The sequence below is a fragment of the Nocardioides sp. REDSEA-S30_B4 genome, from assembly GCF_001627265.1.
GTDB lineage: Bacteria > Actinomycetota > Actinomycetes > Propionibacteriales > Nocardioidaceae > Nocardioides.
This window is the reverse complement of sequence record NZ_LUPI01000012.1, coordinates 1-57671: the sequence shown is the minus strand read 5'-3', so window position 1 is coordinate 57671 and position 57671 is coordinate 1. Positions and strand designations below refer to the sequence as shown.

The 57671-nt window shown below is 72.6% G+C and carries 52 protein-coding genes; 44 read left to right on the top strand and 8 right to left on the bottom strand.

What is annotated here, in order from left to right; translation table 11 throughout:
- The first annotated feature begins 188 nt into the window (after positions 1-188).
- From dnaE (A6R01_RS04225) to A6R01_RS04210, 4 genes are all read left to right on the top strand, one after another.
- Positions 189-4214 carry a DNA polymerase III subunit alpha gene (gene dnaE / locus A6R01_RS04225; RefSeq protein ID WP_292603896.1) on the top strand — a complete coding sequence of 1342 codons (4026 nt, stop codon included), beginning with the start codon at positions 189-191 and terminating at the stop codon, positions 4212-4214.
- A gap of 31 nt (positions 4215-4245) precedes the next feature.
- Positions 4246-4989 carry a methyltransferase domain-containing protein gene (locus A6R01_RS04220; protein ID WP_292603894.1) on the top strand — a complete coding sequence of 248 codons (744 nt, stop codon included), beginning with the start codon at positions 4246-4248 and terminating at the stop codon, positions 4987-4989.
- A gap of 90 nt (positions 4990-5079) precedes the next feature.
- On the top strand, positions 5080-6273 hold the full coding sequence (gene dinB / locus A6R01_RS04215) for a DNA polymerase IV (protein WP_292603892.1): 1194 nt from the start codon (positions 5080-5082) through the stop codon (positions 6271-6273).
- 277 nt (positions 6274-6550) lie between these two features.
- A complete protein-coding gene (locus A6R01_RS04210; protein ID WP_292603890.1) occupies positions 6551-7003 on the top strand; it encodes a DUF3040 domain-containing protein in 453 nt (150 codons plus the stop codon).
- Between the two features lie 138 nt (positions 7004-7141).
- On the opposite strand, the gene A6R01_RS04205 is transcribed toward A6R01_RS04210, so the two are convergent.
- Genes A6R01_RS04205 through A6R01_RS04195 form a run of 3 tightly spaced genes read right to left on the bottom strand, consistent with a single transcriptional unit; the run spans position 7142 to position 11705 of the window.
- Positions 7142-9493, bottom strand: a complete 2352-nt coding sequence (locus A6R01_RS04205) for a DUF3488 and transglutaminase-like domain-containing protein (protein WP_292603888.1) — start codon at positions 9491-9493, stop codon at positions 7142-7144.
- Positions 9490-10728, bottom strand: coding sequence for a DUF58 domain-containing protein (locus A6R01_RS04200; protein ID WP_292603886.1), 1239 nt, complete (start codon positions 10726-10728; stop codon positions 9490-9492). Before A6R01_RS04200 ends, A6R01_RS04205 begins: the two co-directional genes overlap by 4 nt.
- Positions 10728-11705, bottom strand: a complete 978-nt coding sequence (locus A6R01_RS04195) for a MoxR family ATPase (RefSeq protein WP_292603884.1) — start codon at positions 11703-11705, stop codon at positions 10728-10730. The genes A6R01_RS04200 and A6R01_RS04195 overlap by 1 nt, the downstream gene beginning before the upstream one ends.
- A gap of 319 nt (positions 11706-12024) precedes the next feature.
- Here A6R01_RS04195 and mraZ point away from each other — a divergent pair, with 319 nt between their 5' ends.
- The 25 genes from mraZ (at position 12025) to A6R01_RS04070 (ending at position 38879) form a co-directional block, all read left to right on the top strand.
- Positions 12025-12441 (top strand): division/cell wall cluster transcriptional repressor MraZ, encoded by a 417-nt coding sequence (gene mraZ / locus A6R01_RS04190; RefSeq protein ID WP_292603882.1) that lies wholly within the window; start codon positions 12025-12027, stop codon positions 12439-12441.
- Between the two features lie 271 nt (positions 12442-12712).
- Positions 12713-12874, top strand: coding sequence for a hypothetical protein (locus A6R01_RS04185; RefSeq protein WP_292603880.1), 162 nt, complete (start codon positions 12713-12715; stop codon positions 12872-12874).
- Position 12875: 1 nt separating this feature from the next.
- Entirely contained in the window at positions 12876-13883 is a 1008-nt protein-coding gene (rsmH, locus tag A6R01_RS04180) for a 16S rRNA (cytosine(1402)-N(4))-methyltransferase RsmH (protein ID WP_292603878.1), read from the top strand.
- The gene (locus A6R01_RS04175; RefSeq protein WP_292603876.1) at positions 13883-14596 is read left to right on the top strand and encodes a hypothetical protein; all 714 of its coding nucleotides are present in this window, start codon (positions 13883-13885) and stop codon (positions 14594-14596) included. Before rsmH ends, A6R01_RS04175 begins: the two co-directional genes overlap by 1 nt.
- 84 nt (positions 14597-14680) lie before the next feature.
- Positions 14681-16474: a penicillin-binding protein 2 gene (locus A6R01_RS04170; RefSeq protein ID WP_292603874.1), complete on the top strand. Its 1794-nt coding sequence runs from the start codon at positions 14681-14683 to the stop codon at positions 16472-16474.
- A 47-nt stretch (positions 16475-16521) separates the two neighbouring features.
- Entirely contained in the window at positions 16522-18078 is a 1557-nt protein-coding gene (locus A6R01_RS04165; RefSeq protein ID WP_292603872.1) for a UDP-N-acetylmuramoyl-L-alanyl-D-glutamate--2,6-diaminopimelate ligase, read from the top strand.
- Between the two features lie 145 nt (positions 18079-18223).
- The gene (gene mraY, locus A6R01_RS04160; RefSeq protein WP_292603871.1) at positions 18224-19312 is read left to right on the top strand and encodes a phospho-N-acetylmuramoyl-pentapeptide-transferase; all 1089 of its coding nucleotides are present in this window, start codon (positions 18224-18226) and stop codon (positions 19310-19312) included.
- The gene (murD, locus tag A6R01_RS04155) at positions 19309-20796 is read left to right on the top strand and encodes a UDP-N-acetylmuramoyl-L-alanine--D-glutamate ligase (RefSeq protein WP_292603869.1); all 1488 of its coding nucleotides are present in this window, start codon (positions 19309-19311) and stop codon (positions 20794-20796) included. The genes mraY and murD overlap by 4 nt, the downstream gene beginning before the upstream one ends.
- Positions 20797-20828: 32 nt before the next feature.
- Positions 20829-22094, top strand: coding sequence for a putative lipid II flippase FtsW (gene ftsW, locus A6R01_RS04150; RefSeq protein ID WP_292603867.1), 1266 nt, complete (start codon positions 20829-20831; stop codon positions 22092-22094).
- Between the two features lie 31 nt (positions 22095-22125).
- Complete coding sequence (gene murG / locus A6R01_RS04145; protein ID WP_292603865.1) at positions 22126-23205, top strand: undecaprenyldiphospho-muramoylpentapeptide beta-N-acetylglucosaminyltransferase; 1080 nt, start codon at positions 22126-22128, stop codon at positions 23203-23205.
- Positions 23202-24629, top strand: a complete 1428-nt coding sequence (gene murC, locus A6R01_RS04140) for a UDP-N-acetylmuramate--L-alanine ligase (protein WP_292603863.1) — start codon at positions 23202-23204, stop codon at positions 24627-24629. Before murG ends, murC begins: the two co-directional genes overlap by 4 nt.
- Positions 24626-25345: an FtsQ-type POTRA domain-containing protein gene (locus tag A6R01_RS04135; RefSeq protein ID WP_292603861.1), complete on the top strand. Its 720-nt coding sequence runs from the start codon at positions 24626-24628 to the stop codon at positions 25343-25345. The genes murC and A6R01_RS04135 overlap by 4 nt, the downstream gene beginning before the upstream one ends.
- Before the next feature lie 294 nt (positions 25346-25639).
- Positions 25640-26866, top strand: a complete 1227-nt coding sequence (ftsZ, locus tag A6R01_RS04130) for a cell division protein FtsZ (protein WP_292603859.1) — start codon at positions 25640-25642, stop codon at positions 26864-26866.
- Between the two features lie 2 nt (positions 26867-26868).
- Complete coding sequence (gene pgeF / locus A6R01_RS04125) at positions 26869-27567, top strand: peptidoglycan editing factor PgeF (RefSeq protein ID WP_292603857.1); 699 nt, start codon at positions 26869-26871, stop codon at positions 27565-27567.
- On the top strand, positions 27564-28262 hold the full coding sequence (locus A6R01_RS04120) for a YggS family pyridoxal phosphate-dependent enzyme (protein WP_292603855.1): 699 nt from the start codon (positions 27564-27566) through the stop codon (positions 28260-28262). Before pgeF ends, A6R01_RS04120 begins: the two co-directional genes overlap by 4 nt.
- A gap of 57 nt (positions 28263-28319) precedes the next feature.
- Positions 28320-28796: a cell division protein SepF gene (gene sepF, locus A6R01_RS04115; RefSeq protein WP_292603853.1), complete on the top strand. Its 477-nt coding sequence runs from the start codon at positions 28320-28322 to the stop codon at positions 28794-28796.
- A 38-nt stretch (positions 28797-28834) separates the two neighbouring features.
- Complete coding sequence (locus A6R01_RS04110; RefSeq protein ID WP_292603851.1) at positions 28835-29128, top strand: YggT family protein; 294 nt, start codon at positions 28835-28837, stop codon at positions 29126-29128.
- A 124-nt stretch (positions 29129-29252) separates the two neighbouring features.
- Positions 29253-30002 carry a DivIVA domain-containing protein gene (locus A6R01_RS04105; protein ID WP_292603849.1) on the top strand — a complete coding sequence of 250 codons (750 nt, stop codon included), beginning with the start codon at positions 29253-29255 and terminating at the stop codon, positions 30000-30002.
- Between the two features lie 267 nt (positions 30003-30269).
- Positions 30270-30698: a TraR/DksA C4-type zinc finger protein gene (locus A6R01_RS04100; RefSeq protein ID WP_292603847.1), complete on the top strand. Its 429-nt coding sequence runs from the start codon at positions 30270-30272 to the stop codon at positions 30696-30698.
- A 23-nt stretch (positions 30699-30721) separates the two neighbouring features.
- Positions 30722-31228 carry a signal peptidase II gene (gene lspA, locus A6R01_RS04095; protein ID WP_292603845.1) on the top strand — a complete coding sequence of 169 codons (507 nt, stop codon included), beginning with the start codon at positions 30722-30724 and terminating at the stop codon, positions 31226-31228.
- Complete coding sequence (locus tag A6R01_RS04090; protein ID WP_292603843.1) at positions 31225-32163, top strand: RluA family pseudouridine synthase; 939 nt, start codon at positions 31225-31227, stop codon at positions 32161-32163. Before lspA ends, A6R01_RS04090 begins: the two co-directional genes overlap by 4 nt.
- On the top strand, positions 32153-32890 hold the full coding sequence (locus A6R01_RS04085) for a GNAT family N-acetyltransferase (RefSeq protein ID WP_292603841.1): 738 nt from the start codon (positions 32153-32155) through the stop codon (positions 32888-32890). The genes A6R01_RS04090 and A6R01_RS04085 overlap by 11 nt, the downstream gene beginning before the upstream one ends.
- Positions 32891-33063: 173 nt before the next feature.
- Positions 33064-36624 (top strand): DNA polymerase III subunit alpha, encoded by a 3561-nt coding sequence (dnaE, locus tag A6R01_RS04080; protein WP_292603839.1) that lies wholly within the window; start codon positions 33064-33066, stop codon positions 36622-36624.
- Complete coding sequence (locus tag A6R01_RS04075) at positions 36609-37181, top strand: hypothetical protein (protein ID WP_292603837.1); 573 nt, start codon at positions 36609-36611, stop codon at positions 37179-37181. The genes dnaE (A6R01_RS04080) and A6R01_RS04075 overlap by 16 nt, the downstream gene beginning before the upstream one ends.
- Positions 37182-37187: 6 nt before the next feature.
- A complete protein-coding gene (locus tag A6R01_RS04070; RefSeq protein WP_292603835.1) occupies positions 37188-38879 on the top strand; it encodes a DUF3352 domain-containing protein in 1692 nt (563 codons plus the stop codon).
- A gap of 72 nt (positions 38880-38951) precedes the next feature.
- Here the strand turns inward: A6R01_RS04070 and ybaK are convergent, their stop codons facing one another.
- Both ybaK and A6R01_RS04060 read right to left on the bottom strand, forming a co-directional pair.
- Positions 38952-39443: a Cys-tRNA(Pro) deacylase gene (gene ybaK / locus A6R01_RS04065; protein WP_292603833.1), complete on the bottom strand. Its 492-nt coding sequence runs from the start codon at positions 39441-39443 to the stop codon at positions 38952-38954.
- 97 nt (positions 39444-39540) lie between these two features.
- A complete protein-coding gene (locus A6R01_RS04060) occupies positions 39541-40215 on the bottom strand; it encodes an LON peptidase substrate-binding domain-containing protein (RefSeq protein ID WP_292603831.1) in 675 nt (224 codons plus the stop codon).
- A gap of 85 nt (positions 40216-40300) precedes the next feature.
- Here A6R01_RS04060 and hisD point away from each other — a divergent pair, with 85 nt between their 5' ends.
- Genes hisD through hisF form a run of 7 tightly spaced genes read left to right on the top strand, consistent with a single transcriptional unit; the run spans position 40301 to position 45869 of the window.
- Positions 40301-41617, top strand: coding sequence for a histidinol dehydrogenase (gene hisD / locus A6R01_RS04055; protein WP_292603829.1), 1317 nt, complete (start codon positions 40301-40303; stop codon positions 41615-41617).
- 9 nt (positions 41618-41626) lie between these two features.
- The gene (locus A6R01_RS04050) at positions 41627-42745 is read left to right on the top strand and encodes a histidinol-phosphate transaminase (protein WP_292603827.1); all 1119 of its coding nucleotides are present in this window, start codon (positions 41627-41629) and stop codon (positions 42743-42745) included.
- The gene (gene hisB, locus A6R01_RS04045) at positions 42745-43353 is read left to right on the top strand and encodes an imidazoleglycerol-phosphate dehydratase HisB (RefSeq protein ID WP_292603825.1); all 609 of its coding nucleotides are present in this window, start codon (positions 42745-42747) and stop codon (positions 43351-43353) included. Before A6R01_RS04050 ends, hisB begins: the two co-directional genes overlap by 1 nt.
- Positions 43350-43985 carry an imidazole glycerol phosphate synthase subunit HisH gene (gene hisH, locus A6R01_RS04040; RefSeq protein WP_292603823.1) on the top strand — a complete coding sequence of 212 codons (636 nt, stop codon included), beginning with the start codon at positions 43350-43352 and terminating at the stop codon, positions 43983-43985. The genes hisB and hisH overlap by 4 nt, the downstream gene beginning before the upstream one ends.
- Complete coding sequence (locus tag A6R01_RS04035; RefSeq protein WP_292603821.1) at positions 43982-44317, top strand: hypothetical protein; 336 nt, start codon at positions 43982-43984, stop codon at positions 44315-44317. Before hisH ends, A6R01_RS04035 begins: the two co-directional genes overlap by 4 nt.
- A 50-nt stretch (positions 44318-44367) precedes the next feature.
- On the top strand, positions 44368-45111 hold the full coding sequence (gene priA / locus A6R01_RS04030) for a bifunctional 1-(5-phosphoribosyl)-5-((5-phosphoribosylamino)methylideneamino)imidazole-4-carboxamide isomerase/phosphoribosylanthranilate isomerase PriA (RefSeq protein ID WP_179531369.1): 744 nt from the start codon (positions 44368-44370) through the stop codon (positions 45109-45111).
- Positions 45108-45869: an imidazole glycerol phosphate synthase subunit HisF gene (hisF, locus tag A6R01_RS04025; protein WP_292603819.1), complete on the top strand. Its 762-nt coding sequence runs from the start codon at positions 45108-45110 to the stop codon at positions 45867-45869. The genes priA and hisF overlap by 4 nt, the downstream gene beginning before the upstream one ends.
- Before the next feature lie 63 nt (positions 45870-45932).
- Here the strand turns inward: hisF and A6R01_RS18240 are convergent, their stop codons facing one another.
- Positions 45933-46073, bottom strand: a complete 141-nt coding sequence (locus A6R01_RS18240) for a hypothetical protein (protein WP_366925087.1) — start codon at positions 46071-46073, stop codon at positions 45933-45935.
- 75 nt (positions 46074-46148) lie between these two features.
- On the bottom strand, positions 46149-47528 hold the full coding sequence (locus A6R01_RS04020; protein WP_366925086.1) for a helicase HerA-like domain-containing protein: 1380 nt from the start codon (positions 47526-47528) through the stop codon (positions 46149-46151).
- A gap of 207 nt (positions 47529-47735) precedes the next feature.
- Between A6R01_RS04020 and A6R01_RS04015 the strand changes: the two genes are divergently transcribed.
- The 5 genes from A6R01_RS04015 to A6R01_RS03995 all read left to right on the top strand — a co-directional run bounded on the left by A6R01_RS04015 (position 47736) and on the right by A6R01_RS03995 (position 54220).
- Positions 47736-52469: a carboxypeptidase regulatory-like domain-containing protein gene (locus A6R01_RS04015; protein ID WP_292603817.1), complete on the top strand. Its 4734-nt coding sequence runs from the start codon at positions 47736-47738 to the stop codon at positions 52467-52469.
- A 103-nt stretch (positions 52470-52572) separates the two neighbouring features.
- Positions 52573-52929: a phosphoribosyl-AMP cyclohydrolase gene (gene hisI, locus A6R01_RS04010; RefSeq protein WP_292603815.1), complete on the top strand. Its 357-nt coding sequence runs from the start codon at positions 52573-52575 to the stop codon at positions 52927-52929.
- Entirely contained in the window at positions 52922-53521 is a 600-nt protein-coding gene (locus A6R01_RS04005; RefSeq protein ID WP_292603813.1) for a Trp biosynthesis-associated membrane protein, read from the top strand. Before hisI ends, A6R01_RS04005 begins: the two co-directional genes overlap by 8 nt.
- Positions 53522-53577: 56 nt before the next feature.
- Positions 53578-53775 carry an HGxxPAAW family protein gene (locus tag A6R01_RS04000; RefSeq protein ID WP_292603811.1) on the top strand — a complete coding sequence of 66 codons (198 nt, stop codon included), beginning with the start codon at positions 53578-53580 and terminating at the stop codon, positions 53773-53775.
- A 13-nt stretch (positions 53776-53788) separates the two neighbouring features.
- A complete protein-coding gene (locus tag A6R01_RS03995; protein ID WP_292603809.1) occupies positions 53789-54220 on the top strand; it encodes a DUF2752 domain-containing protein in 432 nt (143 codons plus the stop codon).
- A 23-nt stretch (positions 54221-54243) separates the two neighbouring features.
- On the opposite strand, the gene A6R01_RS03990 is transcribed toward A6R01_RS03995, so the two are convergent.
- A complete protein-coding gene (locus tag A6R01_RS03990; RefSeq protein WP_292603807.1) occupies positions 54244-54573 on the bottom strand; it encodes a DUF4190 domain-containing protein in 330 nt (109 codons plus the stop codon).
- A gap of 173 nt (positions 54574-54746) precedes the next feature.
- On the opposite strand from A6R01_RS03990, the gene trpC reads away from it, so the two are divergent.
- From trpC to trpA, 3 genes are read left to right on the top strand one after another with little or no spacing between them, the layout of a single operon-like run.
- Complete coding sequence (trpC, locus tag A6R01_RS03985) at positions 54747-55529, top strand: indole-3-glycerol phosphate synthase TrpC (protein WP_292603805.1); 783 nt, start codon at positions 54747-54749, stop codon at positions 55527-55529.
- Positions 55526-56782 (top strand): tryptophan synthase subunit beta, encoded by a 1257-nt coding sequence (gene trpB, locus A6R01_RS03980; protein WP_292603803.1) that lies wholly within the window; start codon positions 55526-55528, stop codon positions 56780-56782. Before trpC ends, trpB begins: the two co-directional genes overlap by 4 nt.
- A complete protein-coding gene (gene trpA / locus A6R01_RS03975; protein WP_292603801.1) occupies positions 56779-57585 on the top strand; it encodes a tryptophan synthase subunit alpha in 807 nt (268 codons plus the stop codon). Before trpB ends, trpA begins: the two co-directional genes overlap by 4 nt.
- Positions 57586-57671 lie beyond the last annotated feature (86 nt).

Here is a 57671-nt window from a genome sequence, read left to right as displayed (position 1 = left end):
CGAACATCGACGACGGTACTCCCAACCTCCGACAGTCCGTCAAGGACTTGACCGGCCGCGCTCGGGCGGGGTTACGCTGACGCCTTCTTCGAACACGTGTTCGACGCTTCCGGGTCTACGGAAGAGCGTGCGAGCGGCGGTCGAGGAGCTGTCCGGGGTCGAGCCGAGACGAGACGAAGGAGCGAGCCGTGCGCGACCCGTTCCCCCACCTGCACGTGGCCTCCGGCTACTCCCTGCGCCACGGCGCCTCGCTGCCCCCGCGCCTGGTGGAGCGGGCCGTCGAGCACGGCATGGACCTGCTGGGTCTCACCGACCGCGACGGCACCTACGGCGCGGTGAAGTTCGCCAAGGCCTGCCAGGTCGCCGGCATCTCCCCGGTCCTCGGCGTCGACCTCGCGTACCGCCCGAGCACACCGGGCGCGCCGGGCGACGGCCCGGCGGGGGAGCCCGGCAGCCGCCGTCGTACGCCGGTGCGCGGAGGTGCCTTCCGCGACCCGCGGCTGCCGCGGGTGACCCTCCTCGCGCACGCGGCCGGTCCCGGGGGCGGCCGCGGCGGCTGGGCCGCGGTGTGCCGGATCCTCTCGGCGACCCACCTCGCCGGCGAGCGCGGCACGCCCGTGCTCGACCCGGAGGCCCCCGAGGTCGCCGCGCTGCTGGGCTCCGGCGACGTGGTCGTGCTGCTCGGCCCCGGATCGCTCCTCGGCCCGGCGCTGGAGGGGCGCCGCGACGACCTGGTCCGTGCCGAGCTGGCCCGCTGGCGCGCGCTGGTGCCGACCGGCTGCCTGCAGGTCGAGCTGGTCCACCACCGGCTGCCCGGCTCCGCGGCCCGCGCCGCCCACCTGGCCCGGGTGGCCGCCGAGGCCGGGCTGCCCACGGTGCTGACCAACCAGGTGCGCTACGCCGAGCGCCGCGACGCCGCCACGGCCGACGTGCTCGACGCCTCCCGTCGGCTGGTCGCGCTGGACCGGCGTCACGTCGACCGCACCAACGCCGAGGGACACCTGAAGTCCGGGCCGCAGATGCGCCAGGTGGCCGACGAGGTCGCGCACGCCGCCGGCGGCGGACCCTCCGACGCCGCCCGGCTGCTGGCCCGCACCCGCGCGCTGGCCGAGCGCTGCGCCCTCGACCCCCGCGGCGACCTCGGCCTGGGGGAGGTGCACTTCCCGGAGTTCGAGCTCGCGCGAGGCCCGAGCGTGCTCGGCACTCGCGATGACGGGCGGAGTGCTGACGCGGACACGTTGCTCCGCCTGCGCTGCGAGCAGGCGATCGGCGGCCGCTACGGCAGCAGCGGCCTGGCGGTGGTGTGGAAGCGCCTCGACGACGAGCTCGGGGTGATCCGCGACCTCGGCTACGCGTCGTACTTCCTCACCGTCGGCGACGTCACCGACCTGATCAAGGACCTCGGTGTCCGGGTCGCGGCCCGCGGCTCGGGCGCGGGCAGCCTGGTGACCTACCTGCTCGGCATCTCCGGGGTCGACCCGATCCGCCACCAGCTGCTGATGGAGCGCTTCCTCTCCCCGCTGCGCCAGGCGTTGCCCGACATCGACGTCGACGTGGAGTCCGCGCGCCGCACCGAGGTCTACGAGGCGATCCTCGACCGCTACGGCGGCGAGCGCTGCGTGTGCGTGTCGATGATGGACACCTACCGGGTGCGGCACGCCGTGCGCGACGTCGGTGCCGCGCTGGGCATGCCGCCGTTGGAGACCGACGCGATCGCCAAGGCCTTCCCGCACATCCGCGCGCGCGATGCCCGCACCGCGCTGCGCGAGCTGCCCGAGCTGCGCGCCAGCGGGCTGGGGGAGCAGCGGCTGGACCTGATGTTCCAGCTCGTCGAGCGCCTCGACGGCCTGCCGCGGCACGTGGCGGTGCACCCGTGCGGGGTGCTGCTCTCCGACGCCACGCTGCTGGACCGCACTCCGGTGGAGGCGTCGTTCGCGGGATTCCCGATGAGCCAGTTCGACAAGGACGACGTCGAGGACCTCGGGTTGCTCAAGCTCGACGTGCTCGGCATCCGGATGCAGTCCTCGATGGCCCACGCGGTGAACGAGATCAGGAGGCTCGAGGGCGTCGAGGTCGACCTCGACGACCAGCAGCAGGTGCCCCACGACGACCCCGCGACCTACGAGATGATCTCGACCGCGCGGACGCTGGGGATCTTCCAGATCGAGTCGCCGGGCCAGCGCGAGCTGGTCGGCAAGTCCGGCATCGAGACCTTCGAGGACGTCATCACCGACATCTCGCTGTTCCGCCCCGGGCCGGTCAAGAGCGACATGATCACCCCCTACCTCGAGGTCAAGCAGGGCTGGAAGGCCGCGCGCTACCTCCACGACGACCTGCGCCCGATCCTCGGCCCCACCCGCGGGGTCGTGGTCTTCCACGAGCAGGTCATCGAGATCATCAGCCGCTTCGCCGGCGTCACGTTCGCCGAGGCCGACGAGAAGCGGCGCGCGCTCGGTGACCGCGAGGGCATGGCCGAGACCAAGGTGTGGTTCTTCCCCCGCGCCCTGGGGCGCGGCTACCCCATGCACGTGGTGGAGGAGGTCTGGTCGGTGCTGGAGGCCTTCGCCTCCTTCGGGTTCTGCAAGGCCCACGCGGCCGCCTTCGCGCTGCCGACCTTCCAGTCGGCCTGGCTCAAGGCGCACTGGCCGGCGCACTTCCTGGCCGGGGTGCTCACCCACGACCCCGGCATGTACCCCAAGCGCCTGATCCTCGAGGACGCCCGTCGCTGCGGCATCGAGGTGCTCGGCCTCGACGTGGGCCGCAGCGGCAGGGAGTACTCCGTGGAGGTGCTCGACGAGGGCCCCGGGCCCGGTCCCGGGGTGCCGTGGTGGACCGACCAGCAGCCCGAGGGCGCCAGACGCTGGGGCATCCGGCTCGCGCTCTCGGAGGTCAAGGGCATCAGCGAGGCCGAGGTCGACCGGGTCGTCGCGGCCCGGCCCTACCACTCGCTCAGCGACTTCTGGCACCGCGCGCGGGTCTCCCGCCCGGTCGTGGAGCGGCTGGTGCTGGCCGGTGGCTTCGACGCGACCTACGGGCTGGGGGACACCTCCGGCGCCGACGTACGCCGGCGAGGCACCGTCACCCGACGTGACCTGCTCCTGCAGGTGGCCGAGCTCGACCGGCACGGCCGCGCGGTCGAGCGCGCCGCCCGGGGCCGCAGCACCGGAGGTGCGGCGGGCCGGCGCTCCCGCACGCCCGCCCGCTCGGTCGCGGTGGCCGACGCGGCCGCGGCCCGCAACTCCAGCGACGCCGAGGTGCGCGAGCGCCAGCGCGGGGCGGAGTCGGTGGGGGAGCGCGACCTGCGCGGCGACCGGCGTCCCGCGGACCTCGGTGCCGGCTACCGCGACGACTCCGGCACCCCCGTCCGCGACGGGATCTGGGGCCGCTCCTCGGCCCAGGCCCGCACCGCCCCGCCCCCGGAGCCGGTGGAGTCGGTCCAGCTGGCCCTCGACCTCGGCGACGCGCCCGGCGACGGCGAGCTCTCGGGGCTCCCCGAGATGACCGCGGAGGAGCGGATGCGCGCGGAGTTGGAGATCCTCGGCCTCGACGCCAGTCGGCACGTCGTCGACACCTACGGCCCCTTCCTCGATGCCCTCGGGGCGACCCGCAGCCGCGACCTGCTCGGGCAGCGCAGCAAGGCCGAGCTGCTGGTCGCCGGGGTCAAGGTCGCCACCCAGACCCCGCCGATCCGCTCCGGTCGACGCGTCATCTTCCTGACCCTCGACGACGGCACCGGTCCGGTCGACGCGACCTTCTTCGAGGACGCCCAGGGCCCCTACGCCGCCACGGTCTTCCACTCCTGGCTGCTGGTGGTGCGCGGCGAGCTGCGCCGTACCGGCCACCGTGGGGTCTCGCTGCGCGCCACCGGCTGCTGGGAGCTGCCCGCCCTGCACCAGACCTGGCGCGGCGGCGGCCTCGAGGCGGTGCGCGCCGAGATGGCCGTGGTCCCCGGCGGGTTCGGGGGCGTCGGGGTGGAGCGCGCGGGCGCCGGCGCGGCCGAGAGCCGGGCCTCGCGCCCGGTGATGGCCCGACCGCCGGACTTCTCCGAGGAGCCGCAGGACGGCCCGACCGCGGGAGGCATGGGTCGGCGCCGGGTGCTGGTGCACTCCAGCGGCTTCAAGCTCTCGCCGTACGCCGACATCAAGCCGGCCGGCGACGACACCCGCGACGTCGCCCGCAAGCTGTGGCACCGCAGCCCGGGGAGCCCGGGATGACCCGGCCCACCGACGCCCTAGGGTGGGGGCCATGCCAGGTACCGACCGGCCCGAGCAGCGTCGCGCCAACGCCCGTACCGCCGTGGTGTGGGAGGCCCTGCGCGGCCTCCTCGACGGCGAGCCGCTCGACGTCCTCGACATCGGCGGCGGCACCGGCGTCTCCGCGGTCCGGATCGCCGGCATGGGCCACCGCGTCACCGTCGTCGACCCCAGTCCCGACGCGCTCGCCTCGCTGGGCCGCCGCGCCCGCGAGGAGGGTGTCGAGGTGGTCGCCCACCAGGGCGACCTGTCCAGCCTGCTCGCGCCTGCGGGCCCCGTCGCGCCCGGCAGTGCCGACCTGGTGCTGTGCCACGGCGTGCTCGAGCACGTCACCGACGCCGCCGGTGCCCTCGCCACGCTGCACGAGGTGCTGCGCCCCGGCGGCGCCCTGTCGCTGCTGGTCGCCCAGCGCCACGCCGCGGTCATCGCGCGGGCCATGGCCGGTCACTTCGGCCAGGCGCTCGCCCTGCTCGCCCCCGCGTCGGCGGCCAGCACCGAGCCCGGTCGTGCCGGCCGGCGCTTCACCCGCGACGAGCTCACCGACCTGCTCGACGCCGCCGGTCTGCGCACCGAGACCGTCCACGGCGTCCGCGTCTTCGCCGACCTGGTCCCCGGCTCGCTGCTCGACCTCGAGCCCGGTGCCACCGCAGCCCTGCTGGAGCTGGAGCAGGCCGTCGCCGAGCGCCCGGAGTACCTCCCCCTGGCCACCCAGCTCCACCTGCTCGCCCGCGCCTGACTCGCCTGACTGCCGAGAGGTCACTCACGCACGGCCGAGAGGTCGCTCGCGCACGCTCGGGACGTCACTGACGCACGGGCGGTGGCGGCCATGACCGACACCCCGGTCCTGCACGTCGACATGGACGCGTTCTACGCCTCCGTCGCCACCCGTGACCGCCCCGACCTGCGCGACGTGCCGGTCATCGTCGGCGGCGGCCACCGCGGTGTGGTCCTCTCGGCCAACTACCTCGCCCGGGAGCACGGCGTGCGCTCGGGCATGCCCTCGGCGCGCGCCCGCCGGCTCTGCCCGCAGGCGGTGATCGTCAGCCCCGAGCACGACGTCTTCGGCACCGTCTCCGCCGCGGTCGTCGAGACCCTCCGGCGGATCACGCCGGTGGTGGAGGTGGTCTCCATCGACGAGGCGTTCCTCGACGTCCGCGGGTCCGTACGCCGCTGGGGGACCCCCGAGGAGATCGCCGACCGAATCCGCGCCACGGTCCACGACGAGCAGGGCATCACCTGCTCGGTGGGGGTGGCGGCGTCGATCTCGGTGGCCAAGCTCGCCAGTCGTCGGGCCAAGCCCGATGGTGTGGTGGTGGTCCCTCCCGAGGAGGTCACGACGTTCCTGCACCCCCTCGACGTGGGGGAGCTCTACGGGGTGGGTGAGAAGACCCGCGCGATGCTGCACCGGCTGGGGCTCATCACGGTCGGCGACGTCGCGCACACCCCGCTGCGCACCCTCCAACGCGCCGTCGGGCAGGCGCTGGGCAGCCACCTGCACGAGCTGGCCTGGGGCCAGGACCGCCGGGAGGTCGTGGCCAAGCAGACGCCGGTCTTCGGGATCGGGGGAGGTGCGGATCCGGAGAAGTCGATGGGCGCGCAGCAGACCTTCTCCCGCGACGTCGACGACCGCGAGGTGGTGCTGCGCGAGATGCTGGCGCTCACCGGCACCGTCGCGCGGCGGATGCGGGTCGCCGGTGTCGCCGGCCGGACCGTGTCGATCACCGTGCGCTTCGCCGACTTCACCACCCTCACCCGCTCCCGGACGATGCCCGAGGCCACCGACGTCACCCAGGACGTCTACCGCACCGCCGTGGCGCTCTTCGACGCTCTCGGCCTCCAGCGCGCCCGGCTGCGCCTGGTGGGGGTCCGGGTGGAGGGGCTGGTGCCGCGCGAGAGCGTGCACCGCCAGGCGCTGCTGGGGGAGCGTGACCACGGCTGGTCCGACGCCGACCGGGCCGTCGACCGCGCCGCCCGACGCTTCGGCAGCGCCGCGGTGCGTCCCGCCAGCCTGCTGGGGTGAGCACGTCGAGCCGGCGTGTTGAGAGGCCGGCTCGACCTGGAGGGGATGCCGGACCGGCGCAACCTCCGGAAGGACTGGCCGTCGCGGCGTGGAAGGGGCGCCGAACCGGCGTATTGATACGCCGGTTCGGCGTGAAGATCGTGTGCCGGCCGGCGCCGGTCGGGACCAGTGGCCCCAAAATGGGTGCATCCCTACCATGCGCGCGACGGCCTGCCTAGACTTGTGCCGTCGGCCACGGGGACGAGGCCGTGCACCAGGCGAGCACCATGGAGGAACCGTGCCACTCTCGGAAGAGGAGCTGCGACTGCTCGAGCAGATGGAGCGCGCCCTCTCCGAGGAGGATCCCAAGTTCGTCTCCACCCTGCGCGGCACCTCGCTGCGCCGCGCCGCCCGGCGGCGCGCGGTGCTGGCCGGCGCTGTGTTCGTCCTCGGAGTCGTCCTGCTCATGACCGGTGCGGTCATCAACGTCTGGCCCATCGGCATCGCCGGCTTCGTCGTGATGCTCGGCTCGGCCACCCTCGGTCTCAACGCCCTGCGCGGTCAGGCCCAGGCGGCCCCCGCTCCCGGCGAGGAGGCACCCGGCCAGCCCACCGGACAGACCGGCTTCACCGTCATCGACGGTGGCCGCCGAGGCAAGATGCGCTCGCGCCAGCGCGGGTCCTCCGGCTCCTTCATGGAGCGCGTCGAGGAGCGGTGGCGTCGTCGCCGCGAGGAGAACGGCGGCTTCTGACCCCGAGACCCCGGGGGACCGGGGTCTCGACGCCCGCTCGCTGGCGCTCGCTGCTCGACCAACAGTGGGGACCGACGACCGCTCGCTGCCCGCCCGGCAGTGGGGCCGTGCCCCTCGCTGCCCGACCGGAAGTGGCCCTCAGCGCACCTGGTCGACCAGCTCGCGGTCCACGACCGGGGAGCCCGAGGCAGCCGGCCGGGTCGGTCGCACCAGGGTCCGGGGCAACCAGTGCGCGCGGCGTCGAGCGCGCGGCTCGGCCGCGCTGACCAGCCCGGACACCACGCGTACGCCGTCGCGCCGGACCTCCTCGGTCACGTCCGCCTCCTCGGAGTCAGCCCGCGCGTAGCGCTGCTGCTCCAGTCGGGCGACCAGCCGGTCCAGGGCCGGCCGGGGCGCGTCCAGCCCGCCCACCTGCGGAAGGTGCTCGCGCAGGGCCGAACCGGTCACGCGCGGCGAGCGGCCCGACTGCCACGGGACCCCGAGGTCCACGGCGGTGTCGCGCAGCTCGGCCCACACCGACTCCAGGTCGCCGGCCAACCGGCGTACCCGACGACGGCGGCGCCACGCCCCCGGCAGCGCGGCCAGGGCCACGAGCAGCAGCAGTGCAGCCACCGAGCCCACCGCGCGCACGACCCAGGCCGAGCTCACGCCACCCTCGTCCTGCGTCGCGGCCAGCGGGTCCTCCGCCTGCTCCGGCGTCCGGTCCGGGGTCTCGTCGTCGGGCCCGCCGGGGTTGGCGGTGTCGTCCTGGGGGCGACCGGTGGGGCTGGTCGGGTCGGTGTCGGGGCCGTCCACCGACTGCCGCGTGTAGCTCGGTACGCCGTCGGCCCGGTCGGCCGGCGTGGGCTCGAAGCGCACCCAGCCGGCCCCGGCGATGAACACCTCGGGCCAGGCGTGCAGGTCGTGGGCGGAGTACTCGAAGACCCCGTCCTCGACCTCGTCCGGCACGAGGAACCCCACCGCGACGCGGGCGGGGATGCCGAGCTGGCGCGCCATCACCGCCATCGCCGCGGCGAACTGCTCGCAGTAGCCGGTGCGCCCGCCCTCCTCGGTGGACAGGAAGTTCACCAGCTCGTCGGTGCCGTTGCCCGGGGGCACCCGGTCCAGGGAGTAGGTGAAGTTCTCGCGGAACCAGTCCTGCAGGGCGACGGCCTTCTCGAAGCGGGTGGGGGCCTGGCGGGTGACGTCGTTGGCCAGCTGGCGGATCAGCGGCGGCATGCCCGGCGGCAGGGCGGTGAAGTCGGCGGACACCTGTCCGGCCGAGGAGGGCGCGTCCGCGAGCTGCTGGGCGGAGAGGTCGAGCTGGACCCCGGTCATGGAGTAGCTCATCCCCGCGGTGTCGAGCTCCTTGTCGGCGGAGAGGAAGTCCATCGTCGAGGCGTCGTAGCGCCAGTCGCCCTCGGCCCGCACGGCGGTGACCGGTGCCATCGTCGGCAGCCACCGCGAGGTCAGCGAGTCCAGCACCTCGACCTCGTAGCGGAACGTCGAGCGCGGCACGGACTCGTCGACACCCACGAGGTCGGGCATCCGGCCGTCGGGGAGGTTCTCGGTGGGGATCTGCCGGTCGCCGGAGCTCCACTCGTTGGCGGTGAACCGGGTGAGCACGGAGGTGCGCAGGTAGGAGGGTGCCGGGTCGTCGGTGGTCAGCCGCAGCAGCGGCACGTCGGCGCCGCGGTTGAGGTCGCGGCGCAGGTCGACCATCGGGTTCTCGATCTCGATGCCGTCGCCGCCGGGGCCACCGCGCCCGATGTCGAGCAGGCGCACCTCGAGGGTCGGAATGGCCAGCGGCACGACGACGGCCAGGGCCGTGGCCGAGAGGCCGATCGAGACGGCGCTCATCCGCACGCCGGCCGACTGCAGGCTGCCGGACGCGCCACGGGGACCCTCCTCGAGGGACCGTCCCCACCGGTCGACGTCGCCGGCCTCCTGGCCGAACAGCAGCACGAGGAAGCCCAGCGCGGTGAGCGCGAAGACCCACCAGATGAGGTCGGTGCCGAGCAGTCCGACCGGCAGGCTGTAGGCGACCAGCAGCGGGATGCCGGCCAGCGGCACGCGGCGCAGCCCCGCGGCGAGCAGGTCGACCAGCAGCAGGCACAGCAGGCCACCGCCGAGCAGCAGCGGCGAGACGTCGGCCTCCTCCGCCGGCACCGGGGGTGCGTAGGCGCGCGCGCCCTCCATCGCCAGGTCGACCTCGGCGCGCAGGTCCGCCCACGCCGCGCCGACGGGGACGGGGGAACCGCTCACGACGTAGCTGAGCACCATGCCGGCCAGCACGACCTGCAGCACGAGCACCCCGAACGGGCCCAGGCGTGCCCAGCGACCCAGGGCCCCGACCCCGGCCACGACACCGGCGAGCACGACGAGCGGGACCAGCACGTCACTGGGGCGGTCGGTCAGGCCGCGCCACGACAGCAGGGCGACCCACGTCGTGGCGGCGGCGACCGAGGCGGTCACCAGCGCGGGCCCCAGGGCGGGGGAGGGACGGCTCATCGCGCCGCCCCGGCGCCCACGCGGCTGCCCAGCTCCTGCCAGGCCACGTCCAGCGGGTCCTGGGGACCCAGCCCCACGGCCCGCCAGCCCCGGGCGGCGAGCACCGGCGCCGCGGACCCGGTCGCACGACCGGCCCACGCGTCGACGTCCAGCGCCAGCGCGAGAGGTACGGCGGTGAGCGACTGCATCCGCCGCAGCACCGGGGCGTCGGCCTCGCCGACGGCTCCGAGCACGGCGACGACGAGACCTCCGTGGCCGGGCTCGGCCAGCCAGCCGGCGTCGAGGGTGGTGACGGGGCTGGGCTGCAGCACCGCCAGCGCCTCGAGCAGCGGCCCGGTGTTGCGGTCGGCGTCGCGGTCGTGCCACACGGCGTGCTCGACGGCGTTGGCGGTGACCAGGCGGACCTGGAAGCCGCGGTGGGCCAGGTGGGTCGCCACCGAGGCCGCCACGCTGACGGCGGCCTCCAGCGAGGAGCCCGCCCCCTGCCCGCGGTGGGCGGAGGCCCGGTTGTCGATGACGATGGTCGCGCGGGCCTGCCAGGGCTGCTCCTCGCGGCGGACCATCAGCTCGCCCATCCGCGCCGAGCTGGGCCAGTGCACCCGTCGCAGGTCGTCGCCCCGGCGGTACTCGCGCACGGTCACGTCCTCGGCGCTGCCCGTGGCGAACGCGCGCGGCCGCTGGTCGCCCGACCCGTGCGAGGACCCGCTGAGCGGCACGGCCGGCAGCGGGACGGTCCGGGGGGTCACGGTGAGGAAGGAGGTGGAGCGGAAGGCGCGGCCGAGCTCGACCAGGCCGAACGGGTCGGTGATGCGGACCTGCATGGGGCCCACCTCGTGTCGGCCACGCACGTCGGAGCGGACCTGGTAGGACACCTGGCGGTGCCAGCCGCTGCGCACCCCCTCCAGCACGAACCGGGGCCGGGTGCCCAGCGCGTAGGGCACCTTGTCCTCCAGGAGCAGGACCCCGCTCGGGGTCCGACCGTCGTTGGTCAGCGAGAGGGTCACGCGCGCGGGCTGGCCCGCGCCCACCAGGCTCGGGGACACGCTGCGCAGCAGCGCCAGCCGGTAGCGGCTGCGGCCGAGCACCAGCGCGGTGACCAGCGGGAGCGCCAGCACCAGCACGCCGGCCCGGGTCAGCGCCGGCTGGCCGAGCAGCACCGCGCAGACGATCGCGGCGATGCCGGCGGCCACGAAGGAGCGACCCCGCAGGGTCAGGCCCGCCAGCGCCTCGCGCATCAGTGCCGGTGTCCCTCGGGCACCGCCACGGACCCGAGCACCCCGGCGAGGATCTCCGGAGTGGTGCGACCGCCCATCGCGGCCTCGGTGCTCGGCAGCAGGCGGTGGGCCAGGACGCGCTCGGCGAGGGCGGCCACGTCGTCGGGCAGCACGTAGTCGCGGCCGGCCATCGCGGCGTACGCCTTGGCGGCCCGCACCAGGTGCAGCGTCGCCCGGGGCGAGGCGCCGAGGGCCAGGTCGCTGGTGCGGCGGGTGGCGGCGCTGATCGCGACGGCGTAGCGCTGGACCGGCTCGGAGACGTAGACCTGCCCGACGATCGCGATGAGCTTGCGCAGCTCGGCGGCGTCGGTGACCGGCTCGAGGTCGTCGAGCGGGCGGTGGCTCGTGTGGGTCTGCAGCATGGCCAGCTCGGCGGCCTCGACCGGGTAGCCGACCGACACCCGCGCCATGAAGCGGTCGCGCTGGGCCTCGGGCAGGGCGTAGGTGCCCTCCATCTCGATCGGGTTCTGCGTCGCGATGACCATGAAGGGGGAGTCGAGCTGGTACGTCGTGTTGTCGACGGTCACCTGCCGCTCCTCCATGCACTCCAGCAGCGCCGACTGGGTCTTGGGGGAGGCCCGGTTGATCTCGTCGCCGACCACCACGTTGGCGAAGACGCCGCCGGGGCGGAACTCGAAGGTCCGGGTGTCCTGGTTGAAGACCGAGACGCCCGTGACGTCGGAGGGCAACAGGTCCGGGGTGAACTGGATGCGGCGGACGCTGCAGTCGATGCTGCGCGCCAGCGACTTCGACAGCATCGTCTTGCCGACGCCGGGCACGTCCTCGATGAGCAGGTGCCCCTCGGCCAGCAGCACCACCAACGTCGCTGAGACCACGTCGGGCTTGCCCTCGATGACCCGCTCGATGTTGCCGCGGACCTGGTCGGCGACCCGGGCCAGTGTGCCCAGGTCCGCCCCGTCGGCGCTCGGTGCTGCCACGGCTGCGTCCTCTCCCTCGTCGGTCTGACCACCGTAGGCGGTCGCAGCAACCTAGCCGTCCGCTGCGCACCGGGGTCAGACGTCTGGGATCACGGGTTGGTTGCGAACACGCGCGATCGGATCCCGGGGCGCCCGGGAGGACGTGTGAGCGCCGGGGAGAGCTGTGAGGGGCGGGGAGGAGCGCCGGGGAGAACGGGGGAGCGGAGGGGGTGCGAAAGGGGAGGAAGGTGGTTGACGGTGGAGGAAAGTGGAGTAGGGTGGGGGAAAGTGGAGGAGCCGGGTGGTTCCTGACGTCCAGCGGAGGTGCCCCGTGTTCTTCATGGGCACCTACACGCCGAAGCTGGACGAGAAGGGCCGCCTGTTCCTCCCCGCCAAGTTCAGGGACGCGCTCGCGGAGGGCCTCGTGATCACTCAGGGACAGGACAACTGCCTGACCGTGTGGCCCGAGCAGACGTTCATGGCCGAGGCGGCCAGGGCCCAGGCGACGCCGATGACGAACAAGGACGCGCGCGACTACCGCCGCGTGCTGTTCGCCGGAGCCGAGCAGGGGACCCCGGACAAGCAGGGGCGCATCGGCATCCCGACCTTCCTGCGGGCCAGTGCCGGTCTCGAGCGCGACGTCGTCGTGGTCGGGGTCGGGGACCGCGTGGAGATCTGGTCGCCGGCCCGCTGGGAGGAGTACTCCAGCGGCGCCCAGGCCAAGTTCGCCGAGCTCGACGAGTCGCCCGGCGACTGATCGCCCCCACCGGCGCTCCACCCACGCTCCACCACAACTGCACAGCGGGACACCGCAGGGCCTGGTCCCTGCCCGCTCCACCCCTTCTGCGACACCTTCCCCGGCCGCAGACGGACGTCTCTGGGACACCTTCCCCGGCCCCAGATCACGAGCTCACGGAGCGGGCGAGGACCAGGCCCGGCGGGATCCCCCCGCAGGTCCAGCGCCCGCAGCACCACCGCGCACCACCCCGCACCACCACCCCCACACCGCCGTCCAGATGGGTCGAACCATGAGCAGCACGCACGCGCCGTCGCCGGCGCCGACCGCCGAGCGGCGGGTCCGGCACCAGGCCCGCGACGCGGCCGCGCTCATGGCGTTCTCGCTGGCCACCTCGGTGGGGGCGGCCACGGGCCTGGCGCTGCTGACCGGCCTCTCGGGCCTGGGTCGCTGAGGTGGCCGGCCCCCTGCACGTCCCGGTGCTGCTCGACCGGGTCGTGGCGCTGCTGGCGCCCGCCCTCGAGCGCGACGCGGACGACCGTCCCCGCGTGATGATCGACTGCACCCTCGGCCTCGGTGGCCACTCCGAGGCCGTGCTGACCCGCCTGCCGTCGGCCCGCGTGATCGGCGTCGACCGCGACACCGAGGCGCTCCGGCTGGCCGGCGAGCGGCTGGCGCCCTTCGGCGACCGGTTCACCGGCGTCCACGCCGTCTACGACGAGATCCCCGACGTCATGGCAGACCTCGGCCTCGACGAGGTCGACGCCGTGCTCTTCGACCTCGGTGTCTCCTCGATGCAGCTCGACGTCCGCGAGCGGGGCTTCGCCTACGCCGAGGACGCGCCGCTGGACATGCGGATGGACGGCACGACCGGGCCGACCGCGGCCGACGTGCTCAACAGCTACTCGGTCGGTGACCTGACGCGCATCCTGCGCGACTACGGCGAGGAGAAGTTCGCCCGCAAGATCGCCCAGGCGGTCGTACGTCGCCGCGAGGCCGAGCCGTTCACCACCTCCGGGCCGCTGGTGGAGCTGTTGTACGCCGAGATCCCGGCACCCGCCCGGCGTACCGGCGGGCACCCGGCCAAGCGCACCTTCCAGGCGCTGCGCATGGAGGTCAACGACGAGCTCGCCGTCCTGCGTCGTGCGCTCCCGGCCGCGATCGAGGCGATCGGGGTCGGCGGGCGCGTGGTCGTGGAGTCCTATCACTCCCTCGAGGACCGCATGGTCAAGCAGGCCTTCACCTCCGGCACCCGTTCCGAGGTGCCTCCCGACCTGCCGTTCGTGCCGGAGGGCAGCGAGCCGCCCCTGCGGCAGGTCACGCGGGGTGCGGAGAAGGCCGACGAGTCCGAGATCGCCGAGAACCCCCGGGCCGCCTCCGTCCGACTGCGCGCCGTCGAGCGCGTCCACCCGAGCAAGCACACCCGCCAGCACCACCAGAGCAGGAACAGGGGAGCCGTCTGATGCCCAGCCCCGTCAGCACCGCCGCGCTGCGTCAGCGTGCGCCGCGCCTGGCCGAGGCCGCCGTCGAGCGTGCCCGGCTCACCGTCGTCCCGCGGGCCCGCACCCGGGCCGCCCGCGTCCCGTTCGTCTCCCTGGTGACCCTCCTGCTGCTCGGCGGTGTCGTGGGCCTGCTGCTGTTCAACACCTCCATGCAGCAGTCCTCGTTCACCGCGACCTCGCTGGAGCAGCGTGCGGCGCTGCTCTCCGCCCGCGAGGAGTCGCTCGGCATGCAGCTGGAGAACCTGCGCGACCCCCAGGTCGTCGCCCGCAAGGCCCAGCAGCTGGGCATGCGGGTGCCGGCCGCTCCGCTCTTCCTCGACCTGTCCGACGGGTCGGTGGAGGGCGACCCGGTCGGGGCACGCGTGGTCGCCCCGGTGCTCCTCGACCCGCGCCCCGCGGCGCGCCCGTCGCTGCTCGACCCGCCGGCGACCGTGGTCCGTCCTGCCGAGGGCGTGCTGAGCGACGGGCGTGGCGACGCCGCTGCGGCCGAGCGCGGGGGTAGGAATGGCGCGGAGGCCCGTGCCGAGCGCCGGGCCGAGAAGAGGGCCGAGAAGAGGGCCGAGAAGAAGGCGGAGAAGCTGGCCGAGAAGAAGGCCGAGAAGAAGGCCCAGCGGAAGGCGGAGAAGCTGGCCGAGAAGAAGGCCGAGCGGGCGAAGAAGAACAGGGACGCCTGACGCCCTGTCGGACGGCGGACCAGACCCCAGCAACAGACCCAGCACCAGACCAAGCACCAGACCAAGAGACGAGCAGAGGACACCGTGGCGACCTCCCGCTACCCCCGTCGTGGCGCACCCCAGGTGCGGCTGCGCATCGGCTTCGTGCTGATCGCGATGGTCCTCTCGGTCTTCGGGGGCCGCCTGGTCCAGCTGCAGGGACTGGACCCGGGCTCGTACGCCGCGATGGCCGCCGCCGAGGGATCACGCGACGTCGTGCTGCCTGCGACGCGGGGCGACATCCTCGACCGCAACGGGGAGCCGCTGGCCGAGTCGGTCGACGGCGTCATGGTCATCGCCGACCCGGCCCTGGTGAACACCGACGAGGCCGGCAACCCCGTCGACCGGGCGCCCCAGCTGGCCAAGCTGCTCTCCACCAAGCTCGACGTCGACTACGTGACGGTCCTGGAACGGCTGCGCCGCACCGACACCCGCTTCCAGTACATGGCCCGAGCCGTGCCGGCCGCCAAGGCCGCCCACGTGCTCGACCGCGCGCGTGCGCGCGGCTTCGACGGACTGACCACCCAGCGCGACCCGATCCGGGTCTACCCGGCCGGCGACGTCGCCGCCAACCTGGTCGGCTTCCTCGGCACCCCGTTGGGTGACGGCACCCCGCAGCCGCTGGCCGGCTTCGAGCGCACCTTCGACGCCCAGCTGTCGGGGACCGACGGGTCGGCCCGCTACTCGGTGGCCGCCGGGCAGAAGATCCCGCTCGGCGAGCAGACCGTGGTCGAGGCGGTCGACGGCGAGGACCTCACCACCACCATCGACCGCGAGCTGCAGTGGTACGTCCAGCGCGTCCTGCGCCAGACCGTCTACGGCGCCCGTGCCGACTCCGGCGTGGCGATCGTGATGGACTCCCGGACCGGTGAGGTCCTCAGCCTCGCCGACTACCCGACGTACGACGCCAACCAGCCGCTGGAGTCCGACGAGGCCGACCTCGGCTCGCGGGCGATGAGCGACGTCTACGAGCCGGGTTCGGTCGAGAAGGTGCTGACCCTCGGTGCCCTGGTCGACGCCGGCCGGGTCACGCCGCGGACCCGCCTGACGGTGCCGGCGTCTCTGGCCCGCCAGGACCGCTCGATCGGCGACTGGTTCGACCACGGCACGATCAAGCTGACGCTGGCCGGGGTGCTGGCCAAGTCCTCCAACATCGGCACCGTCCTGGCGGCCGACAAGTTCGAGGGCGACGAGCTGCGTGACTACCTCACGGCCTTCGGGCTCGGTGAGGCCACCGACGTCGGGGTGCGCGGCGAGTCGGCCGGCATCGTGCCGTCGGGGTCGCTGTGGACCTCCCAGACCCAGGACCGCGTCGCGTTCGGCCAGTCGATCTCGGTCAACGCCCTGCAGATGGCTGCGGCCATCAACGCCGTGGCCAACGGCGGCGTCCGCGTGGACCCCAGCGTGGTGCGCGGCACGGCCACGACCGACAGCGGCCAGCGGGTCGGCACCGACACCACGACCTCGCGGCGCGTCCTGTCGGAGGAGGCCGCGCGCAAGACGATGCTGATGATGGAGCGCGTCGTCGACCCGGACGCGGGCGTGGCCCCCCGGGCCCAGGTCCCCGGCTACCGCGTCGCCGGCAAGACCGGCACCGCTCAGCGGGCGTCCTCGGAGTGCGGCTGCTACGACGGCACCTTCACCGTCTCCTTCGCCGGGTTCGCCCCGGCCGACGACCCCCGGTTCACCGTCTACGTCGTGGTCCAGAACCCCCGCAACGGCGGGGGTGGCGGCTCGGTCGCCGGCCCGGCGTTCTCGAAGATCATGGGCTACGCCCTGCGTCGCTACGCCGTGCCCCCGACGAGCACCAAGCCCTCCGACCTGCCCGTCGAGTGGTGAGCCGTCGAGTGGTGGCCGGCCCCGCCCGTCCCTAGGGTGGTCCGACCGTGAGCAGCGACCCGAATCCCCGCCCCACCCACCCGCCTCGTACGACGCTGGGCGAGCTCGCCGCGCGCGCCTGCCCCGGAGCCACCTGGCGCGGCCGGGAGCCGGAGACGGTCGAGGTCACCGGTGTCACCCTGAGCACCCGACGGGTCCGGCCCGGCGACCTCTACGCGGGGCTGCCGGGGGCGCGGGCGCACGGGGCGGACTTCGCGGTCGAGGCCCTGGCCGCGGGGGCGGTCGCCGTGCTGACCGACCCGGCCGGTGCCGACCGGCTGCCCGAGGGCACGCCCACCCTGGTCGTCGACGACCCGCGGGGCGTCCTGGGGGCGGTGAGCGCGGAGGTCTACGGCCACCCCGCCCGGAGGCTGACGATGATCGGGGTGACGGGCACCCAGGGGAAGACGACCACGACCCGCCTCCTCGAGGGCGGTCTGGCCGCCGCCGGCCACGTCGCCGCGGTGGTCGGCACGGTCGGGACCCGCATCGCCGGCGAGGACGTGAAGACGGCTCTCACCACGCCCGAGGCGCCGGACCTGCACGGCCTGTTCGCGTTGATGGTCGAGCGCGGGGTGCAGGTCTGCGCCATGGAGGTCTCCAGCCACGCGCTGGTGCTGGGACGGGTCGACGGCGTGGTCTTCGACGTGGCGGTGTTCCTCAACCTCGGCCGTGACCACCTCGACTTCCACGACACCGTGGAGGAGTACTTCGAGGCCAAGGCGTCCCTGTTCACGCCCCAGCGTGCCCGCCGCGCCGTGGTCTGCGTCGACGACGAGCACGGACGGCTCCTGGCAGGCCGCACCTCGCTGCCCGTCGCGACGGTGTCGGTCGCGGGCACCGACGCCGACTGGCACGCCGTCGACGTGCACCCCGCCCCGAGTCGCACCGACTTCACGGTGGCCGGCCCCGGTGGGCTGCGGATCGAGGGGGGCGTCCCCCTGGCCGGCGGCTACAACGTCTCCAACGCGCTCGCCGCGGTGGTCGCGGCCGGGGAGGCGGGGCTCGAGCCCGCCCCCGTCGCACGCGGCATCAGCGGGCTGGCCGGGGTCCCGGGGCGGCTGGAGTCGGTGCACGCCGGTCAGGACTTCGAGGTCGTCGTCGACTACGCGCACAAGCCGGACGCCGTCGAGGCGGCCATCGGGGCCCTGCGACCGCTCACCGAGGGGCGCGTCCTCGTGGTGATCGGGGCGGGCGGGGACCGGGACACCGGCAAGCGCCCGCTGATGGGGGAGATCGCCGCCCGGCTGGCTGACCTGGTCGTGGTCACCGACGACAACCCGCGCACCGAGGACCCGGCGAGCATCCGCGCCGCGGTCCTGGCCGGCGCCGAGCAGGTGCCTTCCGACCGGCGGGCCGAGGGGCTGGAGGTGGGGGAGCGGCGAGCCGCGATCGCCCACGCCGTCGCGCAGGCCCGACCCGGCGACATCGTGCTGATCGCGGGCAAGGGCCACGAGACCGGTCAGGAGGTGCACGGCACCGTGCACCCCTTCGACGACCGCGAGGTCGCGCTCGAGGCGCTCCGCGCCCTCCCGGCACGCCCCGACCGCCGCGGGCCGGCGTGAGGATCCCCACCCGCGCGGCGGGGCGTGGTGGCGGACCCGGCGCCATGCGCCAAGATGGTCGACGGCCCGCACCCGGGTCACAGGACAACCGACCGACCAGGTCGCGAGAGACGACGGCGCACGGGCGCGCGGAGGTGGACGAGCGGTGAGGGCGATCCTGCTGGCGGGCGGCATCTCGCTGCTGATCTCGCTGATCGGCACCCGCTACGCCATCCGGCAGTTCACGAAGATGGGCTACGGCCAGGAGGTCCGTGACGACGGGCCGACGACCCACCACGTCAAGCGCGGCACCCCCACGATGGGCGGTGTCGTCCTCATCGGCGCCAGCGTCATCGGCTACTTCGCGGCGAAGATCATCACCGTCAGCACGCCCAGCGCCTCCGCGCTGCTGCTGCTCCTGCTCTTCGTCGGCACCGGCCTGGTGGGCTTCCTCGACGACTTCATCAAGATCTACAAGCAGCGCAGCCTGGGCCTGCGCAGCAAGGCCAAGATCGTGGGCCAGACCGTGGTCGGTCTCGCCTTCGGCATCCTGGCGCTCAGCCCGCTGCTCGAGGACGACCGCGGGCAGCGTCCGGCGTCGTTCTCGCTGTCCTTCATCCGCGACTTCGACAGCTTCGTCCTGCCTGCGGTGGTCGTGGTGGCGCTGATCCTGCTGATGGTCATCGCCACGAGCAACGCCACCAACCTCACCGACGGCGCCGACGGGCTGCTCACCGGGTGCAGCGTGATGGTCTTCGGTGCCTACACCATCGTCAACATCTGGCAGAACAACCAGTGGTGCCGCCTGGAGGACATCACCTACGGCAAGTGCTACGAGGTGCGCGACCCGCTCGACCTGGCGGTGATCGCCGCGGCCATCACCGGCGCCTGCTTCGGCTTCCTGTGGTGGAACGCCGCGCCCGCACAGATCTTCATGGGCGACACCGGCTCGCTGGCCCTCGGCGCGGCGCTCGCCGGCCTGGCGATCCTCACCCGCACCGAGCTGCTGCTCATCGTGCTCGGCGGCGTCTTCGTCATGGAGACGGTCTCGGTGATGCTGCAGGTCACCTGGTTCAAGGCCACCCGGCGCCTCACCGGCACCGGCAGGCGGCTCTTCCGCATCGCGCCCATCCACCACCACTTCGAGATGATCTGGGAGGAGGTCACCGTGGTGATCCGGTTCTGGATCCTCGCCGGCCTGTGCGTCGCCGGTGGCCTCGGGATCTTCTACGCCGAGTGGGTCGCGGGCACGTGAGCGCCGACCGTCCCCGCCACGACCTCCAGGCCCTCGGGCAGACCGACTCCTGGGAGGGTGTGCGGGCCGTCGTCGCCGGCTTCGGCGTCTCCGGGTTCGCCGCCGCGGACAACCTCACCCACCTCGGGGCCTCGGTCACCGCGCTGGACGAGAACGCCGCCGGCAAGGAGGAGCAGGCCGAGCTGCTCGGCGTCCTCGGGGCCGACGTACGCCTCGGGCCCGGCACGACTGCCGCCCTGCCCACCGACCTCGACCACGTCGACGTCGTCATCACCTCGCCCGGCTGGCGGCCCGACAGCCCGCTGCTGGTGGAGGCCCGTGACCGCGGCATCCCGGTGTGGGGCGAGGTGGAGCTGGCCTGGCGGCTGCGCCACCCCGACCACGACACCCCGTGGCTGGCGGTCACCGGCACCAACGGCAAGACCACGACGGTCCAGATGCTCGACGCGATCCTCCGACAGGCCGGCCTGCGCAGCGTCGCCGCCGGCAACGTCGGGCTGCCCCTGGTCGAGGCCGTCATGGACCCCGTGCCTCACGACGTGCTCGCCGTGGAGCTCTCCAGCTTCCAGCTGCACTACACCGACTCGATGAGCGCCGAGTCCGCCGCGGTGCTCAACGTCGCCGAGGACCACCTCGACTGGTACCCCTCGATGACCGAGTACGCCGCCGACAAGGGCCGTGTCTTCGAGCGGGTGCAGCGGGCCTGCGTCTACAACGTCGCCGACCCGACCACCGAGCAGCTCGTCCGCGACGCCGACGTGGTCGAGGGAGCCCGGGCCATCGGCATCACCCTCGGGATGCCCCAGCCCGGGATGCTCGGGGTCGTCGAGGGCCTGCTCGTGGACCGCGCCTTCATCGAGGAGCGTTCCACCAGCGCCGCCGAGCTGTGCACGGTCGACGACCTGCCCAGCCCGGCTCCGCACGTGGTGTTCAACGCGCTGGCCGCCGCGGCCCTCGCACGCGCCCACGGCGTCTCGCAGCAGGCGGTGCGCGACGGGCTGCGCGGCTTCTCCCTCGACGGGCACCGCATCGCGGTCGTCGCCGAGCAGGACGGCATCACCTGGGTCGACGACTCCAAGGCCACCAATCCGCACGCCGCGCTCTCCTCCCTGCGTGCCTACGACCCTGTCGTGTGGGTGGCGGGAGGCCTGGCGAAGGGCGCGCGCTTCGAGGACCTGGTCGCCTCGGTGCGCGACCGGCTTCGCGGGGCGGTGCTACTGGGCCGCGACGCCGACGTCGTCGCCGAGGCACTGGCCCGACACGCGCCCGATGTGCCGGTCATCCGGGTCGGGAGCGATGAGACTGGTGTGACTGATGGTGGAGACGGTCCGATGGGTCGCGTCGTCGAGGCCGCAGCGTCGCTCGCCCAGCCGGGCGACACGGTGCTGCTGGCCCCGGGGTGCGCCTCGATGGACCAGTTCGCCAACTACGGCGCCCGCGGTGACGCGTTCGCCGCGGCCGTCCGGGCCCACCTCGGAGGCTGACGCACGACCCGCACGAGGAGCAGGAGCGCCAGGTGAGCACCACCGCCGACGAGACCCGGCTGATGACTCCCGGCGAGCTGCGCGGCGAGCGGGACGGTGAGGGCGCCGGCGGCCGGTTCGCGTGGCTGGTCTCGCTGCGCGAGGCGCTCGACAAGCCCCTGACGTCGTACTACCTGCTGCTGGGTGCGTCCGCGCTGCTGCTGACCATCGGCCTGATCATGGTGCTGAGCGCCTCCAGCGTCTACTCCTACCGCTTCAACGACGGCGACTCCTACGCGGTCGTGCGCCGCCAGCTGATGTGGCTGCTCATCGGGCTCCCGGCCGCCTTCGTGGCCTCACGCCTGCCGCTGGGCTTCATCTCGGTGTGGGTCTACGTCCTGTCGCTGGTGCTGCTGTTCCTCACGATCTTCCTGGGCCGCGAGATCAACGGCAACCGCAACTGGCTCGGGGTCGGCCCGCTGCAGATGCAGCCCTCCGAGGTGGCCAAGCTGGCGCTGATCCTGTGGGCGGCCACCGTCTACGCCAACAAGGAGCGCCGGCTCGGCAACCTGCACCAGCTTGTGGTGCCCGTGGTCCCCGGGATGTTCCTGGCGACCGGTCTGGTCGTGGCCGGGCGCGACCTCGGCACCGCCCTGGTCTTCGGCGCGATCCTCATGGGCATGCTCTGGGTGGTCGGCGCCCCGATGCGCTTCTTCGTGCTCATCTTCGCCGTCGTCGGAACCATCGCCGCCGGCTTCGCGGTCACCGACGGCGAGCGCTGGGCGCGCCTGACCACCTTCATGGACCCCTTCGCCGACTTCCACGACACCGGCTGGCAGCCCGCCCACGGCCTCTACGCCCTCTCCAGCGGAGGCTGGTTCGGCCAGGGCATCGGCGCCTCGCAGCAGAAGTGGGGCGACCTCCCGGAGGCCCACACCGACTTCATCTTCGCCGTGCTCGGCGAGGAGCTCGGGCTCGTCGGCACCCTGCTGGTGGTGGGGTTGTTCCTGACCATCGCCTTCGCCGCGCTCCGGGTCGCCCGCTGCACCGAGAACCCGTTCGTGCGCTACGCGACCTTCGGCATCGTGGTGTGGCTGCTGGGCCAGATGATGATCAACGTCGGCATGGTGCTCGCGCTCCTGCCCGTCATCGGGGTGCCGCTGCCGCTGGTCTCCTACGGCGGCTCCTCGCTGCTGCCGTCCCTGGCGGCCCTGGGGCTGCTGATCGGCTTCGCCCGGCGCGAGCCCGAGGCGGCGCGCGCCCTGGCCGCGCGTCGTCGGTCACGCTCGACCGGAGTCTCGGCGGGTCGGGTCTCCTGACCCGCCCCCGCGATCCCTAGAGTCGGCCCCGATGCGCATCCTCCTCGCCGGCGGCGGCACCGCCGGCCACACCTCGCCCCTGCTCGCGACCGCCGACGCCCTGCGCCGGCTGGAGCCCGCGGCGGAGATCACCTGCCTCGGCACGCCCCGCGGCCTGGAGAACACCGTGGTCCCGGCCGCCGGCTACCCCCTCGAGCTGGTGCCCCCGGTGCCCCTGCCCCGGCGCCCCGGCGCCGACCTGCTCAAGGTCCCCGGTCGGCTCCGCGCCGCGGTCCGGGCGACGTACGACGTCCTGGACCGCGTCCGTCCGGACGTCGTCGTCGGCTACGGCGGCTACGTCTCGGTGCCCGCCTACCTCGCCGCCCGACGGCGCCGGCTGCCGATCGTGGTGCACGAGCAGAACGCGCTGCCCGGCATCGGCAACAAGGTCGGCGCCCGCGTGGCGACCAGGGTCTGCACCAGCTTCCCCGACACCCCGCTCCGGGGAGGCGAGTACGTCGGCCTGCCCATCCGTCGGATGATCTCCACGCTCGACCGCGCGGCCGTGCGTGCCGAGGCGCGCGCGTTCTTCGGGCTCGACCCCGACCGGCCCACACTCATGGTCACCGGCGGGTCGCAGGGCGCCCAGAGCCTCAACCGCTCGGTCTCGGGTGCGGCGACGGCGTTGGCCGAGGCGGGTGTCCAGGTGCTCCACGTGCAGGGCAAGCACGGGGGAGCCGAGCCGGTGCCCACCGACGTCCCCTACGTCGTGCTCGACTTCTGCGACCGGATGGACCTCGCGCTCGCCGCGGCCGACCTCACCGTCTGCCGCTCGGGTGCCAACTCGGTGGTCGAGGCGGCCGCCACCGGCCTGCCCGCGGTCTTCGTGCCGCTGCCGATCGGCAACGGCGAGCAGCGGCTCAACGCCGTGCCGGTCGTCGAGGCCGGCGGGGCGCTGCTGGTCGAGGACGCCGAGCTCACCACCGCCTGGGTCGTCGAGCACGCCGTCCCGCTGCTCACCGACCCGTCCCGGCTCTCGGCGATGAGCGCGGCGGCCGCCTCGCTCGTGCCGCGCGACGCCGACGAGGCCCTGGCCCGCATCGTCCTCGAGGCTGCGGGGCGCTCGGCATGAGGCTCCCCGTCCCCGACGAGATCCTCCCCGCCGACGACCTCGGCCGGGTCCACTTCGTCGGCATCGGCGGCGCGGGCCTGTCCGCGATCGCGCGGATCATGGCGGCCACCGGCGTGGAGGTCACCGGGTCCGACGACGCGGACACCCCCTTCCTTCCCAGCCTGCGCGAGCTCGGCGTGACGATCCACCGCGGCTACGCCGCCGAGCACCTCGGCGACCTCGGGGCCGGCGACTCGGTCGTGGTCACCACGGCGGCCCGCGAGGACAACCCCGAGGTTGCCGAGGCCCGCCGGCGCGGGCTGCGGCTGCTGCCGCGCTCGGCCGGCCTGGCCGCCACGATGGCCGGCCGCCGGGTGGTCGCCGTCGCCGGCACGCACGGCAAGACCACGACGACCTCCCTGCTCACCTGCGCGCTGCTCGCCTGCGACGCACAGCCGACGTACGCCGTGGGCGGCCTGCTCTCCACCACCGGCCGCAACGCCGACGCCGGTGCGGGGTCGCTCTTCGTGGCCGAGGCCGACGAGAGCGACGGGGCGTTCCTCGTCTACTCCCCGTTCGCGGCGATCGTCACCAACGTGGCCGCCGACCACCTCGACCAGTGGGGCACCGAGGAGGCCTACCGCGCCGCGTTCACCGAGTTCGTCGGCCGCATCGACGGTCACGGCTTCCTCGTCGCCTGCGTCGACGACCCGGGGGCGGCCGCGCTGCGGGCCGTGGCCGAGGCCCGCGACCTGCGCTTCGTCGCGGTGGGGGAGTCCGAGGACGCCGAGGTCCGCGCGGTCGACGTGGTCCTGGAGGGCGGCACCTCCGCCTTCACCGTCGTCGACCGTGGCGTGGAGCTGGGCCGCGTGACTCTGCGCATCCCGGGCCGCCACTACGTCCTCGACGCGCTGGCGGCGCTGGCCGCCGGACTGAGGCTGGACCAGCCCTTCGAGGGCCTGCGCGCCGGCCTGGAGTCCTTCACCGGCACCGGCCGTCGCATGGAGCTCAAGGGCGAGGTCGACGGCGTCTGCGTCTATGACTCCTACGCGCACCAGCCGATCGAGATCGCCGGCGACCTGGAGGCCGCGCGGTCGCTGGCGGGGGAGGGACGCGTGGTCGTGGCCTACCAGCCGCACCTGGTCTCGCGCACCCGGCTCTTCGGCCGCGCGATGGGCGAGGCGCTCGGCGCCGCCGACGAGGTGGTCGTCCTCGACGTCTACCTCGCCCGCGAGGACCCCGACCCCGAGGTGACCGGTGCGCTGGTCGCCGGCGCCGTCCCCCTGCCGCCCGAGCGCGTGGCCTTCGTCCCCGACCAGGCCGACGTGCCCGCCGAGCTCGTCTCGCGGGCGCGCCCCGGTGACGTCGTGCTGACCCTCGGCGCCGGCAGCATCACCGAGGTCGGACCGCAGGTGCTCGACCTGCTGGCCCGGACCCGCCCGTGAGCCAGGACCGCACCCGCCGGGCGTTCACCCGGCGGCGCTGGGCGCGCCGCTGGCTGTCCTGGCGCCGCGCCCTGGCCGCGCTGCTGGTGCTCGGCCTGCTCGGGCTGGCGACGTACGCCGTGTGGTTCTCCGCCTGGCTGCGCGCAGAGCAGGTCACCGTGACCGGCGCCGACCAGCTCTCGGTCAGCGAGGTCGAGCGGGTGGCGGCGGTGCCCCTCGACGAGCCGCTGGCGCGCGTCGACCTGGGAGCCATCTCGACGCGGGTCCAGTCGTTGGCGATCGTCAAGGAGGTCGACGTGGTGCGCGGGTGGCCGCACACCGTGGAGATCACCGTCGTGGAGCGGCAGGCGGTCGCGGTGGTGCAGATCGGCACCACCCTGCGCGGGCTGGACGAGGACGGCGTGGTCTTCCGCGACTTCAAGGCACCCCCGGCCGACCTGCCCCGTGTGCAGACCTCCTCAGGGGCGACCAGCGAGAGCCTGCGCGAGGCGGCGGCCGTGGTCTCGGCGCTGCCCGACGACCTCGCCCCGCGGGTCGACCACGTCTCGGTCGCCACCGTCGACCAGATCGAGCTCGCGCTGCGTGACGGGCGGACGGTGGTGTGGGGGAGCGCCGAGGACTCCGCCCAGAAAGCCGAGGTCCTCGAGGTCCTGCTCGGCCAGGAGGCGTCGGTCTACGACGTCTCGGTCCCGAGCAACCCCACCACGCGCCAGTAGCCAGCCCGCCAGCCCGCGTCCGCGGGGGAGGGGTGCCGAGCCGGCGTGTTGATACGCCGGTTCGACCGAAATCTCCGGGCGGCGTGTCCGGGCGTGTCTGCGCGGATCCGTGGCCCACGACTCCTACTGTCATGGGCACGACGAGGTTGACATAACTATAACCCTCAGCCTGAGGGTCAGAGTTGAGACCGGCGTACGAGGCCGAGGGCGACTGCAGCGGACGTCCCCGGCGAGCCAGCCCCCTGGCACCCAGACCAGCACCCACCCAACGTTCGGATTCGAGAGGCGAGAGCCGTGGCAGCACAGAACTACCTGGCCATCATCAAGGTCGTCGGTATCGGTGGTGGTGGTGTGAACGCCGTCAACCGGATGATCGAGGTCGGTCTGAAGGGCGTGGAGTTCATCGCCATCAACACCGACGCGCAGGCGCTGCTCATGAGCGACGCCGACGTGAAGCTCGACATCGGTCGCGAGCTCACCCGCGGCCTCGGCGCGGGCGCCAACCCCGAGGTCGGCGGCAAGGCCGCCGAGGACCACGCCGACGAGATCGAGGAGGTCCTCAAGGGGGCCGACATGGTCTTCGTCACCGCCGGCGAGGGCGGCGGCACCGGCACCGGCGGCGCGCCCGTCGTCGCGCGCATCGCCCGCTCGCTGGGCGCCCTGACCATCGGTGTCGTCACCCGCCCCTTCGCCTTCGAGGGCCGCCGCCGTGCCAACTCCGCGGAGGAGGGCATCGCGGCGCTGCGCGACGAGGTCGACACCCTCATCGTGATCCCCAACGACCGCCTGCTGTCGATCTCCGACCGCAACGTGTCGGTCCTCGACGCCTTCAAGCAGGCCGACCAGGTGCTGCTGCAGGGTGTCTCGGGCATCACCGACCTGATCACCACCCCGGGCCTGATCAACCTCGACTTCGCCGACGTGAAGTCGGTCATGGCCAACGCCGGCTCGGCGCTGATGGGCATCTGCTCGGCCCGTGGCGAGGACCGCTCGGTCGCCGCTGCGGAAATGGCCGTGTCCTCGCCGCTGCTCGAGGCGAGCATCGACGGCGCCCACGGCGTGCTGCTCTCGATCGCCGGTGGCTCCGACCTCGGCCTGTTCGAGATCAACGAGGCGGCGGCCCTGGTCGCCCAGGCGGTCCACCCCGAGGCCAACATCATCTTCGGCGCCACGATCGACGACGCCCTCGGCGACGAGGTCCGGGTCACCGTGATCGCCGCCGGCTTCGACGGCGGCACCCCCAAGCGTCGCGACGAGGGCACCGTGCTGCGCCGCGAGCCCAAGCCGCAGCAGACGCAGGAGGAGACCCGGGCGGCCGTCGCCGCCGCGGTCGCCCAGCGGCGTACCGACGAGGCGCCGCAGGCGACCTCGAGCCCCGCCCAGCCGTCCCAGCCGTCCCAGTCCAGCGGTCAGCCCGGCGGGCAGCAGTCGGCTCGCCCCGCGACGCCGTCGCCCCGCCCGGCCCCGCGCCAGGTCGAGTTCGACGACGACGACCTCGACGTCCCGGACTTCTTGAAGTAGGGGTGTTCTCCCACCGCGACCACCGGGAGGGCGACGTCCGTGTGGACGTCGCCTTCACCGACTCCACCCTCGACCTCCAGGGCCTGCGCCCGGCGTTCGAGGACAGCCTCCCCGAGCTCGAGGCGGCCTGCGGGGTGCGGTTCGCGCGGATGAACCAGGTCCACGGCGACACCGTGCTCGTCGTGGACCACCCGGGCCCCGAGCCCACCGGTCAGGTTCCGACCGCCGACGCGCTGGTCACCTCCACGCCCGGGCTCGGCCTGATGGTGCGGGTCGCCGACTGCGTCCCGGTCGTGCTGGCCGACCCGCGCACCGGCGTGCTCGGCGCGGTGCACGCCGGTCGCAAGGGGGTGGCCCTCGACATCGTGGGCAGGACCGTGGCGACGATGCGCGACCTGGGGGCCGGTGACCTCGAGGCCTGGGTCGGCCCGCACGTGTGCGGCGCCTGCTACGAGGTCCCCGAGGACATGCGGGCCGAGGTCGCCGCGCTGGTCCCCACGACGTACGCCGAGACGCGCCGCGGCACGCCCGGTCTCGACCTCGGTGCCGGCGTCCGTGCCCAGCTCGAGGCCCACGGAGTGACGGTCCACGAGGTCGCGCGCTGCACGCTGGAGGAGGAGACGTTGCACTCCTACCGTCGCGACGGTGACCGGGCCGGGCGCTTCGCCGGCCTGGTGTGGACCTCGGGAGGTGCGCCATGAGCCGCCGCGAGGAGCTCGCAGACGGTCTCGCGCAGGTCCGCGGACGGATCGAGCGGGCGTGCGCCGAGGCCGGCCGCGACACGAGTGAGGTCACCCTCGTCGCTGTCACCAAGTTCTTCCCCGCCTCAGACGTGCGGCTGCTCGCCGACCTCGGCGTCACCGACGTCGGCGAGAACCGCCACCAGGAGGCCGAGGCCAAGGCCGCCGAGTGCGCCGACCTCGACCTGCGCTGGCACTACATCGGCGGGCTGCAGTCCAACAAGGCCGGCGCCGTGGCCCGCTACGCCCACGTCGTGGAGTCCCTGGACCGCACCAAGCTCGTGGGGCGGCTCGACCGGGGCGCGCAGGAGCGCGGGCGTCCGGTCGACGTCCTGCTCCAGGTCTCCCTCGACCCTCCCGGGGCCGAGCACCGGGCGGGCGCGGACCCCGCCGACCTCGCGGCGCTGGCCGATGCCGTGGTGGCCGCCGAGCACCTGCGGCTGCGGGGCCTGATGGCCGTCGCGCCGCTGGGGGAGGAGCCGTCCGCGGCCTTCGACCGCCTGGCCGGGGTCCGCTCGACCTTCCTCGACCACCACCCCTCCGCGGACGTCCTGTCCGCGGGCATGAGCGGGGACCTGGAGCCCGCGATCGCCGTCGGTGCGACACACGTGCGTGTCGGCTCGGCAATCCTCGGTTCCAGGCCGCTCGACCGTTAGCGTTCACTACAACCAGCGTCCCGTCACCGGGGCGCTCGATCCCGGAGGACACGACTCATGAGCGGCGCGATGCGCAGGATCGGCGAGTACCTCGGTCTCGTCGAGGACACCGGCCGGTACGACGAGTACGACGGCCACGACGAGACCGTCGAGACCCGACCCGTCGCCTCCCCGCGGGCCGCCCGTCCGGCGCCCGTCTCCGACCTCTCCGAGCGCCGTCGCCCGACGGCGGCCCCGACCCCGGTGGTGGCTGAGCTGTCCCGCATCACGACCCTGCACCCGAGCACCTACAACGAGGCGCGCACCGTCGGTGAGCACTTCCGCGAGGGCATCCCGGTGATCATGAACCTCACCGAGATGGACGACTCCGACGCCAAGCGCCTGGTCGACTTCGCCGCGGGCCTGGTGTTTGCCACCCGTGGCACCATCGAGCGTGTCACCAACAAGGTGTTCCTGCTCTCGCCGCACAACGTCTCGGTCGCGGCCGAGGACAAGGAGCGCATCGTCGAGGGTGGCTTCTTCAACCAGAGCTGAGCGCCCTCGCGGGCGTTGACGAGGAGAGTTTCACCGACGTGTACGTCGCCGGTTCGATCATCCACGTGGTCCTCTTCGTGTTCATCGCGTTGATGTGGGTCCGCTTCATCGTCGACTGGGTGATGGTCTTCGCCCGTCAGTGGCAGCCGACCGGGCCGCTGCTGGTGGTGCTGGAGGTCGTCTACTCGGTGACCGACCCGCCCATCAAGGCGCTGCGCAAGGTGATTCCGCCGTTGCGGCTGGGCAACTTCGCGCTCGACCTGAGCTTCCTGCTCGTGCTGGTCATCGCGTGGGTCCTGCTCAACGTCAACGACAGCCTGCTGCTGTCCTGAGACCCTCGCCGCGCCGCCCGGGACCCGTGAGTCCCACCAGTCCCACCAGGGACGCTATTGTTCGACCGACAGGTGTGGTGGTCGACCAGACCACCGCTGCAGACGACAACGAATGGGTGAGGTCATGCCGCTGACGCCCGAGGACGTGAGCAACAAGCGCTTCACGCCCGTCCGCCTCCGTGAGGGCTACGACATGGGGGAGGTCGACCAGTTCCTCGACGAGGTGGAGGCCGAGCTGGCCCGCCTCACGAAGGAGAACGACGACCTGCGCGTCCAGCTCTCCCAGGTGCAGGCCGGAGGAGCGCCGACCGAGGCGTTCACGCCGCCCGCCCCGGTGGCCGAGCCCGAGCCGGCCAAGACCCCGGAGCCGGCCAAGGCACCCGAGCCGGAGCCCGTCGTCGCTGCCTCCAGCCCCGTGGAGACGATCCGGGTCGAGACCGTGCCGGAGGCGTCCAACGCCGCCGCGCGACTGCTCGAGATCGCCACGCGCAACGCCGACGAGCTCGTCGAGGACGCCAAGGACCAGGCCGACAAGATCATCGGCGAGGCCCGCACCAAGGCCGAGCGGCTCGAGAGCGAGTCCAAGACCAAGGCCGACCGCATGGAGGCCGACGCCCGCACCCGTGCGCAGATGCTCGACTCCGAGACCGCCGAGCGCCGTCAGCAGATGTTCGGCGACCTCGAGCGCGAGCGCGACAAGCTGGCCGCCGAGGTGGACCGCCTGCGCTCCTTCGAGCGCGAGTACCGCTCCCGCCTGCGCAGCTACTTCACCCAGCAGCTCGAGGCCCTCGAGGGCAGCGCCGACGACGCGCCCTCCGAGGACGCCCCCGCTCCCAAGCGGCTGCGTTCGATCCTCGGGGAGGAGGAGGGCTGAGTCCTCCTCACCTCGTCCACGAGGCCGGTTCCGTCCAGGAGCCGGCCTCGTGGCATTTCGGCGAGGCGCGTTGAGTGGTGGGGCCGCAGCCACTAGCCTCCGGCCAACATCTGATCGAGCCTGTCGGCCACCGGCGGGCCTGTCGAGGGGAGTCGGGCCGCGCCCGCGAAGAAGGCAGCGCCCGCGAAGAAGGATGCGGCCGCAAAGAAGGCTGCAGCACCCGCGGAAACCCCTGCGAAGAAGGCCCCGAGCAAGAAGACTGCTCCCGTGAAGAAGCCGACACCTGCCCCCGAGGCCGCTGCCGACACCCTGGTGGTCAAGGAGGGCGAGGACGCCTGGACCCCTGCCGAGCTGGCCGAGGTGATGGCCGAGCTCGAGGAGCAGCGCGCCCACAGCCTGGAGATCGTCGCCGAGCAGGAGGACGAGCTGTCGGGCCTCATGCGTGACTCCGGTGACGGGGCCGGGCAGGACCAGGCCGACCTCGGCGCCACCACGTTCGAGCGCGACCACGAGATGAGCGTGCTCAACAGCGAGCGCGAGAAGCTCGCGCAGATCGATCGGGCGCTGGCGCGCATCGAGGACGGCACCTACGGCGTGTGCGAGTCGTGCGGCCAGCCCATCGGCAAGCTTCGTCTGATGGCCTTCCCCCGTGCCACACTGTGCATGACATGCAAGCAGCGCGAGGAGCGGCGATAGCCCCGGAGGATCCCCTCCGCCCCATGACGTCCCCGGTCCGGGCCCGCTGGGTGCTCGCGCTCGTCGCGCTCACCCTGTACGCCGTCGACATCCTCACCAAGGTGCTCGCCGTGCGTCACCTCGACGGCCGTCCGGACGTGCCGCTGGTCGGCGACCTCCTGGTCCTGCACCTCACCCGCAACCCGGGGGCGGCGTTCAGCACCGGCACCGAGTACACCGTCGTGCTCAGCTGCCTGGCGGTGGTCGCGGTGTGCGTCGTCCTCTACCTCAGCCTGCGCGTGCGCAGCGTCCTGTGGGCCGTGGGGCTGGGGCTCCTGCTGGCGGGCGTGAGCGGCAACCTGACCGACCGCGTCCTGCGCGAGCCGGGTCCGATGCGCGGCCACGTCATCGACTTCCTGATGCTGCCGAACTGGCCGGTCTTCAACATCGCCGACATCTGCATCAACGTGGCGGCCGGCGTGATCCTGCTCCAGGCGTTCCGCGGCGTACGCCTCGACGGGACCCGCGACGTCGAGGAGGAGAGCGCATGACCCAGGCCTCCGAGCAGCGCACGCTCTCCGTGCCCGACGGGCTCGCGGGCGAGCGCGTCGACGCCGCCATCGCCCGCATGTTCGGTGTCTCGCGCACCCGCGCGGCCGACCTCATCGCGGGCGGTCTGGTGCGTCTGGACGGCCATGACGTCGGCAAGAGCGACCGGGTCCTGCCGGGCGCGATGCTCGACGTGACGATCCCGAGCCTGGTCGACCCCCTCGAGGTCGTCCCCGAGATCGTCGAGGGGATCAAGATCATCCACGACGACGACTCGATCGTCGTGATCGACAAGCCCGTGGGGGTCGCCGTGCACCCATCTCCGGGTTGGGGCGGCCCTACCGTCGTCGGCCACCTGGCCGGAGCCGGCTTCCGCATCGCCACCAGCGGCGCGTCCGAGCGGCAGGGCATCGTCCAGCGCCTCGACGTGGGCACGTCCGGAGTGATGGTCATCGCCAAGTCCGAGCACGCCTATTCCGTGCTCAAGAACGCCTTCCGCCACCGCACCGTGGACAAGACCTACCACGCGCTGGTCCAGGGCCACCCGGACCCGCTGCAGGGCACGGTCGACGCCCCGATCGGGCGGCACCCCAAGCACGACTACAAGTTCGCGGTGATGGCCGACGGTCGGGCCTCGGTCACCCACTACGAGACCCTCGAGGCCCACCGGTTCGCCAGTCTCCTGGAGATCCACCTCGAGACCGGACGCACCCACCAGATCCGGGTCCACATGAGCGCGCTCAAGCACCCCTGCGTCGGCGACCTCACCTACGGCGCCGACCCGGTCCTCGCCCGTCGGGTCGGGTTGGAGCGGCAGTGGCTGCACGCGGTGAAGCTGGGCTTCACCCACCCGGACTCCGGTGACGAGGTCGAGTACGAGTCGACCTACCCCGACGACCTCGCCGCCGCGCTCGAGGTCATCCGCGATGCCCACTGACGAGGCCGCGCCGGCTCCGGTGGCGGAGTCGGAGCTCGTCCTGCGGCCGGCCGACGAGGACGACGCCGACGCCCTGGCGCTCATCCACCTGCTGGCCCGCCGCGCGGCGCCGATGCCGGACCCGGTCCACTCCGACGACGACGTACGCCGCTGGCTGCGTGAGCGCGTGGCCGACCACGCGCCCGGTGCCGAGACCTGGGTCGCTGAGGTCGAGGGCGTGCCGGTGGGCTACGCCCGCACGACCGCCGGCTGGCTCGACGACCTCTACGTCCAGCCCGCCCACCAGGGCACCGGTGTGGGCGCGGCGCTCCTGGACCTGGTGACGGCCCGGCAGCCCGAAGGCTTCTGCCTGTGGGTCTTCGAGAGCAACCGGCCGGCCCGTGAGTTCTACGCCCGTCACGGTCTGGTCGAGCTCGAGCGCACCGACGGATCGGCCAACGAGGAGGGTGAGCCCGACGTGCGCCTGGCTTGGCCCGGGGAGGACCCGGTGGCGTTCCTGCGCGGGTTGGTGGACGAGGTCGACGCCCAGCTCGGCGACCTGCTGGCCCGCCGGGCGGCGCTGACCCGCGCCATCCAGCCGCTGAAGAGCAGCACCCGCCGTGACCCGGCCCGCGAGCGCGCGGTGGCCGAGCACCTCGCGACCCGGGCACCGGCCCTCGGGATCGACCGGCTGGAGCGGATCGTGCGGGTGGTCGTCGAGGAGTCCCTCGACGCCGCCGCCGACTGAGACCGGACAGGACGGCGACGACGGCCCCGCGGCCCGGACTGTCGGAGCGCCCTGGCAGTCTCCGGCTGTCGGCTCGCGTAGTCTGATCCCCTTCCCCGGGATCGGCGTCGGGCTCCGGCTCGGCCGACTCATTCCTGCCCACTCGACGACCCCCGAAGGGATGCAGCGCGACCATGCCGTCAGGGCCCGCCGCCTCCAAGGACTCCTTCGTCCACCTGCACGTCCACACCGAGTACTCCATGCTCGACGGCGCCGCCCGCCTCGGCGACCTCACCCAGCGGGCCGCCGACCTGGGCATGCCGGCGGTGGCGATGACCGACCACGGCAACGTGTTCGGCGCCTACGAGTTCTACTCCAAGGCCAAGGCCGCGGGGGTCAAGCCGATCATCGGCATCGAGGCCTACTTCACCCCCAACATCAGCCGCTTCGAGAAGAAGGGCGTCAACTTCTACGACGGTGGCCCCGACGACGTCTCGGCGCGCGGTGCCTACACGCACATGACGCTGCTCAGCGAGTCGACCGAGGGGATGCACAACCTCTTCCGGCTCTCCACCGGATCGTGGCGCGACGGCTTCTTCAAGCACCCCCGCATGGACCGCGAGCTGCTGGCCCAGCACTCCAAGGGCATCATCGGCACCACCGGCTGCCCCTCGGGCGAGGTGCAGGTGCACCTGCGCTACGGCAACTACGACGCCGCCCGCAAGGCGGCCGGCGACTTCCAGGACATCCTGGGCCGGGACAACTACTTCCTCGAGCTGATGGACCACGGCCTCGACATCGAGCGCCGGGTCCGCGACGGGCTGCTGCGCCTCGCCGACGACCTCAAGATCCCGCTGCTGGCCACCAACGACTCCCACTACGTCAACCGCGAGGACGCCGCCAGCCAGGAGCACCTGCTGTGCATCAACTCCGGCTCGACGATGGACATCCCCGCCGGTGACGGCCCCGGCCAGCGCTTCGCCTTCTCCGGCGACGGCTACTACATCAAGTCCGCCGCCGAGATGCGCGAGCTGTGGCGCGACTTCCCGGCCGCCTGCGACAACACGCTGCTCATCGCCGAGCGCTGCGACGTGCAGTTCACCGAGACCGTCGGCAAGTACATGCCGCGCTTCCCCTGCCCGCCGGGGGAGAACGAGGACTCCTGGCTGGTCAAGGAGGTCGAGACAGGTCTCTCGCACCGTTACCCCGGCGGCGTGCCCGACAAGGTCCGCAAGCAGGCCGAGTACGAGCTGGGCGTCATCACTCAGATGGGCTTCCCGGGCTACTTCCTCGTCGTCGCCGACTTCATCAACTGGGCCAAGGACCACGGCATCCGCGTGGGGCCGGGCCGAGGCTCGGGTGCGGGCTCGATGGTCGCCTACGCCCTGCGGATCACCGACCTCGACCCGCTCGAGCACGGCCTGATCTTCGAGCGCTTCCTCAACCCCGACCGTGTCTCGATGCCCGACTTCGACATCGACTTCGACGAGCGCCGGCGCGGCGAGGTCATCAAGTACGTCACCGAGAAGTACGGCGATGACCGGGTCAGCTACATCGTCACCTACGGCACCATCAAGGCCAAGCAGGCCGTCAAGGACTCCTCGCGCATCCTCGGCTACCCCTTCGCGATGGGTGACCGCATCACCAAGGCGATGCCGGCCGCGGTGATGGGCAAGGACGTCCCGCTGCAGGAGATCTTCGACCCCCAGCACAAGCGCTACGGCGAGGGTGGGGAGTTCCGGCAGCTCTACGACGCCGACAACGACGTCAAGCGCGTGGTCGACACCGCGATCGGCATCGAGGGCCTCAAGCGGCAGTGGGGCGTGCACGCCGCCGGCGTCATCATGTCCAGCGAGCCGCTGATCGACGTGATCCCGCTGCTGAAGCGGCCGGCCGACGGCGCGATGATCACCCAGTTCGACTACCCCACCTGTGAGGGCCTCGGCCTGATCAAGATGGACTTCCTCGGGCTGCGCAACCTCACGGTGATGGACGACGCCGTGAAGAACATCAAGGCCAACCGGGGCGAGGACGTCGTCCTCGAGGAGCTCCCGCTCACCGACCCGGCGACGTACGCGCTGCTGCAGCGCGGCGACACCCTCGGCGTCTTCCAGCTCGACGGCGGACCGATGCGCGCGCTGCTGCGCTCGATGCGGCCCGACACCTTCGAGGACATCTCCGCCGTCGGCGCGCTCTACCGACCGGGTCCGATGGGTGCGGACTCCCACAACAAGTACGCCCGCCGCAAGACCGGCCGCGAGCCGGTCGAGCCGATCCACCCCGAGCTCGCCGAGCCGCTCGAGGACGTCCTGGGGGAGACCTACGGTCTCATCGTCTACCAGGAGCAGGTCATGGCGATCGCCCAGAAGCTCGCCGGCTACAGCCTCGGACAAGCAGACATCCTGCGTCGCGCCATGGGCAAGAAGAAGAAGGCCGAGCTGGACAAGCAGTTCGAGGGCTTCTCCGGCGGCATGAAGGAGCGCGGCTACTCCGACGCGGCGATCAAGACGCTGTGGGACATCCTGCTGCCGTTCTCCGACTACGCGTTCAACAAGGCCCACTCCGCGGCGTACGGCCTGGTCTCCTACTGGACCGCCTACCTCAAGGCCAACTACCCGGCCGAGTACATGGCCGCGCTGCTCACCTCGGTGCGCGACGACAAGGACAAGTCGGCGATCTACCTCAACGAGTGCCGGCGGATGAAGATCCAGGTCCTGCCGCCCGACGTCAACGAGTCGGCGGCCAACTTCACCCCCGTCGGCACCGACATCCGCTTCGGCCTCACCGCGGTGCGCAACGTCGGCGGCAACGTCGTCGACGGCATCGTCTCCGCGCGCGAGGAGAAGGGCCGCTACACCGACTTCAACGACTTCCTGTCCAAGGTGCCCGCGCACGTGTGCAACAAGCGGGTGATGGAGTCGCTGATCAAGGCGGGTGCCTTCGACGAGATGAAGCACCGCCGCAAGGCGCTGGTGGCGATCCACGAGACGGCCGTCGACCAGTACGTCGACATCAAGCGCAACGAGGCGATCGGCCAGGACTCGCTGTTCGGGGGGCTCGACGAGGAGGACTCCGGCTCCTTCGGGGTCAGCGTGACGATCCCCGACATCGACGAGTGGGACAAGATGACCCTGCTCGGCCACGAGCGGGACATGCTCGGCCTCTACGTGTCCGACCACCCGCTGCTCGGGTTGGAGCACGTGCTCTCCCAGGGCACCGACTGCACCATCGGCGAGCTGATGCTCGACGAGTCACGGGCCGACGGGTCCCCGATCTGCATCAGCGGCCTGGTCACCTCGGTGCAGCGCAAGATCACCAAGCGCGGCGACGCCTGGGCGATGGTGACGCTGGAGGACCTCGACGGCGCGATCGACGTGCTGCTCTTCCCCAGCTCCTACCAGCTGGCCAGCACCCTGCTCGTCGAGGACGCGATCCTCACGGTCAAGGGCCGGTTGTCCAAGAGCAAGGACCAGCCGGAGATCCACGGCCAGGAGGTGTCGGTCCCCGACATCACCGACGGGCCATCGGGGCCGGTCGTGATCTCGCTGCCCTCCACCCGGTGCACCGGCCCCGTCGTGGAGCAGCTGCGCGACGTGCTCGCCACCCATCCTGGGATGACCGAAGTACGGTTGCGGCTGATGAAGCGTGAGCAGACCCTCGTCATGAGGCTCGACGACCGGCTGCGGGTCACCCCGACGCCGGCGCTGTTCGCGGACCTCAAGCAGCTGCTGGGGCCCGGGTGTCTCACCAGCTGACCGACTCCTCGGCCCCGATCCGGGTGACCTCCGTGCCCGCGTCCCCCGAGACGCGGAGGGCCTGGCTGCGGGCCGCCCTCGTGCTCGGACTCTTCGCCCTCACCGGTGCCGGCCTGGGGGTCCTGTGGGAGCACCTGTGGCAGCCCAGCCAGGGGCTGGTGGTGCGCCGCGAGTGGTTCGTCGTGGACTCGGAGTTCCGCTACGACCCCGCGGGGCTGCGCAACCAGTTCTCCGGCACCGGGCTGTTCGTGGTCATCGGCGGTGCCGCCGGGCTGGTCCTCGGCGGCCTCATGGCGCTGCTCGCCCGGCGCGACGAGCTGCTGGTGCTCGGCACGGTGGCCGGCGGCTCGGTGGTGGCCGCCGTCCTCATGTGGCAGGTCGGGACCCGGCTCGGCCCGGCCGACCCTCAGGTCCTCGCGCTGACCGCCGAGCGGGGTACCGTGCTGCCCGACCACCTCGCGCTGGGATCTCCAGGGGCCCTGCTCGTGTGGCCGCTCGCCTCGCTCGTGGCGCTGTGCGCGGTCTTCCTCCTCATCCCTGGGCGACACCGGGAGTAGTCCCCCATGAGCCACACCCCCGATCCGCACGACGGCGGGCAGCCGGAGCTTCTCGAGCAGGGCGGGGGTCGTCCGCTCGACCGTGACCGTCCGGGCCGTCGCCGCAAGGTGCTCGTGCCGGTGCTCGCCGGCCTCGGCCTCGCCGCCGTCGGTGGCGCTGCCTTCGGCGCCCGGTGGTTCCTCGACGAGGGAGCACAGGCCGCCGAGGCGCTGCCGGCGTCCGCGGTCGGCTACGTCGGGCTGACCCTGGACCCGAGCGGCAGCCAGAAGCTGGAGGCCCTGCGCACCCTGGAGAAGTTCCCCCTGATCGCCGAGGAGCTGGGTCTCGACGGCGACCTGGGCGAGATCGACCTGCGCGAGGAGCTGGCCGACCTCCTCATCGCGGAGTCCGGCTGCGACGGCCTCTCCTACGACGAAGACATCGAGCCGTGGCTGGGGGAGCGGATCGGCCTGGCGGCCGTCGCCCTGACCACGGACACTCCCTCGCCGCTGATCGCCCTCGAGGTGCGCGACGAGGACGCGGCCACGGAGGGCATCGCCGCGGTCACCGAGTGCGTCGGGGAGCAGGACTCGACGGCGTACTCCGTGGAGGACGGCTGGATGCTCGTCGCCGAGACCGAGGAGGACCTCCGTCGGGCCGGCGAGCTGGTCGAGGACGAGGGCACGCTGGCCGACGACGAGGACTTCCAGCGCTGGACGGGCGAGCTCGACGCCGGCCTGCTCACGATGTACGCCGCACCCGGGGCCGGGACGCTGCTGCTGGACAACTGGGAGGCGGTCATGGGCTTCGACCCGAGCCTGGGCGCTCCCTCCGAGCCTCCCGCCGAGGTGGTCGAGGCCGCCGAGCAGTTCGAGGGCGGCATCGCCCAGGTGCGCTTCGACGACGGCGGGCTCGAGCTGGAGCTGGCCGGGTCGATGGGCGAGTCCGAGCTGCTGGACGCCTTCGACGGCGACGCGGGGACGCTGGTCGAGGACCTGCCCGAGGACACCTCGCTGGTCTACGCCTACGGCCTGGGGGAGGGCTGGACCGGCTGGCTGGCCGACCTCATCGAGTCCGACCCCACCGCCGGCCTCGAGCCCGGCGACGTCGAGCTCGCGCTCCAGGAGACCGTCGGGCTCGGGCTCGACGAGGTCGAGGAGGCTGCGGGAGACGCGATCGCCCTGGCCGTCGGCGGCGACGTCGACGCGAACGACCTCTTCCGGGGCGACCTGGGCTCCATCCCGCTCGCGCTGGTGATGGACGGTGAGGAGCAGGCGGTGCAGGACCTCGCCGACGCGGTGGGTCCGTTCCTCGGTCCCTTCCAGGCCCCGGGCGCGGACCTGCTCGGTGTCAGTGCCGGCGACGACGTGGTGGCGGTGGGCCCCAGTGCCTCGTGGCGCGACGAGGTCGCCGAGGGCGGCGACCTCGGCGACAGCGATCGCTTCCGTGACGTGGTGCCGGAGACCGACGGCCTGGTGAGCGTCGCCTACGCCGACATCGACGTGGTGGCCGAGGTGGCCATCGGCTTCATGGAGGCCCTGGAGGACGCGTTCACCGCCGGGTTCGGCGACCTGCCCGGAGTCGAGGAGCCCCTCGACGAGGGGGACGACATGGCCGAGGTCCGCGACAACCTGGAGCCGCTGGCCGCCCTGGGCTCCTCGTCCTGGATCGAGGACGACGGCAGCCTGCGCGGTCTGCTGCGCATCTCCACCGACTGACCCGCTCACGCTGAGCCGGCGTATCAATACGCCGGTTCGGCGGGCAGGGGCCCGCGGGGGTGTGAGGGTCGTTCAGCGACCGATGCGGGCAGTCACGGCGGAGGTGATCCGCACGAGGTCGGCGGGGGAGAGGCCCAGGTCCAGGCCCCGGCGGCCACCGGAGACGTAGACCCGGTCGTGGGTCAGCGCGGACTCGTCGACCACCGTCGGGTGCTGCCGCTTCTGGCCCACCGGGGAGATCCCGCCGACGACGTACCCTGTCGCCCGCTCGGCCGCCGCCGGGTCGGCCATCACCGCCTTGCTCCCGCCCAGCGCCCGGACCAGGGCCTTGAGGTCCAGTTGGCCGGTCACCGGCACCACACCGACGACCAACCGCCCGTCGAGGCTCGCGAAGAGGGTCTTGAACACCTGCTCCGGCGCCAGCCCGAGCGCCTCGGCCGCCTCCAGGCCGTAGGACTCCGCTCGGGGGTCGTGATCGTAGGGGTGGACCGTGAACTCCACGCCTGCGCGGGTCAGGGCGACGGTCGCCGGGGTGCCGGCGGTCTGCTTCGTCTTCTTGGCCATGGGTGTCAGGTTCTCCTTCGTCTCACCGGGTCGCGACGCTTGCTCGACCTTCACCGCCCACGGAACCGTGCTCGTTCCTCGCACGGTTCCTGGCGGCTCAGTTCGGCGACCAGCGGGTGCGGGCCACCTCGGTGGCGGGCAGGGAGGGGATGACGTTCATCGCGCGCAGCTCGGCTCGCAGCAGGTCGGTCACCATCTCCAGGCGCGAGATCGGGTCGTCGCACTCCAGCAGCCCCTGCCGCTCCGGCATCGGCAGGGGAGCGCTGGCCGACAGCGTCCAGGAGAGGTACGTCGGGTCCTGCGGCAGCGAGCCCTCGTGCGGGTCCGCCCGGATCGCGGCCAGCGCGGCACGGTAGGCGGTGAACGTGGACCGGGCCCGCTCCATCACGGCCTCGAGCATCGGGTCCATGACCGGCACCGCCTCGGGGCGCTCCTCGACATGGCCGAGGGGGAAGAGACCGGAGCTGTCGAGCCGCTCCAGGGAGATGCGGTCGCGGCCCACCGCCAGGATCGAGAAGGTGCCGTCGTCGTGCTGCTCGGCCTCGGTCAGCTGAAGCCGCACCCCCACGCGGTAGAGCGACTGGGCGCCGTGCTCGCCGACCTCGTATCCCTCGCGGATGCCGACGGAGGCGAAGAGCCGTTCGGCGGGGTCCTCGATGCGCAGCAGGTGGTGGACCATCGCGCGGTAGCGGTCCTCGAAGACCCGCAGGGGGACGGTGACGCCCGGGAACAGCACCGAGTTCAGCGGGAACATCGGGAGCGTCGAGGTCACGTCTTCGACCCTAGGGGATGGGTGGTGTGTCCATCGGGGCATCGCGGGTTCGGGCGCGCCACCGCCCGCTCGTAGACTTGGCCCCATGATTCGCCGGATCGACCTGCGCAGCGCCGCCACGGGCCGCACGCCGGGTGAGCCGTTCGACTACCGGACGGCCCTGCCGCGTGCGGACTTCGACGTGGAAGCAGCGGTCCCGGCGACGCATGCGATCTGCGAGGAGGTCCGCACCCGCGGCCTCGAGGCGATCCTGGAGATGTCGCAGAAGTTCGACGGCGTCACCCAGAGCGACATCCGGGTGCCGGTCGAGGAGATGACCCGCGCGCTGGAGGAGCTCGACCCCGCCATCCGCGCCGGGCTGGAGGAGTCCGTCCGCCGCCTGCGGGTGGCCAGCGAGGCCGAGCTCGAGCAGGACGTCGTCACCGACCTCGGCCCGGGCGCGCGTGTCGTGCACCGCAAGGTCCCGGTCGGTCGCGTCGGGCTCTACGTCCCCGGTGGCCTCGCGCCCCTGGTCTCCAGCGTGCTGATGAACGTCGTGCCGGCGCAGGTGGCCGGCGTCCCGTCGCTGGCGCTGGCGAGCCCGCCGCAGAAGGAGTTCGGCGGCCTGCCGCACCCCACCATCCTCGCGGCCTGCGCCCTGCTCGGGGTCGAGGAGGTCTACGCCGTGGGCGGCGCGCAGGCGATCGCCATGTTCGCCTACGGCACCGGCCCCTGCGCCAAGGTCGACCTCGTGACCGGGCCGGGCAACATCTGGGTCGTGACCGCCAAGCGCCTCCTCAAGGGCCTGGTCGGCGTCGACTCCGAGGCCGGTCCCACCGAGGTCGCGATCCTCGCCGACGAGACCGCCGATGCGGCGTACGTCGCCGCCGACCTGATCTCCGAGGCCGAGCACGACCCGCTGGCCGCGGCCGTGCTGGTCACCGACTCCGAGACGCTGGCCGACGACGTGGAGGCCGAGCTCGAGAAGCAGGTCGCCACCACCGGCCACGTCGAGCGCGTGAAGGTCGCCCTGGGCGGTGCTCAGTCCGGCATCGTGCTGGTCGACGACCTCGACCAGGGCGTGGAGGTGTGCGACGCCTACGCCTCGGAGCACCTGGAGATCCAGACCCGTGACGCTGCGGCCGTCGCCGCCCGCATCCGCAACGCCGGAGCGATCTTCATCGGCGACTACGCCCCGACCGCGCTGGGCGACTACTGCGCCGGGTCCAACCACGTGCTGCCCACCGGCGGCTGCGCCTGCCACTCCTCGGGGTTGTCGGTGCGCGCGTTCACCAAGTCGGTGCACGTCGTGGACTACTCCCGCGAGGGCCTCGAGGCGGTCGCCGACCACGTCGTGACGCTGGCCGAGGCCGAGGACCTGCCCGGCCACGGGCAGTCGGTCCGCATCCGGTTTCAGCGCTAGGGGATCCGGATGACCTTCCCGCCGCTCCGCGAGGAGCTGCGCGGCCTCGCGCCGTACGGCGCGCCCCAGCTCTCGCTGGAGCAGGCGCCGGTGCAGCTCAACACCAACGAGAACCCCTACGGACCCTCCGAGGCGTGCGTCGCCGACATCGCGGCGGCTGCGGCCGAGGCGGCTCGAGGGCTGAACCGCTACCCCGACCGCGAGCACGTCGCGCTGCGCGAAGGACTGGCGGACTACCTGTCGCGCGACGTGGCCGACGGGCAGGACCCGATCACCCCCGAGCAGGTGTGGGCCGCCAACGGCTCCAACGAGGTGATGCTGCAGCTGCTGCAGGCCTTCGGGGGCCCGGGCCGGACCGTCGTGAGCTTCGCGCCCACGTACTCGATGTACCCGGAGTACGCCCGCGACACCCACAGCCGCTTCGTGGCCGGGCGTCGCGCCGAGGACTTCACGCTCGACGTGGACGCCGCGCTGGAGCTGGTGCGCACCGAGCGGCCGAGCCTGGTGCTGCTGCCGAGCCCCAACAACCCGACCGGCACCGCGCTGGAGCCCGAGGTCGTCGGCGTGCTGTGCGAGGCGCTGGGCGACGACGGCCTGCTGGTGGTCGACGAGGCCTACGGCGAGTTCCGCCGGACCGGCACGCCCAGCGCGATCGAGCTGCTGCCGTCGTACCCCAACCTCGTGGTCACGCGCACCATGAGCAAGGCGTTCGCGGGTGCGGGGCTGCGGCTGGGCTACCTCGCCGCCGACCCGCGCATCTGCGACGCGATCCGCGTCGTGCGCCTGCCCTACCACCTCTCCGCAGTGAGCCAGGCGGTCGCGCTCGCGGCCCTGCGCCACCACGAGGAGCTGCTGGGCAAGGTCGACGAGCTGCGTCACGAGCGCGACGAGACCGTGGCCTGGCTGCGGGGTCGCGGCCTCGACGTCGCCGACTCCGACGCCAACTTCGCGTTGTTCGGGACCTTCCCGGACCGGCATGCTGTGTGGCAGCGGTTGCTGGACCAGGGTGTCCTGGTCCGCGAGGTCGGCCCCGAGGGCTGGCTGCGGGTGTCGATCGGGACGCCTGAGGAGATGACCGCGTTCAGGGAGGCCCTGGACGCCGTGCTGGACGAGAGTGGGAGCAAGTGATGAGCCGCACCGGACGCGTGGAGCGCCAGACCAGCGAGTCGAAGGTGCTCGTCGAGGTCGACCTCGACGGGACCGGGCGCCACGACATCTCCACGGGCGTGGGCTTCTACGACCACATGCTCACCGCGTTCGCCCGGCACGCGCTGGTCGACCTGACGGTCCAGACCGACGGCGACGTGCACATCGACGCCCACCACACCGTGGAGGACACCGCGATCGCCCTCGGCCAGGCGCTGCGCCAGGCGCTGGGGGACAAGAAGGGCGTGCGCCGCTTCGGCGACGCCACCGTCCCGCTCGACGAGGCGCTCGTCCAGGCCGTCGTCGACGTCTCCGGTCGTCCCTACTGCGTGCACACCGGTGAGCCCGAGGGGCAGCAGTACGTCCAGCTCGGTGGGTCCGGGGTGTCCTACCTCGGGTCGTTGACCCAGCACGTCTTCGAGTCCATCGCCTTCCACGCCCACCTCGCCCTCCACGTGCGCGTGCTGGCCGGGCGCGAGCCGCACCACATCGTGGAGACGCAGTTCAAGGCGTTCGCGCGTGCCTTCCGTGACGCGGTCGCCCTCGACCCGCGCGAGACGGGCGTGCCGTCCACGAAGGGCACTCTGTGACCGCTCCGTCGGTCGTCGTCCTCGACTACGGCTCCGGCAACCTCCGCTCCGCCGTACGAGCGGTGGAGCGTGCCGGTGCCGACGTCACGCTGACCTCCGACTTCGACGCCGCCCTGGAGGCCGACGGCCTCCTGGTCCCCGGCGTCGGGGCGTACGCCGCGTGCATGGAGGGCCTGCGCGCCATCAAGGGCGAGCGGATCATCGGTCGGCGGCTGGCCGGCGGCCGGCCGGTGCTCGGCATCTGCGTGGGGATGCAGATCCTCTTCGAGCGCGGCATCGAGCACGGCGTCGAGACCGCGGGCTGCGACGAGTGGCCGGGGCTGGTCGAGCGTCTGCAGGCGCCGGTCGTCCCGCACATGGGCTGGAACACCGTGACCGCACCGGAGGGCACGAAGCTGTTCGAGGGCATCGAGCAGGAGCGGTTCTACTTCGTGCACTCCTACGGCGTGCGCGACTGGACGCTGGTCACCAACGACCGCACCGCGGCCCCGCTGGTGACCTGGGCGTCCCACGGGGACGACCGCTTCGTCGCCGCCGTGGAGAACGGTCCGCTGTGGGCCACCCAGTTCCACCCGGAGAAGTCGGGGGACGCCGGCGCCGCCCTCCTGCGCAACTGGGTCCGCACGCTGTGAGCAAGGAGCGTGCGCGACGCCGGGCCGAGCGGGAGGCCGCGGCGGCGCTGCTGGCCGAGAGACGAGCAGCGGAGGTGGCCCGTCGTGAGCGCTGGGCCGCGCGACGCCGGGCACTGACCGGCTGGCTGCCCTCGAGGGGGCCGCGCAACCGGCAGTCCGGCATCCTCGCCGAGCGACGTCGTCGGCAGACCGCGACGACCGTGGCCCTGGTGCTCGCGGCGGTCGTGCTCACCTGGGCCTTCACCGAGAGCCCCGCGGCCGTGCTGCTGGCCCTGGCGGTCGGCGCGCTGGGCGCGCCGGTGCTCCACACGATGCTGTTCCGGCGTACCTGATCCGCCGGGTCCCTCCCCGAACTCCGCACGCACACCGACCGAGAGAAGACATGAGCGACTACCTCGAGCTGCTGCCCGCCGTCGACATCACCGAGGGCCGCGCGGTCCAGCTGGCCCAGGGCGTGGCCGGCTCCGAGCGGGTCTACGGCGACCCCGTCGCCGCTGCCCGTCGCTGGCAGGACGCCGGAGCGGAGTGGCTGCACCTGGTCGACCTCGACGCCGCCTTCGGCCGCGGCACCAACCGTGAGCTCCAGGCCGAGATCGTGGGGGCCCTCGACATCAAGGTGGAGATGAGCGGCGGCATCCGCGACGACGAGTCCCTGGAGGCTGCTCTGGCCACCGGTTGCACCCGCGTCAACATCGGCACCGCGGCCCTCGAGCAGCCGGAGTGGTGCGCCAAGATCATCGCCGAGCACGGCGACCGGGTCGCGATCGGTCTCGACGTCCGCGGCCGCACCCTGGCGGCCCGCGGCTGGACCCGCGACGGCGGCGATCTCTACGAGGTGCTGACCCGCCTCGACTCCGAGGGTTGCGCCCGCTATGTCGTCACCGACGTCAACAAGGACGGCATGCTCGCCGGCCCGAACCTGCAGCTCTTGCGCGACGTCTGCGCCGCCACCGACGCACCCGTGGTGGCGTCGGGCGGGGTGACCACCCTCGACGACATCCGCGCGCTGATGGACCTGGTCCCGCTGGGCGTCGAGGGCGCCATCGCCGGCACCGCGCTCTACGAGGGCCGGTTCACCCTCGAGGACGCGCTGGCGCTGACCCAGGGGACCGGAGCGTCGCAGTGAGCCTGGCCGTCCGCGTCATCCCGTGCCTCGACGTCGACGGCGGCCGGGTGGTCAAGGGCATCAACTTCCAGGACCTCCGCGACGCCGGTGACCCGGTCGAGCTGGCTCGCACCTACGACGCCGAGGGTGCCGACGAGCTGACGTTCCTGGACATCTCGGCCTCCCACGAGGGTCGCGCCACGACCATGCAGGTCGTGTCGCGGTGTGCCGAGGAGGTCTTCATCCCGCTCACCGTGGGCGGGGGAGTGTCCTCCACCGAGGACGTCGACCGGCTGCTGCGTGCCGGCGCGGACAAGGTCGCGGTCAACACCGCGGCGATCCGTCGTCCGGAGCTGATCGCGGAGATCGCCGACCGCTTCGGCAACCAGGTGCTGGTGCTGTCCGTCGACGCACGCCGGGCCGCCGGCACGGACTCGGGCTTCGAGGTCACCACCCACGGCGGCCGTCAGTCGGCCGGCATCGACGCCCTGGAGTGGGCGGCCCGCGCCTGCGCGCTGGGGGCGGGGGAGATCCTGCTCAATGCGATGGACGCCGACGGCACCCAGGACGGCTTCGACCTCGACCTGATCTCCCGCGTACGCCGCGAGGTGACCGTCCCCGTGATCGCCTCGGGCGGCGCGGGGAGGGTCGAGCACTTCGCGCCTGCCGTCGACGCCGGCGCCGACGCGGTGCTCGCGGCGACGGTCTTCCATTTCGGGACCTGCCGGATCTCCGAGGTCAAGGAGTCGCTGGCCCAGGCCGGCCACCCGGTGCGCTGACCGCGCAGGGTCACGAGGATCCGGTGCATCCCGTGCACCGAATCCTCCGCCGAGTGACGGTCCTCAGCGCCGTCCGGTGCGGAACATCCCGCGCACGATCTCGCGCGCGGCTGTGCGGACCGCGTCCTTGAACACCGGCGAGGAGACGACCTTCTCCAGCGTGGACTCGCCTCCGCTCCCGGACGGCACGGTGGTCCGGGGCACGGGGATCTTGCGCTGCGACGGCGGCACCGGGGTCGGGTCGGGAGTGGCCGGCGGCGCGGCCTCCTTCTCTGCGGCCTACTCGAGGCGGGCTGCGAGCTTCTCGCGCGCGGACTCGCGGTCGATCGGCGTGCCGTAGGTCGCCTGGCGGGGGCTGGCTGCGACCAGGGCCTCCATGGCAGCCGGGTCCGCCGGGGCCATCCGCGACTGCGGCGCGCGCAGCATGGTCCAGGCCACGGGCGTCGGCGCCCCGCGCTCGTCCATCACGGTCACGACGGCCTCGCCGACGCCGAGCGAGGTGAGGACGCGGCCGAGGTCGGCGTACCCGGAGTGCGGGTAGGTGCTGACCGCGGCCTTGAGCGCCTTGGCGTCCTTGGGTGTGTGGGCGCGCAGGGCGTGCTGGACGCGGGAGCCGAGCTGGGCGAGGACCTCGTCGGGCACGTCGGTGGGGGACTGGGTGACGAAGAAGATGCCGACGCCCTTGGAGCGGATGAGCCGGACGGTCTGGGCGACCTGGTCGAGGAATGCCTCCGAGGCGTCGTCGAAGAGCAGGTGCGCCTCGTCGAAGAAGAACACCAGCGACGGCTTATCGGGGTCCCCGACCTCGGGCAGGGAGTTGAACAGGTCGGCCAGCAGCCACATGAGGAAGGTCGAGAACAGTGCCGGGCGGTCCTGCAGGCGGGGGAGCTCCAGCAGCGAGATCAGGCCGTGCCCGTCGTCGGTCGTGGTCATCAGGTCGGACGGCTCGAACTCCGGCTCGCCGAAGAACCGGTCGGCGCCCTGGGTCTCCAGCGTCACGAGCGAGCGCAGGATGACCCCGGCGGTGGCGGTAGAGACGCCGCCGATGCCCTTGAGCTCGGCCTTGCCCTCGTCGGAGGTGAGGTGACGCAGCAGTGCTTGGAGGTCGGAGAGGTCCAGGAGTGGCAGGCCGGCCTTGTCGGCGTAGTGGAAGACCAGCCCGAGGCTGGACTCCTGGGTCTTGTTCAGCCCCAGCACCTTGCTCAGCAGGAGCGGGCCGAAGGAGCTGATCGAGGCCCGCAGGGGTACGCCGGTTCCCTCACCACCCAGGGCGTAGAGCTCGACCGGGTAGCCGGTCGGCGCCCACCCCTGCCCGAGGGACTCCATCCGGGAGTCCACGCGTGCCGAGGCCTCCCCGGGCGCGAGCAGGCCGGAGAGGTCGCCCTTCACGTCGGCGGCGAACACCGGGACGCCTGCGTCCGAGAGCTGCTCGGCCAGCAGCTGGAGGGTCTTGGTCTTGCCGGTGCCCGTGGCGCCGGCCACCAGGCCGTGCCGGTTGAGCATGCCCAGCGGGATGCGTACGGGCGCGTCCGCGTGCACGGCGTCGGCCGAGCTCATCAGGGCGCCGAGCTCGAGCGCCGGGCCGTCGAAGGTGTAGCCGTCCTGGACCTGGGTGAGGAGGGCCTGCGGGTCGGGTGCGTCGCTGTCCGAGCTGCTCACTCCTCGACCCTAGAGCGGATCGGTGGCGGACAGGGGAGTGAGGGCGGGTTCTCTAGATGGTGCAGAAGTAAAGGTCAAGTCGGTAAAGGCGCGTGGTCTGGACCACAAGAGCCCCTTTGCCCGGACTGTCAAGTTTCTTTGCCCCCAGCCGTAACGCTGCGCGCTCCCGTCACGTTGAGGCGGCGCTGGGATCTCCCGGTGCTTGTCGTGCTCCCCACCCCCCGCCGCTTCGAGGTGACCATGTTGTTCTCCCGCTCGTCCCGACGCCGCACAAGAACCAGTGCGCTCCCTCTGCTGTTCCTGACCGTCCTAGGGCTCCTCGTCGGCGGGCTGGGTGCCCCGGCGTACGCCGCTAACACGATCTCGGGCATCGTCAAGAACCGTGACGGCTTGGCCCTGTCGGGCGTCGTGGTGAAGCTCGGCACCGAGAGCAACGGTGCCTTCCAGCAGGAGGGAGCCTCGAAGACGACGGACGCCAATGGCGCGTACTCCTTCACCGGGGTCGCCAGCGGGGACTACTTCATCCAGTACACCGGCGCCTCGGGAGTGGACGCTGCTGCCTACTACGACGGCGAGAACCAGCCCGTCGTCACGGCCCTGGCTGACGCGACGGCGGTGTCCTCGGGGGCCAACGACTCCTCGGCCAACCCGCGCCTCCTGAGCCGCACGATCACCGGCAAGATCACGACCGGTGACCCTGCCGTGCCCGTCGAGGGCGTCGCGGTGAAGGTCGAGGCGGCCACGGATTCGCCGCGCACCTACACGGCGCAGCCCACCGCTCCGTCGAGCGTGGTGACCGACGCGCAGGGCAGCTACACGCTCACGGTGGCCCAGCAGCCGAACCTGATCCTCGGCTTCAGCAAGTCCGGCTACCAGACGGTCTTCGTGAAGGACGCCTCCACCACGGCCCAGAAGGACGAGGCCTCGCTCATCACCTTCGCGACGGCGGGGACCCCGACCACCTTCAATCGGAGCATCACCGCGACTCCCGGTTCCATCTCCGGCAAGGTGACGCGAGTCGACTCGGTGCGCACTCCCGCGATTCCCGGCGCGACGGTGACTCTGCTGACTGCCACCGGCGGTGACTCGGGGATCGACCCCGAGACGACTGACGCCAACGGAACGTACGAGTTCGAGGACGTCTCTCCGGCCAAGTACCAGGTCAAGTTCGAGTCGCCTTCTGGCGATGGGTACGAGACGGAGTTCTACAACGAGAAGACCGCCTCCGGGACCCCGGACCTGGTGGAGGTGAAGCCGGGTGTCGCCAACGACGCGGTCAATGCGACTCTGGTGAAGACGACCACTTCCGAGATCAGCGGTGTCGTCTCCACGTCGACGGGTGTGCCGATCAAGGGCGTGACGGTCTCCCTCCACGTGCGCGCCAACGCCGACGGCGGCACCGGCACCGTCACCTACGACCCGCCGCTGGCCTCGCCGACTGCACCCCTGAGTGCGACGACCGGTGATGACGGGCGCTTCGCCATCGAGGGCGCGCTCGACAATTCCTACGTCGTGAAGTACTCCTCGGACGCCTTCCAGACCCTCTACTTCAACGGGGGCGGCGCCGGGTCGACCAACCCGGACACTGCTCGGACGATCACGTTGACGAAGAACGCCGGCGCGGCCGCCAACGTCTCTGTCGCCCTCAACTCCGGTGTCACCTTCACCGGCTCCGTCACCGACGGTTCGACCGCGCTGAAGGACGTCGAGGTCAAGGCGCTCTATCCGATCATCCAGTCCAACGGCGGCATCGTGTGGACCGCCGCGGCGAGCGTGAAGACCGCCGCCAACGGCTCGTTCACCCTGGTGGCGCCCACGGTCGCCGGACGGCAGTACATCGTCTCGTACAGCTACCCGGAGTACCTGACCGTCTACCGACTGGATGACACCAACGGGCCGACCGTGAAGTCGGCCGGTTCCGCCACCAAGTACTCGGCCGCGAACGCCGTCTCCGAGCCGCTGGGTGCGGTCGCGCTGGCTCGTGGCACGTACGTGACCGGAAAGGTCACGGACGCCCAGGGCCTCCCGCTGGCTGGCGTGACGGTGGACGCGATCGTCGCCGGCACCACCCCCAAGACCTGGGGTCGGGTGTCCTCGTCCGTGGCCGACGTCGTCACCACGGGTGCCGACGGAGTGTTCGTGATGACCGTGACCCCCGAAGCGACGGGCACCACCACCTTCCGCCTGCGCGCCACTCGCGACGGTCGCGTGACGACGTACTTCCCGAACGTCTACGGTCCCGATGGCGCCTCCAACGTGGCGGTCACGACGAACCAGGTCGTCACCGGTCGCGACATCTCGGTGCCCGAGCCCTCGGTGCTCGCGGGATCGTTCACCCGCGACGGTGGCTCGCAGTTCACGGGCAGCGGCATCGTCGAGCTCTGGAAGCGCGTCGTCTACACCGACAACGGCCAGGCCGGCGGCGCCAGCCACTCCGAGTGGCGACAGGCAGCGAGTCGGAACCTCGACTCCGGTGCGTTCTCGTTCAGCGTCGCCCCTGGCGACTACAAGATCCGCACGGTGCTGGCTGACAACAGCCAGGGCTTCATGCCCGGCCTCGTCGGTCTCGACCAGGCCCCGACCGTCAGCCTGGGCGTCGAGCAGATGCTGGGGGAGCAGAAGTACGCCCTCCCGGCGACCGCTGAGATCCGTGGGACCGTCACCAACCTGACCGGCTCCGCCGTGCCCGATAAGGCCATCTCCGCCGTGTACCGGTATGTGACCAACGTCGTCGACGGGGCTCCCCAGCTGAGCCCGTGGATCGCGGTCACCCCGGCGAAGCTCTCCAACTCGGCCGGCGGGTACACGCTGCCGGTCTACGCGCGCACCTACCGCGTCGGCGCGCTGGGAGCAGGCGGGGCCGTGGACGTCCCCGGCTCCGGTGCGGGGCAGAACGACGAGGGCTACTTCACCTCCGGCACGCCCACGAGCGCCATCAACGACGCTGACGACGTCACCGTCGGTGGTGAGGACGTGACGGGCATCGACTTCCGGCTCAACGTCGGCGCTCCGGTGAACGTCCAGCCGCCGTACGTCACCGGCATCTCCGCCGAGGGCGAGACCCTCACCGCGGAGCCGGGACTCTGGTCGGCGAGCGACACCGACTTCGACTACGACTGGCAGTTCAGGACCGCCACCGGCTCGTGGCAGCCGGCCAGCGCAGACACGACCGGCAGCTTCTCGGTCGGCGGAATCGACGGTCGAGAGCTGACCATCGGCACCTCGTGCACCATCCCGATGATCTTCCCGCCGGGCTGCAACACCGGCTACACCGCCTACGCCTACCGGGTCGTCGTGACGGCTACCCGTGCCGGCGCCAACGGTGGCACCAAGGTGCTGGAGAGCAAGGGGACGGGCGTCGCCGCGACCCCGGCCTTCCCCGGCACAGGTGCGGACACGACCACGGAGAACCGTCAGGATCCGCAGGTGATGGGCAAGGCCATCGTGGGTGAGACCCTCACCGCCACCGACGGCGTCTGGAGCGAGGGCGGCACGTTCAGCTACCAGTGGCTGGCCAACGGCCAGGTCGTCGCCGGCGCGACTGCCAAGACCCTCCAGGTCGGACCCGACCTGTTGGGCATGGAGCTGCGGTTCCGGGTCACCGAGACCAGCAGCAACCCCGACCAGGTCGTCCTCTCCGCGGCGACGCCGGCTGTCGGCAAGGGGGCGCTGAAGAACACCGTCCTGCCGACGATCAGCGGCGACGTCCTGGTGAGCAAGACGCTGACGGCGGAGCCCGGGACCTGGAACGACCCGAGCCCCACCTTCGCCTATCAGTGGCTGGCCAACGGTCAGGCGATCACGGGTGCGACGAACAACAAGCTGGTCCTCACCGACGCTGAGCTCGGCAAGTCGATCGCGGTCCGCGTGACCGCGACCAAGGGCACGGCGTACAGCCCCGGCAGCGCCACCTCGACGTCGACCGCGGCGGTCGGTGACGACCCGACCAAGGTCGTGAGCAAGACCAAGCCGATCGTCTCGGGCACCGCGAAGGTGGGGGAGACCCTGTCCACCACCGACGGCACCTGGTCGAACGAGCCGACCGGCTTCGCCTACCAGTGGCTGGCCGACGGCACCGCCGTCACCGGGGCGACGTCGTCGACGTTCGTCCTGACCAAGGACCAGCGCGGCAAGAAGATGTCGGTGCGGGTCACGGCCAGCAAGAGCGGCCTTGCTTCGGGCACGGCCACCTCGGAGGAGACCGTTGCGGTCGCCGGTGGCCCGCTGGAGAACAAGACGAAGCCCACGATCACGGGGCAGACCCTCGAGGGCGCGACCCTGACGGCCGACCCGGGGACCTGGGAGCCGGAGACCGTGACGCCGGTGTTCACCTACCAGTGGGTGGCCGACGGTGTGGGCCCGATCGACGAGCCGCAGGGCGAGATCACCGTCACCGGTGGTCCGAGCATCGCGGGCACCGACGCCGTCGGGGAGCTGCTCAGCCTCAACCCGGGCAGCGTCACCCCGGGTGACGCCACCATCACCGTCCAGTGGTTCCGTGACGGCACCGCCATCACCGGCGCCACCGCTCGGACCTACCGCCTGGTGGCCGCCGACGAGGACGCGCTCATCACGGCCCGCGTGACCTACGCCAAGGACGACTTCGTGACCCTGGTGAAGAGCACCTCGGCCGTGGGCCCGGTGGAGCCGGAGGCGGAGGAGCCCGACCCGGTCAAGCCGACGCTGCAGACCTCCAAGAAGATCAAGGGCAAGAAGCTGGTCGTCAAGGTCCGGGTCTTCGCCGACAGCCAGGACCCGGTGACGGGTCAGGTGAAGCTGAAGGAGGGCAAGGCGTTCACCGTCCTCAAGACGCTCAACAACGGCAAGAAGAAGCTGGTCGTGAAGGGGCTGAAGAAGGGCTACCACTCGGTGAAGCTCACCTTCCTCGGCAACGACCTGGTGAAGAAGAAGTCGAAGACGCTGAACTTCACCATCCGCTGACCGGACCGTCAGCACAGCAGCACCGGCCACGGGGCACCCGGCGGAAGACCGCCGCGGTGCCCCGTGGCACGTCCGGGTGGATCCGCCGGGGATGATGGGGGGCATGAACGCCGTCCCGGAGCTCGACCCGGCCCTGGCCGCCCGCCTCAAGCGCACCACCGACGGACTGGTGCCGGCCGTGGTCCAGCAGCACGACACCGGCGAGGTGCTGATGCTGGGGTGGATGGACGACCAGGCGCTCGCGCGCACGCTGAGCACCCGGCGAGCGACGTACTGGTCGCGCAGCCGCCAGGAGTACTGGGTGAAGGGCGAGACCTCCGGCCACACTCAGCGCGTCGTCGAGGTGCGCCTCGACTGCGACGGCGACACCCTGCTGGTGAAGGTCGACCAGGTCGACGGCGCGTGCCACACCGGCGACCGCACCTGCTTCGACGCCGACCTGGTCCTCGAGCGTGGCTGAGCAGCGGCGCGCCACAGCCCGCGGGTTCGGCCTGACGACCCTGGTCGCGCTGGCCGCCGGCACGTTGTGCGCGGTCGCGGGCACCCGCGCCGCGGTCGAGGTCGACGCCGACGGCCAGGCCGCGGTGATGGTCACCGCCGGCACCGGCCAGGGCGATGCCCTGACCATGCCGCTCGTCACGTCCCTGGCGCTGGTGGCCCTCGCCGCGTGGGGCGTCCTGCTCGTCACCCGCCGCGTCGTACGACGCTGTGCGGCCGTCCTGGCCCTGCTGGCGTCCCTGGGGCTGCTCGTCGCGTCCGCGGCGGCCCTGGGCGACCTGCGGGCCACCGTCGAGGACGCGTTGACCCAGGTCGGGGCGACCGGGGGAGCGAGCGTGACGGGGTGGTACCTCGCCGCCGTGGCCGGCGGGGTGGTGCTCGCGGCCGCGGCGGGGCTCGCGGTGTGGCGGGTGCCCGGCTGGCCGGAGATGGGCAGCCGCTACGACTCACCCACGGGTGAGGAGCGACCCGCGCCCACGGAGCCGGAGACCTCCCTGGACCTGTGGAAGGCCATGGACGAGGGCCACGACCCGACCGACCGGACAGCCCCCTAGACTGTCGCCAGCAGCACCGACGAACCCGATCCACCCGTGCCACAGAGGAGCCCCGCATGTCCAACAGCCACGGCAACACCCCCGCCGCGTGGAGCGCCGTGGTCGTGGGCCTCATCGGCTTCGTGGTGGGCAGCGTCGGCCTGATCTTCGACCCGATCAGCATGCCGGTCTTCTGGGCCGGCGTCGTGATCACCCTCGCCGGTGGCGTCGTCTTCCTCGTGATGGCCAAGATGGGTCTGCACGAGGGCCACTGAGGTACCTGCCCCGATGAGCGCCCTGCTCGCCCCGGCACCGGTCCCGAGCCGGTGGGACCGGGTGCGGGCGCCGCTGGTCACGATCGGCGGGCTGGGGCTCGCCACGCTCGCGCTGCATCTGCGCGACCCGCACGTCGGCGGCTCCTGGGGCATCTGCCCCAGCGCGGCCATGGGGTTCTGGTGCCCGGGCTGCGGTGGCCTGCGCGCCGTCAACGACCTCACCCACGGTGAGGTCGCCTCCGCCGCGAGCAGCAACCTGCTGCTCGTGGTGCTGATGCCGCTGGCGGTGCTCGCCCTCGCGGTCTGGACGCTCGACCGCTGGCGGGGCCGGAGCCGACGCCTGCCGCGCCGCCTCGTCGTCGTGGGCGGCTGGGCCCTGCTGGGAGCGGCCGGGCTGTTCATGCTGCTGCGCAACACCCCGGCCGCCCCCTGGCTGGCCCCGTGAGCGGGGCCTGACAGGCCGAGCGGTCAGCTGGTCTCGAAGTTGAACTCGAAGGCTCCGGTCGCGATCAGGATGATCGACACGACCATGAGCACCAAGGCGATGATGCCCGTGACCAGGCCGGCGGTCGCCAGGCCGTCACCCGACTTGCCGGTGGAGCGGATCTCCTCCTTGGCCGAGCGGCTGAGCAGGATCGCGACGATGCCGAGCGGGCTGCAGCACAGCAGGCCGAGGATGCCGGTCACCAGCGACCAGATGGCCTTCTGCGAGGTGCCGGCCGGCTGTCCGCCGTACGGGGGCTGGGGTGCTGCGCCGTAGCCCGGGGGCGGCGGCGGGGGAGGCTGGTCGTAGCTCATGACTCTCCTTCGTGGGCTGGTGCCTGGGACGGCCCCGAGTCGGTCCCTGCGATCGCGGCGGGCGATCGCTCAGATGCTTCTCAGGTGCGTCCGGCGACCGTACCCGTGCCCGAGCGGCTTCGCCTCACATGACAGACTCGGGTGTCATTCCCCGCGCCTCGAACGGAGCCGTCATGTCGGTCCTCGACGACATCGTCGCCGGCGTGCGCCTGGACCTCGCCGAGCGCGAGGCGGCGCTGCCCCTGGTCGACCTGAAGGCCGCGCTCGCGGACGTCGACCCGCCCCGCGACCCGATGTCCGCGCTGCGCGCACCGGGCTCGAGCGTCATCGCCGAGGTCAAGCGCCGCAGCCCCTCCAAGGGCGACCTCGCCGAGATCCCCGACCCCACGGTCCTGGCGAAGGCCTACGCCGAGGGCGGTGCCGCGGCGATCTCCGTCCTCACCGAGCAGCGCCGCTTCGGCGGCAGCCTCGACGACCTGCGCGCGGTCCGCGCGGCCGTCGACGTGCCGCTGCTGCGCAAGGACTTCATCGTCACCGACTACCAGCTCTGGGAGGCCCGGGCCGCCGGCGCCGACCTGGCCCTCCTCATCGTGGCCGCGCTCGACGACGACGAGCTGCGTCGCCTGCACGACCTGGCCGGCGAGCTGGGGCTGACCGCCCTGGTCGAGGTCCACGACGACGCCGAGGCCGAGCGGGCCGTGGCCCTCGGCGCTGAGCTCGTGGGCGTCAACGCCCGCAACCTCAAGACCCTCGAGATCGACCCGGACACCTTCGGTCGACTCGCTTCCGGCATCCCAGACGACCGCGTCAAGGTCGCGGAGTCGGGCATCTTCACCCCCGCCGACGTGACCCGCTTCGTCTCCGAGGGCGCCCGCGCCGTCCTCGTCGGCGAGGCGCTCGTCAAGGACGGCGACCCCACGGCCGCCGTCGCAGCCATGACAGGAATAGGCGTATGACCGACGTGACCAGCGAGCGCAGCCGCTTCGACGCCGACGACCAGGGCTGGTTCGGTGAGCCCGGGCTCTTCGGCGGCCGCTTCATGCCCGAGGCCCTGATGGCGGCCCTCGACGAGCTCACCGTCGCCTGGCAGGACGCGATGGCCGACCCCGTGTTCGTGAGCGAGTTCGAGCTGGTCCTGCGCGAGTACGCCGGTCTCCCGAGCCCTCTCTTCCACGCCCGTCGCCTCAGCGACCGCGTCGGCTGCCGCGTGCTCCTCAAGCGCGAGGACCTCAACCACACCGGCGCCCACAAGATCCGCAACGTCCTGGGCCAGGCGCTGCTGACCAAGCGGATGGGCAAGAAGCGCGTCATCGCCGAGACCGGGGCCGGCCAGCACGGGGTCGCGAGCGCGACCGCCGCGGCGTACTTCGGCCTCGACTGCACCGTCTACATGGGCGCGGTCGACACCCGCCGCCAGGCGCTCAACGTCGCTCGCATGCAGCTGCTCGGCGCCAAGGTCGTCCCCGTGGAGTCCGGGAGCGCGACCCTCAAGGACGCCATCAACGAGGCGCTGCGCGACTGGGTCGCCACGGTCGACCACACCGCCTACCTCTTCGGCACCGCCGCGGGTCCGCACCCGTTCCCGAGCATGGTGCGCGACTTCGTCCGCGGCACCGGCGACGAGGCGCGGGCCCAGTGCCTGGAGCAGTACGGCGTGCTGCCCGACGCCATCGCCGCCTGCGTCGGCGGCGGCTCCAACGCGATTGGGCTGTTCACCGCCTTCCTCGAGGACGACGAGGTCGACATCTACGGCTTCGAGGCCGGTGGTGACGGGGTCGACACCCCGCGGCACGCGGCCACCATCCACGCCGGCGACAGCGGCGTGCTGCACGGCGCGCGCACCTACGTGCTGCAGGACGACGACGGCCAGACCGTGGAGTCCCACTCGATCTCCGCCGGCCTGGACTACCCGGGCGTCGGGCCGCAGCACGCGCAGCTCGCGCACAGCGGCCGCGCGACGTACCTCCCCGTCACCGACACCGAGGCGATGGAGGCCTTCAGCCTGCTCGCGCGCACCGAGGGGATCATCCCGGCCATCGAGTCCTCCCACGCGATCGCCGGGGGCCTGAAGGTCGCCGAGCGGCTCGCGGCCGAGAAGGGGCCCGAGGCGACCGTGCTTATCAATCTCTCCGGCCGCGGCGACAAGGACATGGGCACCGCCATCGAGTACTTCGGCCTCGGCGAGGCCGGACAGGAGGACGAGCGGTGAGCGGGCTCCGGGTCGCCTCCGCCTTCGAGACGGCGCGCGCGGAGGGCCGGTCGGCCCTGGTGGGCTACCTCCCGGCGGCGTTCCCCGACGTCGAGGGGTCCATCGCCGCGCTGCGGACCATGGTCGACGCCGGCTGCGACGTCATCGAGGTCGGGCTGCCCTACAGCGACCCCGTCATGGACGGCCCCGTCATCCAGCGGGCGGTCCAGCACGCCCTCGACGGCGGTTTCCGGGTCGACGACCTGTTCCGTGTCGTCGAGGCGGTCGCGGCCACCGGCACGCCCACGCTGGTCATGACCAGCTGGAACCCCGTCGAGCGGCGCGGCGTGGACCGCTTCGCCCAGCAGCTCGACGACGCCGGCGGCGCCGGCCTCATCACGCCCGACGTCATCCCGGAGTTCGCGGGGGAGTGGTCCGAGGCGGCCGACGCGCGCGACCTCGACAAGGTCTTCCTCGTGGCGCCCTCGAGCACCGACGAGCGCATCGCGTCGACGACCGCGCACTGCCGTGGCTTCGTCTACGCCACCGGCATCATGGGCGTCACCGGCACCACGCAGGCCACCGCCGAGGGCGTCGCGCCGCTCATCGCCCGCACGAAGGCCACCACCGACCTGCCGGTCGGGGTCGGGGTGGGCGTGAGCACCGGGGTCCAGGCGGCGGCGATGTCGGAGCACGCCGACGGCATCATCGTCGGCACCGCCTTCGTCCGTACGCTCCTCGACCACGCCGACGACCGTGACGCCGCCCTCCGGGCGCTGCGCACCCTCACCGAGGAGCTCGCCGGGGGCGTACGACGTGCCTGACCGCCGCCGCGGCCTGCTCGTCGCTCTCGCGCTGGTCACCGCCCTGGTGCTCGGCGCCTGCGGCGGGTCCGACGAGCCGTCGGGGA

Bases quoted from the DNA above. Each gene is read 5' to 3' on its own strand.
- A6R01_RS04050 (WP_292603827.1), top strand. From the start codon at position 41,627: ATGACCTTCCCGCCGCTCCGCGAGGAGCTGCGCGGCCTCGCGCCGTAC.
- A6R01_RS03990 (WP_292603807.1), bottom strand. From the start codon at position 54,573: ATGAGCTACGACCAGCCTCCCCCGCCGCCGCCCCCGGGCTACGGCGCA.
- A6R01_RS03995 (WP_292603809.1), top strand. From the start codon at position 53,789: ATGAGCGCCCTGCTCGCCCCGGCACCGGTCCCGAGCCGGTGGGACCGG.
- A6R01_RS04175 (WP_292603876.1), top strand. From the start codon at position 13,883: ATGCCCAGCCCCGTCAGCACCGCCGCGCTGCGTCAGCGTGCGCCGCGC.
- priA (WP_179531369.1), top strand. From the start codon at position 44,368: ATGAGCGACTACCTCGAGCTGCTGCCCGCCGTCGACATCACCGAGGGC.
- murG (WP_292603865.1), top strand. From the start codon at position 22,126: ATGCGCATCCTCCTCGCCGGCGGCGGCACCGCCGGCCACACCTCGCCC.
- sepF (WP_292603853.1), top strand. From the start codon at position 28,320: ATGAGCGGCGCGATGCGCAGGATCGGCGAGTACCTCGGTCTCGTCGAG.
- lspA (WP_292603845.1), top strand. From the start codon at position 30,722: ATGACGTCCCCGGTCCGGGCCCGCTGGGTGCTCGCGCTCGTCGCGCTC.
- A6R01_RS04105 (WP_292603849.1), top strand. From the start codon at position 29,253: ATGCCGCTGACGCCCGAGGACGTGAGCAACAAGCGCTTCACGCCCGTC.
- ybaK (WP_292603833.1), bottom strand. From the start codon at position 39,443: ATGGCCAAGAAGACGAAGCAGACCGCCGGCACCCCGGCGACCGTCGCC.
- hisD (WP_292603829.1), top strand. From the start codon at position 40,301: ATGATTCGCCGGATCGACCTGCGCAGCGCCGCCACGGGCCGCACGCCG.
- mraZ (WP_292603882.1), top strand. From the start codon at position 12,025: ATGGGCACCTACACGCCGAAGCTGGACGAGAAGGGCCGCCTGTTCCTC.
- A6R01_RS04090 (WP_292603843.1), top strand. From the start codon at position 31,225: ATGACCCAGGCCTCCGAGCAGCGCACGCTCTCCGTGCCCGACGGGCTC.
- dnaE (WP_292603839.1), top strand. From the start codon at position 33,064: ATGCCGTCAGGGCCCGCCGCCTCCAAGGACTCCTTCGTCCACCTGCAC.
- A6R01_RS04000 (WP_292603811.1), top strand. From the start codon at position 53,578: ATGTCCAACAGCCACGGCAACACCCCCGCCGCGTGGAGCGCCGTGGTC.
- A6R01_RS04220 (WP_292603894.1), top strand. From the start codon at position 4,246: ATGCCAGGTACCGACCGGCCCGAGCAGCGTCGCGCCAACGCCCGTACC.
- trpB (WP_292603803.1), top strand. From the start codon at position 55,526: ATGACCGACGTGACCAGCGAGCGCAGCCGCTTCGACGCCGACGACCAG.
- hisB (WP_292603825.1), top strand. From the start codon at position 42,745: ATGAGCCGCACCGGACGCGTGGAGCGCCAGACCAGCGAGTCGAAGGTG.
- A6R01_RS04205 (WP_292603888.1), bottom strand. From the start codon at position 9,493: ATGAGCCGTCCCTCCCCCGCCCTGGGGCCCGCGCTGGTGACCGCCTCG.
- dinB (WP_292603892.1), top strand. From the start codon at position 5,080: ATGACCGACACCCCGGTCCTGCACGTCGACATGGACGCGTTCTACGCC.
- A6R01_RS04070 (WP_292603835.1), top strand. From the start codon at position 37,188: ATGAGCCACACCCCCGATCCGCACGACGGCGGGCAGCCGGAGCTTCTC.
- A6R01_RS04120 (WP_292603855.1), top strand. From the start codon at position 27,564: ATGAGCCGCCGCGAGGAGCTCGCAGACGGTCTCGCGCAGGTCCGCGGA.
- murC (WP_292603863.1), top strand. From the start codon at position 23,202: ATGAGGCTCCCCGTCCCCGACGAGATCCTCCCCGCCGACGACCTCGGC.
- A6R01_RS04200 (WP_292603886.1), bottom strand. From the start codon at position 10,728: ATGCGCGAGGCGCTGGCGGGCCTGACCCTGCGGGGTCGCTCCTTCGTG.
- hisI (WP_292603815.1), top strand. From the start codon at position 52,573: ATGAACGCCGTCCCGGAGCTCGACCCGGCCCTGGCCGCCCGCCTCAAG.
- A6R01_RS04085 (WP_292603841.1), top strand. From the start codon at position 32,153: ATGCCCACTGACGAGGCCGCGCCGGCTCCGGTGGCGGAGTCGGAGCTC.
- trpC (WP_292603805.1), top strand. From the start codon at position 54,747: ATGTCGGTCCTCGACGACATCGTCGCCGGCGTGCGCCTGGACCTCGCC.
- A6R01_RS04185 (WP_292603880.1), top strand. From the start codon at position 12,713: ATGAGCAGCACGCACGCGCCGTCGCCGGCGCCGACCGCCGAGCGGCGG.